The sequence below is a fragment of the Sporocytophaga myxococcoides DSM 11118 genome (assembly GCF_000426725.1).
GTDB classification, from domain to species: Bacteria; Bacteroidota; Bacteroidia; order Cytophagales; family Cytophagaceae; genus Sporocytophaga; species Sporocytophaga myxococcoides.
In genome coordinates this window covers 115,343-173,013 of sequence record NZ_AUFX01000005.1, presented here as the reverse complement: position 1 = coordinate 173,013, position 57,671 = coordinate 115,343, and the positions used below count along the sequence as shown (strand labels likewise).

At 35.8% G+C, this 57,671-nt stretch carries 49 protein-coding genes (2 of these 49 running past the window's edge); 19 read left to right on the top strand and 30 right to left on the bottom strand.

The window, feature by feature from the left end; all coding sequences use genetic code 11:
- From lysS to K350_RS0106685, 8 genes are all read right to left on the bottom strand, one after another.
- A protein-coding gene (gene lysS / locus K350_RS0106720; protein ID WP_028979246.1) for a lysine--tRNA ligase crosses the window boundary here: on the bottom strand, positions 1–217 show its beginning. The gene continues 1,514 nt to the left of window position 1, outside the view; only the first 217 of its 1,731 coding nucleotides appear in the window; the start codon lies at positions 215–217; the stop codon falls past the left edge of the window.
- 278 nt (positions 218–495) lie between these two features.
- Positions 496–1,833 carry a DUF5723 family protein gene (locus tag K350_RS0106715; protein WP_028979245.1) on the bottom strand — a complete coding sequence of 446 codons (1,338 nt, stop codon included), beginning with the start codon at positions 1,831–1,833 and terminating at the stop codon, positions 496–498.
- Positions 1,834–2,155: 322 nt separating this feature from the next.
- Positions 2,156–3,349, bottom strand: a complete 1,194-nt coding sequence (locus K350_RS0106710) for a glycosyltransferase family 2 protein (protein WP_037574444.1) — start codon at positions 3,347–3,349, stop codon at positions 2,156–2,158.
- Between the two features lie 16 nt (positions 3,350–3,365).
- Positions 3,366–4,022: an acyltransferase gene (locus K350_RS0106705; RefSeq protein ID WP_028979243.1), complete on the bottom strand. Its 657-nt coding sequence runs from the start codon at positions 4,020–4,022 to the stop codon at positions 3,366–3,368.
- A 25-nt stretch (positions 4,023–4,047) separates the two neighbouring features.
- Positions 4,048–5,652, bottom strand: a complete 1,605-nt coding sequence (locus K350_RS0106700) for a right-handed parallel beta-helix repeat-containing protein (RefSeq protein WP_028979242.1) — start codon at positions 5,650–5,652, stop codon at positions 4,048–4,050.
- 92 nt (positions 5,653–5,744) lie between these two features.
- Positions 5,745–7,055, bottom strand: a complete 1,311-nt coding sequence (locus K350_RS0106695; protein ID WP_028979241.1) for a right-handed parallel beta-helix repeat-containing protein — start codon at positions 7,053–7,055, stop codon at positions 5,745–5,747.
- A 110-nt stretch (positions 7,056–7,165) separates the two neighbouring features.
- Positions 7,166–9,370 carry a right-handed parallel beta-helix repeat-containing protein gene (locus K350_RS30890; RefSeq protein WP_081670921.1) on the bottom strand — a complete coding sequence of 735 codons (2,205 nt, stop codon included), beginning with the start codon at positions 9,368–9,370 and terminating at the stop codon, positions 7,166–7,168.
- A 406-nt stretch (positions 9,371–9,776) separates the two neighbouring features.
- Positions 9,777–11,576, bottom strand: coding sequence for a right-handed parallel beta-helix repeat-containing protein (locus K350_RS0106685; protein ID WP_081670920.1), 1,800 nt, complete (start codon positions 11,574–11,576; stop codon positions 9,777–9,779).
- 244 nt (positions 11,577–11,820) lie between these two features.
- Between K350_RS0106685 and K350_RS27760 the strand changes: the two genes are divergently transcribed.
- From K350_RS27760 to K350_RS0106650, 6 genes are all read left to right on the top strand, one after another.
- A complete protein-coding gene (locus K350_RS27760; protein ID WP_051312931.1) occupies positions 11,821–12,708 on the top strand; it encodes a glycosyltransferase family 2 protein in 888 nt (295 codons plus the stop codon).
- Between the two features lie 102 nt (positions 12,709–12,810).
- Complete coding sequence (locus K350_RS30885; RefSeq protein ID WP_051312930.1) at positions 12,811–14,436, top strand: Kelch repeat-containing protein; 1,626 nt, start codon at positions 12,811–12,813, stop codon at positions 14,434–14,436.
- A gap of 130 nt (positions 14,437–14,566) precedes the next feature.
- Positions 14,567–17,380, top strand: a complete 2,814-nt coding sequence (locus K350_RS27750; RefSeq protein ID WP_051312929.1) for a T9SS type A sorting domain-containing protein — start codon at positions 14,567–14,569, stop codon at positions 17,378–17,380.
- Between the two features lie 185 nt (positions 17,381–17,565).
- A complete protein-coding gene (locus K350_RS27745; protein WP_051312928.1) occupies positions 17,566–20,370 on the top strand; it encodes a T9SS type A sorting domain-containing protein in 2,805 nt (934 codons plus the stop codon).
- A gap of 253 nt (positions 20,371–20,623) precedes the next feature.
- Positions 20,624–22,231: a T9SS type A sorting domain-containing protein gene (locus K350_RS0106660; RefSeq protein ID WP_081670919.1), complete on the top strand. Its 1,608-nt coding sequence runs from the start codon at positions 20,624–20,626 to the stop codon at positions 22,229–22,231.
- A gap of 168 nt (positions 22,232–22,399) precedes the next feature.
- Positions 22,400–23,134 (top strand): YoaK family protein, encoded by a 735-nt coding sequence (locus K350_RS0106650; protein WP_028979237.1) that lies wholly within the window; start codon positions 22,400–22,402, stop codon positions 23,132–23,134.
- Between the two features lie 60 nt (positions 23,135–23,194).
- On the opposite strand, the gene K350_RS0106645 is transcribed toward K350_RS0106650, so the two are convergent.
- The 9 genes from K350_RS0106645 to K350_RS0106605 form a co-directional block, all read right to left on the bottom strand.
- Positions 23,195–24,394, bottom strand: a complete 1,200-nt coding sequence (locus K350_RS0106645; protein ID WP_028979236.1) for a glycosyltransferase family 2 protein — start codon at positions 24,392–24,394, stop codon at positions 23,195–23,197.
- A complete protein-coding gene (locus K350_RS0106640) occupies positions 24,391–25,326 on the bottom strand; it encodes a glycosyltransferase family 2 protein (RefSeq protein ID WP_028979235.1) in 936 nt (311 codons plus the stop codon). The genes K350_RS0106645 and K350_RS0106640 overlap by 4 nt, the downstream gene beginning before the upstream one ends.
- 209 nt (positions 25,327–25,535) lie before the next feature.
- A complete protein-coding gene (locus K350_RS27740) occupies positions 25,536–26,981 on the bottom strand; it encodes an O-antigen ligase family protein (protein WP_051312927.1) in 1,446 nt (481 codons plus the stop codon).
- Positions 26,981–28,318: a lipopolysaccharide biosynthesis protein gene (locus tag K350_RS0106630; RefSeq protein ID WP_028979234.1), complete on the bottom strand. Its 1,338-nt coding sequence runs from the start codon at positions 28,316–28,318 to the stop codon at positions 26,981–26,983. The genes K350_RS27740 and K350_RS0106630 overlap by 1 nt, the downstream gene beginning before the upstream one ends.
- Positions 28,315–29,523: a glycosyltransferase gene (locus K350_RS0106625; protein ID WP_028979233.1), complete on the bottom strand. Its 1,209-nt coding sequence runs from the start codon at positions 29,521–29,523 to the stop codon at positions 28,315–28,317. Before K350_RS0106625 ends, K350_RS0106630 begins: the two co-directional genes overlap by 4 nt.
- Entirely contained in the window at positions 29,510–31,687 is a 2,178-nt protein-coding gene (locus K350_RS0106620; protein WP_156026959.1) for a GumC family protein, read from the bottom strand. The genes K350_RS0106625 and K350_RS0106620 overlap by 14 nt, the downstream gene beginning before the upstream one ends.
- A 38-nt stretch (positions 31,688–31,725) precedes the next feature.
- Entirely contained in the window at positions 31,726–32,478 is a 753-nt protein-coding gene (locus K350_RS0106615) for a TolC family protein (protein WP_037574438.1), read from the bottom strand.
- Between the two features lies 1 nt (position 32,479).
- Complete coding sequence (locus tag K350_RS0106610) at positions 32,480–33,703, bottom strand: sugar transferase (protein WP_028979230.1); 1,224 nt, start codon at positions 33,701–33,703, stop codon at positions 32,480–32,482.
- A gap of 9 nt (positions 33,704–33,712) precedes the next feature.
- Entirely contained in the window at positions 33,713–34,141 is a 429-nt protein-coding gene (locus K350_RS0106605) for a response regulator (protein WP_245598549.1), read from the bottom strand.
- 284 nt (positions 34,142–34,425) lie between these two features.
- Here K350_RS0106605 and K350_RS0106600 point away from each other — a divergent pair, with 284 nt between their 5' ends.
- Complete coding sequence (locus K350_RS0106600; protein WP_028979228.1) at positions 34,426–35,715, top strand: anthranilate phosphoribosyltransferase; 1,290 nt, start codon at positions 34,426–34,428, stop codon at positions 35,713–35,715.
- A gap of 43 nt (positions 35,716–35,758) precedes the next feature.
- Here the strand turns inward: K350_RS0106600 and K350_RS0106595 are convergent, their stop codons facing one another.
- Entirely contained in the window at positions 35,759–37,258 is a 1,500-nt protein-coding gene (locus K350_RS0106595) for a T9SS type A sorting domain-containing protein (RefSeq protein ID WP_028979227.1), read from the bottom strand.
- A 377-nt stretch (positions 37,259–37,635) separates the two neighbouring features.
- Here K350_RS0106595 and K350_RS31925 point away from each other — a divergent pair, with 377 nt between their 5' ends.
- Together K350_RS31925 and K350_RS0106585 are read left to right on the top strand one after the other, a co-directional pair.
- The gene (locus tag K350_RS31925) at positions 37,636–37,782 is read left to right on the top strand and encodes a 30S ribosomal protein THX (RefSeq protein WP_081670918.1); all 147 of its coding nucleotides are present in this window, start codon (positions 37,636–37,638) and stop codon (positions 37,780–37,782) included.
- A 224-nt stretch (positions 37,783–38,006) separates the two neighbouring features.
- The gene (locus K350_RS0106585) at positions 38,007–39,557 is read left to right on the top strand and encodes an OmpA family protein (protein ID WP_028979226.1); all 1,551 of its coding nucleotides are present in this window, start codon (positions 38,007–38,009) and stop codon (positions 39,555–39,557) included.
- 74 nt (positions 39,558–39,631) lie between these two features.
- On the opposite strand, the gene K350_RS0106580 is transcribed toward K350_RS0106585, so the two are convergent.
- Both K350_RS0106580 and K350_RS0106575 read right to left on the bottom strand, forming a co-directional pair.
- A complete protein-coding gene (locus K350_RS0106580) occupies positions 39,632–40,030 on the bottom strand; it encodes a hypothetical protein (protein ID WP_028979225.1) in 399 nt (132 codons plus the stop codon).
- Between the two features lie 122 nt (positions 40,031–40,152).
- Positions 40,153–40,689: a hypothetical protein gene (locus tag K350_RS0106575; RefSeq protein ID WP_028979224.1), complete on the bottom strand. Its 537-nt coding sequence runs from the start codon at positions 40,687–40,689 to the stop codon at positions 40,153–40,155.
- Positions 40,690–40,964: 275 nt separating this feature from the next.
- On the opposite strand from K350_RS0106575, the gene K350_RS0106570 reads away from it, so the two are divergent.
- On the top strand, positions 40,965–42,146 hold the full coding sequence (locus K350_RS0106570) for a baeRF3 domain-containing protein (protein WP_028979223.1): 1,182 nt from the start codon (positions 40,965–40,967) through the stop codon (positions 42,144–42,146).
- A gap of 44 nt (positions 42,147–42,190) precedes the next feature.
- Here K350_RS0106570 and K350_RS32285 read toward each other — a convergent pair whose 3' ends face one another.
- Positions 42,191–42,448, bottom strand: coding sequence for a hypothetical protein (locus K350_RS32285; RefSeq protein ID WP_156026958.1), 258 nt, complete (start codon positions 42,446–42,448; stop codon positions 42,191–42,193).
- Between the two features lie 246 nt (positions 42,449–42,694).
- Here K350_RS32285 and K350_RS0106560 point away from each other — a divergent pair, with 246 nt between their 5' ends.
- Positions 42,695–43,168: a DUF4112 domain-containing protein gene (locus tag K350_RS0106560; protein WP_037574433.1), complete on the top strand. Its 474-nt coding sequence runs from the start codon at positions 42,695–42,697 to the stop codon at positions 43,166–43,168.
- A gap of 50 nt (positions 43,169–43,218) precedes the next feature.
- A complete protein-coding gene (locus K350_RS27735; protein ID WP_051312925.1) occupies positions 43,219–43,851 on the top strand; it encodes a hypothetical protein in 633 nt (210 codons plus the stop codon).
- A gap of 15 nt (positions 43,852–43,866) precedes the next feature.
- Here the strand turns inward: K350_RS27735 and K350_RS27730 are convergent, their stop codons facing one another.
- From K350_RS27730 to K350_RS0106540, 3 genes are all read right to left on the bottom strand, one after another.
- Positions 43,867–44,586, bottom strand: coding sequence for a DsbA family protein (locus tag K350_RS27730; RefSeq protein WP_051312924.1), 720 nt, complete (start codon positions 44,584–44,586; stop codon positions 43,867–43,869).
- Positions 44,587–44,644: 58 nt separating this feature from the next.
- Positions 44,645–44,869 (bottom strand): hypothetical protein, encoded by a 225-nt coding sequence (locus K350_RS0106545; RefSeq protein ID WP_028979220.1) that lies wholly within the window; start codon positions 44,867–44,869, stop codon positions 44,645–44,647.
- Between the two features lie 106 nt (positions 44,870–44,975).
- Complete coding sequence (locus K350_RS0106540; RefSeq protein ID WP_028979219.1) at positions 44,976–45,185, bottom strand: hypothetical protein; 210 nt, start codon at positions 45,183–45,185, stop codon at positions 44,976–44,978.
- An 83-nt stretch (positions 45,186–45,268) separates the two neighbouring features.
- Here K350_RS0106540 and K350_RS0106535 point away from each other — a divergent pair, with 83 nt between their 5' ends.
- Together K350_RS0106535 and K350_RS0106530 are read left to right on the top strand one after the other, a co-directional pair.
- A complete protein-coding gene (locus K350_RS0106535) occupies positions 45,269–45,694 on the top strand; it encodes a hypothetical protein (protein ID WP_028979218.1) in 426 nt (141 codons plus the stop codon).
- Between the two features lie 198 nt (positions 45,695–45,892).
- Positions 45,893–46,390 (top strand): thioredoxin domain-containing protein, encoded by a 498-nt coding sequence (locus tag K350_RS0106530; RefSeq protein ID WP_028979217.1) that lies wholly within the window; start codon positions 45,893–45,895, stop codon positions 46,388–46,390.
- Positions 46,391–46,402: 12 nt separating this feature from the next.
- Here K350_RS0106530 and K350_RS0106525 read toward each other — a convergent pair whose 3' ends face one another.
- Positions 46,403–46,627 (bottom strand): YgaP family membrane protein, encoded by a 225-nt coding sequence (locus tag K350_RS0106525; protein ID WP_028979216.1) that lies wholly within the window; start codon positions 46,625–46,627, stop codon positions 46,403–46,405.
- Between the two features lie 383 nt (positions 46,628–47,010).
- Here K350_RS0106525 and egtB point away from each other — a divergent pair, with 383 nt between their 5' ends.
- The 5 genes from egtB to K350_RS0106500 all read left to right on the top strand — a co-directional run bounded on the left by egtB (position 47,011) and on the right by K350_RS0106500 (position 51,876).
- The gene (egtB, locus tag K350_RS0106520; RefSeq protein ID WP_245598547.1) at positions 47,011–48,303 is read left to right on the top strand and encodes an ergothioneine biosynthesis protein EgtB; all 1,293 of its coding nucleotides are present in this window, start codon (positions 47,011–47,013) and stop codon (positions 48,301–48,303) included.
- A 6-nt stretch (positions 48,304–48,309) separates the two neighbouring features.
- Complete coding sequence (locus K350_RS0106515; RefSeq protein ID WP_051312922.1) at positions 48,310–49,287, top strand: L-histidine N(alpha)-methyltransferase; 978 nt, start codon at positions 48,310–48,312, stop codon at positions 49,285–49,287.
- Positions 49,288–49,434: 147 nt separating this feature from the next.
- Positions 49,435–50,262, top strand: a complete 828-nt coding sequence (locus K350_RS0106510; protein WP_028979213.1) for a serine O-acetyltransferase — start codon at positions 49,435–49,437, stop codon at positions 50,260–50,262.
- 44 nt (positions 50,263–50,306) lie between these two features.
- Positions 50,307–51,191: a cysteine synthase CysM gene (cysM, locus tag K350_RS0106505; RefSeq protein ID WP_028979212.1), complete on the top strand. Its 885-nt coding sequence runs from the start codon at positions 50,307–50,309 to the stop codon at positions 51,189–51,191.
- Positions 51,192–51,252: 61 nt separating this feature from the next.
- Complete coding sequence (locus K350_RS0106500) at positions 51,253–51,876, top strand: hypothetical protein (RefSeq protein ID WP_156026957.1); 624 nt, start codon at positions 51,253–51,255, stop codon at positions 51,874–51,876.
- A 53-nt stretch (positions 51,877–51,929) separates the two neighbouring features.
- Here the strand turns inward: K350_RS0106500 and K350_RS0106495 are convergent, their stop codons facing one another.
- From K350_RS0106495 to lon, 5 genes are all read right to left on the bottom strand, one after another.
- On the bottom strand, positions 51,930–52,655 hold the full coding sequence (locus tag K350_RS0106495) for an SDR family NAD(P)-dependent oxidoreductase (RefSeq protein ID WP_028979210.1): 726 nt from the start codon (positions 52,653–52,655) through the stop codon (positions 51,930–51,932).
- Positions 52,652–54,304, bottom strand: a complete 1,653-nt coding sequence (locus K350_RS30880) for a PAS domain-containing sensor histidine kinase (protein WP_051312921.1) — start codon at positions 54,302–54,304, stop codon at positions 52,652–52,654. Before K350_RS30880 ends, K350_RS0106495 begins: the two co-directional genes overlap by 4 nt.
- 136 nt (positions 54,305–54,440) lie before the next feature.
- The gene (gene hslU / locus K350_RS0106485) at positions 54,441–55,841 is read right to left on the bottom strand and encodes an ATP-dependent protease ATPase subunit HslU (protein WP_028979209.1); all 1,401 of its coding nucleotides are present in this window, start codon (positions 55,839–55,841) and stop codon (positions 54,441–54,443) included.
- Positions 55,841–56,887 (bottom strand): type IX secretion system protein PorQ, encoded by a 1,047-nt coding sequence (gene porQ, locus K350_RS0106480; protein WP_028979208.1) that lies wholly within the window; start codon positions 56,885–56,887, stop codon positions 55,841–55,843. Before porQ ends, hslU begins: the two co-directional genes overlap by 1 nt.
- Positions 56,888–56,927: 40 nt before the next feature.
- Positions 56,928–57,671, bottom strand: the 3' portion of a protein-coding gene (lon, locus tag K350_RS27720; RefSeq protein WP_051312920.1) for an endopeptidase La. Its footprint extends 1,767 nt past the window's final position; 744 of the gene's 2,511 nt are visible here — the last part of the coding sequence; the start codon falls outside the window, past its right edge — the gene reads right to left on this strand; it ends in the stop codon at positions 56,928–56,930.

The following is a 57,671-nucleotide window of genomic DNA, read 5'->3' as shown; positions in this document are numbered from 1 at the left end:
GCTCTACAAAAGACGCGTTTCCCATGATCCTTCTGCTCATGATCCTTCCTGCAATGGAAACATTCTTATAATCCGTCTTTCGCTGTTCGTAATGCTGATGGATGTCTTTTGCCGATACGTTTACATGAAAAGTTTCTGATGGATAAGGGTTTATACCCATTTTCATCAAAGTTTCCCTTTCTTCTCTTCTAATTAGTTCCTGTTCACTTAATTGCATAATATTTTTCCAATGAGAGGACAAATCTATAAAGATTCCGTCAATTTCCTGACAGGTTTTAGATTGAAATCTTACAGAATAATATTAAAAAGGTGTTTTTTATGTATTAGTTCGCGTATGGAAGATTATTTTTACATGAAATGAATACTTCCATCTGGCTTTGATTTAGCTTAATTTGCTATTACCCATACAAAAAATCACTCCAAAAATCTGAACAACAAACACTTAACATTCTCCTATTAATAATAAGACCTTTCCTCTTATAAAATTTAATATACTCAAAAGGAAAACAGAGAACTGATCGAAAAATCTGAACCTTTTCCACTTTGAAATACGAATGGAAATAAGTTGGAGGTCGCTGCTCCTATAGTAAAATATTTATACTTCAGAGAAGTCATACATCCTAATCCAAGCCTGGCATTTCCTCCTGCAAAGAATCCAGGACCTATTTCGAAAAAGTCTTTCCAGTTATATGTATATCCGACAGATATTTGATTGGAAAACTCATTTACTTTGAATTCTTCCAATGTACCTGAAAAAGAAAAATATGCCCTGTGTTTGCTATAATGCACAAGTGCTCGGTTAAATAATATTTTATCATCAATGTCGCTTTGCCAGGAAAACAGGACATTCAACCTTTTATTCAAAGATTGGAGATAACTTTTTTGAGTTCTATTTACTGTTAAATCATTAAATACGGTGTCGTCTTTAATCCCCTTGAATCCCTCATCAGGATTGAATCCCCCAAAATGAACGGATGAACTGTGTTGAAGATTCTCAACAGATTTATTAAATCTGATACTGCCAAAATCCACAACAGAGACCGAAGCAGAATAATTTTTCAAGTTAAAAGAAACTCCCGCATCCATTGCCATACCAGTGCCGGCAATATTCCATGGATTTAAAGAACTGTTTAAAATATTGGAAGTATGTAGATCAAAATCAGAATTGACATCAATATTCTTTCCACTTTTATCCATATAAAAATCTACTGAAGCATTTTTGGTATATACAGATGCTATACCCCAGAGGAGCTTTACCCTTCCTCCCGCAGAAACTGAAAATTTTTTTCTTTTGAAAATTTTCCCTGCTGTCCCTATAAATAATTCTCTATAATAAATTCCATTGAGTTTAATATTATTTAGCTTCAAGTTCTGACCGGCATAGCTTTGATCTCCTTTTAGGACAAGCTTCATGAGGTCACCAGGAAACACAATATCAGCCTTAGCCCTATCTGCAATTCCAGCATTAAAAGCCCAGTTCCCACGCAATCTATCAGGAATATAATATCCTAAAAAAGCAAAAGCTATTGCATTCAAATGTATTCTGTTTGAATACCTGAAATTCTCTGGATGATCGAGAATTTGAGTCTGCATATTTTTATTGCCAGTAAGAGCTGAAACCAATTTGTTGTGCTTAATGAAATTATTGCCTATTCCTGCATATCCATTTAATGGAAAATAAATTTCAAATTGGTCACCGTTTTCATTTATAAATGCAGGCTGATAATAAGAAGTTAAACCTGCAAATTTATAAGATGCAATAGCAGGAACGATCGTCTGTGCAAGAGATGCCAAAGGAAGAGCAAGAAGCAAACAGCAGACTTTAAATCTCATATCCTATATGCGAGAAGAATAAATCATTATGATGAAAAATTAAAATCAGAAACTACCTGGTTAAAAACCTGTAATGATGCTAGGTGTTTATAAAAATGATATTAAACATCTCATCCCTTGCATAATGGGAAAGATCGTCAACTTAGATGAATTCTTAATGCAGAGGAAACCAACCGAAAACTTCTGAGGTGATACAACTTTCGTGCATAGCTCCCCTCGATCTCTTTCTTGCTCTTATTAATAATTGAAGTCTATTCAAAAAAAAAAAGCAGCCTTTACTGCGATTAAAGGCTGCCATTGGAGTTTTAATATTTATATAAAATCAGGAAATCACAGCACCTCTCTTAGATCTTTCCCATGCAGCTGATTGCTTCCCTTTCACAAATCTTATAAATCCAGCAAATACCGCATAATTCATGATAAAGAAATAATACGGTATAAACAAAAGTTTTACTCTTAACTCCCGATTCGCCAGGTACCAGCCTATCATTGCAGCAATATAAAAGAATACTTGTGCAGTAAATATAATCTGATACACGTAATGCTCGAAGAACAATAAACCATTTGCCGGCAGCATCAGTAGCAATAATAAAGGTGTAATGCTCCATCTCAATACTCTATGAGAAATGAATAGAAATGCAAGCCAGAAATTTTTAAAAGGATTCATTGCTGACAAAAGTCTGCTCATAGACTGCCACCCACCTGCACAGATCCTTACTTTTCTCTTTAGTTCTTCCCTTACTGATGCTGATGCTGTTTCCAAAGCATAGGCTTTTGGTTCATATACAACTCTATAGCCCTTTTCAGCTATTCTCATGGATAGCATAAAATCATCCAGAATCGTATCTGTTTCCAGTTCAGTAAATAACTCCTTTCTGAAAGAAAACAATTCTCCAGCCGCTCCTACTATAGTTAACATTTCCGAATCCATTCGTTTAAGAAAAGATTCATATTTCCAGTAAACGCCTTCTCCTGCGCTGGAGGCGGTCTCCGTTTCTTTTGACATTATTCTTTTTTCTCCACTCACTGCACCTGTAAGTGGATCAGCGTAATGTTTAACTATTTCTTTAACCGTCTGAGCAGGTAGAATAGTGTTTGCATCAGAAAATATTACTATTGGAGAGGTAACATGCTTCATAGCCCTATTCTCGGCAGCAGACTTGCCACCTCTCTGATCTTCATGCAGAAGAAGAACATTTTCATATTGCTTTACTATTTCCGGAGTTCCATCATTAGATCCGTCAGTTATAAAGATTATTTTCAGTTTATCTTTAGGATAATCAAGCTCAAGAGAATTTTTAATTTTGGATTCTATTACTTCAGCCTCGTTATAACAAGGAACTACAAAACTCACCTCTGGCTGATAATTAGTATCAGTGGTGTTTGTTCTACCTTTAAATAACCGCTTAATCTTCACTAAGAAAAACATAACAATGCCATAACCAACATAGGTATAGAATACTGCAATCAGGCCAATCCAGAAAATTATTTTTGAATAAAGAGTAATCCCATCCATATATCGAACTATTTAATTAATTAACTCCGTTTTGCTTCGCGAGTTCTTTAACCCTTTCCCATTTTCCTGTACCAAAGTCATATTGCTTAATAATTTTAGCAGGATTGCCTGCAACGATAGAATATGGAGGTACGTCTTTGGTAACCACACTGCCACCAGCTACAACTGAGTGTTTGCCAATTTTAATGCCGGCTGTAATGACAGAATTTGCACCTATCCATACTTCATCTTCTATTATAATATCTGCAACGGAACACTTCTGAAGACAAATCGGCATAGATATATCTTCGTATCCATGATTTAAACCAGAGACGACAATATTCTGAGCAAGGATAACATAATTCCCAATACTTACTGGCCCAATTATAACATTTGACATACCTACCCTTACATGATCACCGATCACTACAGGCCCCATTCCATTATTGACAGTAGAAAAGTCTTCTATCGTTGAATTCTTTCCAAGAACAAAAGGGTTGAAAGGAACTACATCCATCCTTGTAACAGGACGAATAACACTTCCGGATCCCTTTTTATGCAACAAAGGATTAATCAGCCATTTCACCCATACCCTCGGCCTTGCCTGATTTTTAGGGATAAGTAATCTGTGAATAATCTTTTTTAGTACCGGATCTGATTTTATTCTTTTTATAAAAGAGTCAATTGTTTTCATATTAATTATCAATCAAATTATATACTTACTTCTGCACTACAACTTTCTTTGCTTTAAATTTTTTACCTCGCTGCAAACGACAGAAATAAACGCCTGAACTAAGATCAGTATCACTTACCGAATAGTTATAAAACATTGAATACATCTTTCTGGCAGGTATAATTTCTTTGACCAGGACTCCCCTTGCATCATAAAGCCCAAGGCTAACTTCGCTGTCTTCCTTGAGAAAGAAGACAATTTTAGCCTCTCCTGCAAAGGGAGAAGGGTAAATTGAGAAATCATCGAGCTCTTTGGCAAAAGGCGATTCTATTGCTCCTATATCTATGCCGTTCCCCCTCGGTCTCTTAGTCCCTTCGTAATCATCAGGTACAGGCAATCCAGGAACTTCTATTCCCAGATCTACCATAGGCGATTTATCAGACAGTTTAAAACCATCAAGATAAAGTTCATCTGTATTCTCTGATTTAATATTTGCAATCTCTCTCCATGAATCAGGATTAGCAACATTGAAATAACTATCCCCTCTTGAAGTCACGAGAATGTTATTGATAAATTCATTTCCTACACTATTGAAGTTATTATTCAAGACGACACCTGAGGAAGCTTCTGAAAGAATTGTATTATTAATTATATGATATCCTTTACCTTGAGTCACCATACTATCTTCCAGCAGCATTGCCATCTCTCCGTTCTTAGCTATTCCAGTAAAGATATTATTATATACAAAATTATCTCCGGCACCATTAAGCCATAAACCTGGCCCACTGCCATCAGATATCATATTATTATATAACTCACCTGTGGTACCTGTACTGAGATGTACTCCTGCAGATTGAAATTTCTCGTTGATAGTGCCGTAATTTTCAATCTTATTAGAATAAATTTTAACATCGCTTGTTGCACATCCGACTTGTATACCTTCTCTGCCAGTGTTTTCGATGATATTATCATAAACCCTTACTCCTGCCAGATCATGAGGCAAAACCCTTATAGATGCTCCGTTACAATCCTTTACGACTCCGCGGTAATGAGGAAAACCGAGATAAACACCTTCACCTTTAGTATTATGAATATAATTATCGTGAATAAAGGTATTTGTCTGAATAAAATTACCTCTATTAGGAATACCACTACAATCAGGATCTGTCTTTGCAAGTATTCCGGCAAAGCCAGTATTTGCAATTTCGACATGATCGATCTCCATATCGGTTGATAGCATTCCTATAGAAATTCCAGGTATCTGTTCTCCTGTTTGCAATACTGCAAAACCATATGTTGATTTAGAATCACCTGTACCAGTAAGTCTGAAATGGGAGCAGCTGTTTACTCTGATTCCATAATACCAATCATTATTCTTGACTGTTACCTTTCCGCCACAGTTAATAATTGTAACCGGATTTTCTGCAGTCCCATGTATATTGGCAAAACCTAAATATTTTTTTACAGACGATTTGATGCAAACTATAGATCCGGGCGTAATCTTTAAAGCATTACCATCTACATATTGAATATTTTCTTCAATGGTAAAGTCGCAGTCACATCCTGATGCTCCATAACAAAAGCCAGAACAGATAAATGAAAAAAATACTGCATTCAATAAATATAATAAAGTGCGGTTGAGCTTTTCCATATTTAAAAAATCTCAACTTCACTTTATTTGTTTTTAAAATCTCCGTAAGCCTTTATACACAGAGGATATGAATAATCCTGGAATAAAAAAAATCAGAATTCAATACAACCTGGATCAGGGGATCCGGATTTCCTTCTGGCTTTTCCATTTATGTCTTTGTCAACAGAAAAAACATCCTGATGTTTTCCCTTTTGAACAACATCAGAAACAAAATTATTTTCACGCAAAGGTTTAATCAATGATTTTTTATTTGAAGTAAAGTTTCCTTCAGTCTTGGCTACAGCCTTATCACCAAAGGATATGAAATAATCTTTCTTATCACCATATTCTCCAGTTCTTATTATCAAATTATTTAGGATGTAATTATCGGTTAATTCATTTGACATCTTAATCCCTTGCATTTTAGGATTTAAAATAGAATTATTGATTAAAATAATTTTTGAGGAATCTCTTACTTCTCTATTGTCGCAGAAAATGCCGAATTCACTGCAGTCAGAAATAAGATTATTGTAAATAATATTATCTCCTAGCCCAAGAACTATAATACCATTGCCTTTTCCATTTATTATACGGTTGTTATATACAAGGCCAGTTGTGCCAAGTCCTACTTGAATACCATTTCTCTGAGATCCAATATTAGCAAGACCAAAACTATCAATACTGTTATTATAAATTTCCGATTTGCTTACTGCACATCCAAGTTGTATACCATCCCATTTAGTATTCTCTATTTTATTGTCATAAATTTTTATATTCTTTAACTCATGAGGAAATAGAAGGGTATCAGGGCATTTTTTATTTCCATTCCAACCAGTATAAAAAGAGTTTCCCACATAAAGTCCTTCACCATTCACATGATGAATATAATTATGATGAATAGATACATTTTTCTGTATGAAGGTACCTCTGGTATAACTGCCATCACATTCCGGGTCAGTTTTTGCCATGATACCAGCGAAACCACTATGCTTTATCTCCAAATGGTCTATTTCAAAATCTGAACTTCCTTTACCCACCATCACTCCCATTGCTCCTTTTTTGGTGGAATCAATTAAAAAACCATATTTAATCTTATCATCCCCAGTACCTGTAAGTTGTATATAATGACAGTTGTCCAATTTTATTCCATAACCTAACTCCATATTAGCAACTTCAACCCTTCCTCCACAATTAATGACCTTTACAAAATTGAGAGAATCTCCTTGTATATTAATAAGTTGAAGATTCTTTCTTTTACCTGCCATAATACAAATAATATCACCTGGCTTTACATGAGTTTTAAATCCGTTAATCTGTTCTGTTTCCGGTGCCAGGGTAAAATCACAGTGACATGAAGGTTGTTCAAAATTGAATTGCCCGAAAAGGAATAGAAAGGTTAGGAGAAGAATCAATCTGATTATCATTATAAAGTATTTAGATAAAAAAAGAAATAAGAAAACATTTGTTTAAAAATATTAATAAAAAAAATACCCGGCAAGGCCGGGTATTTAAGTTTAACTTTTTTTAAGCTTGATTATTTCACAAGATTGAAATTCACTGACAATACAGCTCCTGCAATACCTTTAGTCCCAGCTAGGGTATAAGGAGTTGCTGATACAGTGTGGTTTCCAAGGGCAAGGTAATAAGCAGCATAATCTCCGTTAGAATCTCCTCCTATAGCATAAGGAGCTTCGCTTTCGATTCTGCCTGATTTACCATCCATTTTGAAAGCAACACTTTTCACATCGCTTCCTGTATTAGCCTTAATATTGATCTTGCTTGTATTAAGAGCTGAAAGGCTGATAGTTGCTCCATTGGTAATAGTTGCAATTTCTTTATTGGTTTCAGAATTGATCAATGTGAAACTAACAATAGAATTACCAGTTGAAGGAGTTGGAGTTGTTGGAGGAGTTGTTACTACCTCTCCGTTAGTTACAGTGAAAGATACCTCAATAGTTCCACCAACAGTTCCCTGAGCGCTTGCGCTAGAATAATCAGTCGCAGACAATTTATGGCTTCCTGCTGCAAATGTACCTGGTTTATAGTCAGTACCTGCATCCCCGAATAAAGTTAAAGGAACAGCGCTTTCTGTAGCAGCAACAGCACCATCTAATTTAAACTGAACACTTCCTGCAAATCCTGAAGCAACATTCGCTCTTACATTGATGTTTTTAGTACCGATTTTAGAATAATCAATAACTGAACCATTCGCTAAAGTCATGATATCTTTATCAGTATCGGCATTAACAAGAGTGATGCTTGTTACTTTTGAAACACCAGGAGTTGGAGTAGTTGGAGGATTTGTTGTACCGCCACCTGTTCCTGGATCAGTTGGAGTTGTACCACCGCCTGTTCCAGTACCTGGATTTGGAACTGAAGTTCCAGAAGATGTACCTTCATAAGCTCCGATATCATATGTACCACCAGTAGGTCTTGCTGTGTTAGATAAGTCATAAGTTACACCGAATGAAGAAACATCAGCACCTTTATCAATTGAAGGAGAACCTGCAGCAAGACGATAGTCACCACCAGTAGCATTCACAAACTTAACATCAGCAATATTCATTGTCGTATAGTTATTTTTGTCAGTTACTTTAGCACTGTTTCTGGTATTGATATACTTACCTGTTTTAGGATTTACGATGATGTTATTGATAACATTATTCATCGATATCTTTCCGGCAGCAATCATGAAACCATCTGATCCACTATTGACAATTGTGTTGTTGATGAAGCTGAATGCTTGCCCAGGAGTGTATCTAGTATCGCAATATACACCATATGCACCTGCATTAAGTACTACGTTGTTGTACACAACATTATCACCGTATCCAAGACAGATAATACCGTTACCTGGACCATTTTTGATAATGTTATTGTAACATTTTCCTCCAGTACCTTCACCTAACTGTAGACCGTTATTCTGATTAGCAGCAAATGGATCTTTACCAAAGTTCTCAATAGTATTATCGAAAATCTCACATCCTTTTGTTGCACAACCAACCTGAATACCTTCACAGCCAGAGTTAACAACCTTGTTTTTGTACAGACGAAGCCCTTCTACAGTGTGAGGTGTAATAGTTCCACATGATAGAGATCTTCCTGAAGCATAGAATGAGTTACCAACATAGAAACCTTCACCAGTAACATCGTGAACATAGTTGTCATGAATAGAACAATCTCTCATGACAAAGTTTCCATTCCAAGTTGCAGGATCACAAGTAGGGTCTGTTTTCCCCATTAAACCTGCAAAGCCAATGTTGCTGATTTCTACATTAGAGATCTCCCAGTTGGTAGACAGGCTTTCAAAAGTAACACCTATGTGTGAACCTTTTACATGGATACCATACTGATCATCAGATCCGTTTCCGGCTACTTTTACATATTTACAATTTGAAAATTTCAAACCATAACCATTGCTGCTGGATGCACTGATAGTCACTTTACCGTTTGAGTTTACAAAGGTAATTGGTTTGCCAGCCTGGCCTTGAAAATTCTTCAACCAAAGCGGGCCTCTGGTACCAGCTTCGATACATACAACGCTTCCCGCAGGAAGATTAAGCGTACTTCCGTCAACTACTGATTGACTTGTTTTAATTGTATAGACGCATGAATAACCTTGAACAGCTGCTAAACTACTTTCAGCTGCATTATTTTTGGTGACATCATGTTCTTTTTTACAGGAGGTAATAGAAATACCCATGACACATAAGGCCATCAAAATACTCGATCTTTTCATTTTTAATGTGTTTTGTTAAGAGTACAAAAGATTTGTTTGAATTTTACCGGAATCAAAGGCCAATCGATTGTTTAATAAGGTGCTTTTCCAGCACGGGGCGAATTACTTATTGTTTCTGCGCAGAAATTAACTGCCTTGAACGCGATAAAAAGTAGAGGTTTTACTTATAGGTACTTGAGATTTAATGGAAAATAGTATTGACAAATTATACTTTACATCTTTGGTTTGTATAATTAAGAAACGGAGTAACTAATATCATATTGCTGTTCTGAGCTCCATTTCATACATTTTAAAAACTTTATTATTTTATGAAAATTATATTTTGGAATATCTTTTTAATGAAATATCCGGAAGCCTCTTAAAAATAGAGGCTTCCGAACACCTCTTACTGATTATGATTTACTTATCAGCTTACTACATTAATTGATACTGTATACAAAGCTCCTGCTGTTCCTGAAGCTCCTTCTTTAGTATATGGAACCAGAGTAATAGTATGTGTTCCATATGCTGGTGTCCATGGGTTGTAGTTTCCTATTCCTGCATCGCCATACATGGTAAATGGCGCGCCACTTTCAGTTCTTACATTTACTCCATCAAACTTAAAAATCACGCTTTTCGTTCCTGTTGATGTATTTGCACGAACGTTTATTTTATTCGTACCAAGCGCACTATAGCTTATCTTTGCACCATTAGATATAGTCATGATGTCTTTTCCTGTATTTGCATTTACAAGAGTTAAGCTTGTAACCTGAGCAGTTCCTGTTGTTGGAGCTGCTGGAGCTGTCGGACTTGTTGGAGCCGTCGGACTTGTTGGAGTTGTTGGAGTGTTATTTGAAAGTGAAGAACCACTTCCTTCAAATGCTCCGATATCATATGCTACTCCATTTGGTCTTCTTCCACCTCCAAAGTCAGAAGCAATACCATATGATGATGTATTCAAACCTTTATCAAGCGCCGGTGAGCCAGAAGCTATTCTGTAATCGTTTCCTGTAGGATTCAAGAATTTAACTTCACCAACAGTAGCCGCATTAAGGTTATTGGAAGATGTGAGTTTTACACTACCACTTCTTGTTGTGACAAACTTACCATTTTTGGGTGCCGCAATAATGTTATTTACTACATAATTCATCGGAATAGATTCTGAATAAACCATTATACCGTCTTTACCACTATTAACAATAGTATTGTTAGCTAACTTAAAAAACTGTCCCGGTGTAAATCTTGAATCAGTGAAGATACCGAAAGCTCCTGCGTTTATAATTAAGTTGTTGTATACAACATTATCACCATAACCAAGACAGATGATACCATTACCCGGACCGTTTTTGATTGTGTTATTATAACACAGACCACCTGTTCCTTCACCTATCTGAAGGCCATTGTTCTGGTTTGCAGCAAATGGATCTTTACCAAAGTTTTCTATTGAGTTGTTATAGATTTCACAGCCTTTGATAGCACATCCGACCTGAATACCTTCACAACCACTGTTATACACTTTGTTGTTATAGATTTTAACTCCTTCAATACTGTGGGGAGCAATATTTCCACAAGAAAGATTTCTTCCTCCCTGATAGAATGAGTTTCCAACATAGAAACCTTCTCCTGTTACATCGTGAACATAGTTATCATGAGCAGATACATCTCTCATTGTAAAATTTCCTCTCCATGTAGCCGGATCACAGGAAGGATCTGTTTTTCCCATCAGACCTGCAAATCCTATTTTGCTAATTTCTACATTAGAGATTTCCCAATTTGTAGACAATGCTTCAAAGCTAACACCAATATGAGATCCAGTTACATGAATTCCGTATTGATCAGAAGAACCATTACCGGCAACTTTTACATATTTACAATTGGCAAGTTTCAAACCGTATCCATTACTTGATGAACACTGTATTGTAACTTTCCCATTCCCATTAACAAAGGTAATTGGTTTACCAGGTTGTCCTGAGAAGTTTTTAAGAACAAGCGGTCCTCTTGTACCTGCTTCTATACAAACTACACTTCCTGCTGGAATATTAAGGGTACTTCCATCTACAATAGGTTGATTGGCCTTTATGGTATAGGTACATGCATATCCTTCGACTCCTGCGCTGTCACTTACAGCCATAGAAGGTTTAACATTTTCAATGTCATGTTCCTTTTTACAAGAGGCAAAAGAAATACCTATGGCACATAATGCCATCAAAATACTGGATCGTCTCATTTGAAATTTATTTAGTTAAATATTAGAGATTTATTTATGAAGCCGGTTTGGTATGATTTTATATGATTACACCGGGACTTCCATAAAAGTAGAGGTTGTTCCTATAAGCTGATTTTTAATTTATTAATACCTGTTGAGCTTCTTATTATTTGTTCTTGTCTAAACACTATCACTTCTGATTCAGTTCTATTTTTAACAGGAGATTTAGTCTTCCTTTTATTTTATTAAAACATATAAAATAACTATGTCAAGATTTACAATGCCGTCTTGGGTATACAGGCATAATAATATTCAATTCAAAGAGAATGATCTATATTCCCTTCAGGTAGTAGATAAAATCAAAGAAAAGTTAAAAAGGTTCCATCAAGACGATCCGGAAGTAACTATTGTAATTCCGGCATATAATGAAGAAAAGAATATCCTGAGAACTCTGTCATCCCTTTCAGAATTAAAAACCAGTTATCGGACTGAATTGATAGTTGCAAATAACAATTCAAAAGACAGAACACAGGAAATATTGGATAAATGTGGTGTGCGTTCAGTCTTTGTCAAAGACCAAGGGATCAGCTATGCCAGACAAGGCGGACTTGAAGCAGCAAAAGCTCCTCTTATTGCTAATGCAGATGCAGACTCTATATATCCCGTTGAGTGGCTTGATACTATTATTGCACCATTACACAATCCCACTGTATCCTGTAGCTATGGGACGTATTCATTTATACCCGGGGATGAGAATAATAGATTGACTTTAGGACTATACGAAACCGCAGCTAATGCCTTCTTTGCACTAAAAAGAAAGCAAAGAGAATGTGTAAACGTTATGGGTTTTAATTTTGCCTATCGCAAAGCTGATGCTCTTGAAGTAGGAGGTTTTTATCATCAGCTTAACCGAAAGGTCACCAAAAGAAGTGAAGATGGCTGGATGGCTATGTGTCTTACAAGAAAAGGTGATCTTCATTTGGTTGAATCCCCCCTTGCAAGGGTTTGGACCAGCGACAGAAGATTAATGGATGATGGATCCTTAGGAAAAGCTCTTTATAACAGAGCAAAAAAAGAAATATCCAGAATTGGAATTTATTTCACTGCCAAAGGAGAGATAAATATAGAAGAAGAGAAAGCAAAGAAATTTTAATTCAACTAACAATTTAGATAGGCCCTTAATTACTCAGGGCTTTTTACATTTTTTCAGAAAAAAACAAAGCGAACATATTTATACAAAATATAATTCATTGGTATGAAAATAAATTTACAATTGCTTTTTAGCATTTCCCTTTACATACTTTTATTCTTCAACAAATCATTCTGCCAGGATACAGGCCACTGGGAAATAGAATCGGGTGACCCAGATCTAATACACCGACATGAATGTGGGTATGTCGAATGTGATGGTAAATTTTATCTTATAGGTGGGAGAAGATTAGGATTAGATAAATATGTAAATATTTATGACCCTTCAACAAAAGATTGGATTAAAGGAACAACTTTGCCTCCTTCCCCAGACGCCCCGACAAAAGCGTTGGAAATACACCATTTTCAAGCTGTTGCATACAAGCACAAAATTTTTATAGTAAACGCATTTACAGGAAATTACCCTTCTGAAACTCCGGTAGACAGGATATATATTTATGATCCAGCTACTGACACTTGGTCTGAAGGGCCTATCATCCCAGTGGAAAGACGAAGAGGATCTGCAGGAGTAGTTGTTTATGGTGATAAATTTTACATTGCAGGAGGTATAATAAATGGTCACAACAGCGGCTTTGTATCATGGTTTGACGAATACAACCCCCAGACGAACGAATGGAAAATAATGCCAGATGCACCTAATGCCAGAGATCATTTCCAAGCTGTTACTCATAGTGGAAAAATTTACCTTACAGGAGGGAGAACTTCTTCTCTCGCTACGGGACAGACGAACAACCTTACAGTTGCAGCAATAGATGTATTTGACTTTGCAAGTCAGACATGGGAAAGCTGGCCCAATAATATCCCAACCCCAAGAGCAGGATGCTCATCGGTGATATTGGGAAATGAACTACTTGTTATCGGAGGAGAAGGTCCTGGGACATCTAACAACCTTGCTTTCAATAAGACAGAAGCTCTGAACCTCACAACCAAAACATGGAAAACACTTGCTCCCCTTGATAGCGGAAGACATGCAACTCAGGCAATTGTATACAATAACAAAATTTATATTGCAGCAGGAAGTAAAACCAGCGGAGGAAATGGAGCTACAGAACTTGCAAATCAGGAAATATATCATGACCCTTCTGTCGAAGAACAAATAGTGCTTACAGTTCCCGATTCAATAAACTTCGGGAAAGTTGACAATCTTGTTCCGAGCAAAACATTAAGGGTTAACCTTTCAAATACAACATCGAGGAATATTCAGATCAATGGAATTTCTATAAGGGAGAATTGTCCGGATTTTTGTTTTTCAACCAACCTCACATTCCCACATATCATCACTCCTCAAAGCAACCTTCCCTTGGACCTTTGCTTTTCTCCAATAGAAGCTGGATTTAAATCATCATTCATTGATATAGATCATTCCGGTATTAATAACCCCGCATCAATAGGCGTATATGGTGAAGAACTAGGAGATGTAGCTTCAATAAAAAATAAACTTACAGGTATAACAATTTATCCAAATCCGGTAAAAGATTATCTCCATCTGATTGATGAACATAATAGGGAAACTTTATATTGGGAAATATTAAACAGCACCGGGAACAAAGTAATAACAGGATACAATAGCCAAATCATAAACTTTAATGAATTTTCCAAGGGCTTTTACATAGTAAATATAATTTCTGAAAAAACTTCTGAAAAATTTTCGATAAAGATTATCAGGGACTAAATATTAAATCATCACACCTTAAGTCTAAGGGAGAAAGAATATACATTTTATTCTTTCTCCCTTGTCTGTTTAAATGCATAAACACTGAGCTAACACTTCAGTTAAGTACTGAAATTATTAGTTATTCGACATGAAAAATACATGCTCATTTCCGAAAAAAATCTTCACTGCTACTTTGCTCCTATTTCTAAATCAGTTTTTTGCATTTGGTCAGAGTTTTACATCAAGTACCCTTCAGAATGCAGGAGTTATTACACCTACATCTCTTCAATTCGGACCAGATGGTAAACTTTATGTCTCGCAACAGGATGGTTCTATAAAGGTATTGACAATTAACAGAACGTCAGCGAACAATTATTCAGTAACGGGATCTGAAACTATAACCCTTGTAAAAGAAATACCAAATCACAATGATGATGGCACAATGCTGGCGCAGCCTTCACCTAAAAGACTTGTTACCGGCCTTACTGTTGCCGGAACTTCTGATAATCCTATACTATATGTTGTATCCAGTGATCCCAGGATTGGTGGAGCAAGCAATGGTGACATCAATCTTTGCACTAATTCCGGAGTATTATCCAAATTGACCAAAACCGGAAATACATGGACTAAAGTAGACCTTGTCAGAGGGCTTTCCAGATCAGAGGAAACACATTCCACCAATGGAATATATCTCTATGAAGGGAATGGTAAAAAAATAATGTTAGTTGCAGTGGGTGGCCAGACAAATGCGGGCGCTCCCTCAAATGTATTTGCATATATATGCGAGTATGCACTTTCAGCTGCTATCCTTTCTGTAGATTTAAACGTTGTTGAAAACCTTCCGGATAAGCAGGACCCCACAGGAAAACACCCTTATAAATATGATATACCTACCCTTGATGACCCGACAAGGCCTAATAACACAGATGGTTCCGATCAAAATGACCCATGGGGAGGTAACGATGGATTAAATCAGGCAAAGATAGTTCTCAATGGTCCTGTTCAGGTTTTTGCTTCAGGTTTCCGAAACCCTTATGATATATTGGTATTGAAACATCCTTCCAAAGCTGGAAAAATTTTCTCCATCGACAATGGACCCAACAAAAACTGGGGAGGCAATCCTACTCTTGAAAATGGAAATGCAACTAACAAATATACATCCTCAGAGCCCGGATCACAGGATGTCGGCAACTATGATGGCTTGGAATTTATTGGAGATATGAACACTTATGTTACTGGCTCTTTTTATGGAGGTCATCCAAATCCAATAAGGGCAAACCCTTCAGGTGCAGGTTTATATACCAATTCACCTAGTGGTGCAGGCTGGCGTAATGACAACAGCAATGCCTCATTACCATTACCTTCAGACTGGCCTCCGGTTCCAGTTGCAGATCCAAGGCAAAGCGAATATAGAAAAGCCGGAACTGATGCAGATAAAGCACTGCTCTATTTTGACAATTCTACTGATGGTATCTGTGAATACAGATATTCAGGCAATGCACTATATGGTGATATTCTTGCTGCCGGATTTGACGGAAATTTGTATAGGATAAAACTTAATGCAACAGGAGACGCTGTGCTTAACAATAAAGATGCTACCAGATTAAATTTAGACAAACCTCTTGGAAGTGCGCTTGAAGGAAAAGCTCTGGATGTTACTTCACAAGGAGATGGAGAAATTTATGAAGGAACAATATGGGTTGCTGTTTATTCTGCAAACGTAATAAAAGTATTCGAACCGGCAACAGTTGTATGCAGTAATACCGTACCCACAGCAGATGATGATAACGATGGATTTTCCAATGCAGAAGAAAATGACAACCAAACAGATCCATGTAATGCTGCTGATGCCCCATCAGACAATGATAGCGACAAAATAAGTGACAAGTGGGATAATGACGATGATAATGATGGCATCCTTGACAATCAGGATTTCTTCGCATTGGATAATCAAAATGGATTACAAAATAATATTCCCAAAATATTTAATCTTACCAATGCAGATCCTGGTACAGGCTTTTTTGGAGTGGGACTAACAGGATTAATGTCAAATGGAACAACCGATTACAGTGCTCTCTATAATAGTAATAATATTATTGCTGGAGGAGCAATCGGAGCGCTCACAGTAGAAGAAATTCCAGAAGGTGATGCTTATCAAGGAAATAACAACCAACAGTATGCATTTCAGGTTGGTATAAACACTACCCAAAACACGGGAATATTCACTGTAAAAACAGGGATCCTTCCCAATTACTTTAGCTCCGGAACTCCTGAAGATTTTCAATCACAGGGGATGTTCATAGGTACAGGTGATCAGGATAATTATGTTAAACTTTCATTAAACGCAAATGGAGGTGCCGGAGGAATTGAACTGTTGACAGAAAAAGATGGTGTTGCTACCAGTATTGAAGATGCATTGCCGGGAGCCATTCCTCAAACCAATATCGTCTTTTACCTCACCATTGACCCAGCATCAAACACAATTTATCCTAAATATAAAATAGATAATGCAATGTATAGCTTTGATCCAATTCAGATAACGGGCAAGTTAGCTACTGCGATACAGAACGAAGAAACTGCTTTAGCTGTAGGGCTCATTGCGACATCAAGGGGCTCCAGTAAAAGATTCAGTGCAACCTGGGATTACATTGAAGTCAATCCCGGAGACATCACTTCAATAAACTTCTGGCACAATGGTGCCAAATCAAAAAATATAAACTTATACCCAAACCCATCCAGTGACTTTGTTCATCTCAATATCAATGAAGAATCTTCGCAGAACTACACATTAAAAATTTTCAATAACTTATGTCAGCAAGTTGATGAAAGAATTATAAACTTTACTCCAGGCAGCGATGATTATGGAATTAAAATGGGAGATTATCCAAGCGGGATCTACTATTTTCAATTAATTTCAGAAAGTCAGGAACATTCTGCAACAATAAAATTTATCAAGAAGTAGATATATCTGATTTACATAAAGATGGGTTCTTCATTAATAGAAAACTCATCTTTATTTTTTTATCAAACTTATTAATAATCCAGTTTTCTACACGATAGACTGATAACTATCCATCAAAATTGACATTTATCAATAAACACTGGTCTGTTTATTCAGTTATTTTTTATGTCAATAATACCTACACCATGAAAAATTTGTACAGCTTTTTAAGAACAGCATCATCAATTCTGATATGCTCCCTGATTAATCTGGTCAGTGTATTTGGCCAGAATTTTACAAATAGTCAGTTAAAAAATATAAACTTAAATAATCCTACTTCTCTGCAATTTGGTCCGGATGGTAAATTATATATAGCACAGCAGGATGGGCAGATAAAAATTGCAACAATCCAGCGTAACGGCCCTAATGACTATACAGCTACAAGTACTGAAACTATTACATTAGTCAGAGACATTCCCAACCATAATGACGATGGCACATACGCCCCGGGAAAAAAAAGGCAAGTAACCGGAATATTAGTTGAAGGAGATGCCACTAATCCAATTATATATATAACATCCAGCGATTCCCGTATTGGAGCTGGTAGCTTTGGAGATGTTAACCTTTGCACCAACTCAGGTGTAATTTCAAAATTATACAAAGAAAGTGGACAGTGGAAAAAGATAGATCTTGTAAGAGGCCTTCCAAGATCTGAAGAAAACCATGCAACAAACGGACTAGTAAAATACGGGAATAAACTTTTAGTTTGTCAGGGAGGAGGAACAAACTCTGGAGCTCCATCAGCTTTGTGGACATACATTACAGAATATGCCCTTAGCGCTGCCATACTTGAAGTGGATCTGGCAACAATTGAAGCGTTGCCCACTTTGACTGACTCCACTGGTAAGAATCCCTACAAATATGACATACCAACTTTGGATGACCCCACAAGATCTAATAAGCCAGACGGTACAGATATCTTTGATCCTTGGGGAGGAAATGACGGACTTAACCAGACAAAGATAATTCCTGGCGGGCCGGTTCAGATTTATGCAGGAGGTTTTAGAAATCCTTATGACATAGTAGTTACCAAACACCCTTCAAGAAGTGGCAGAGTCTATAGTATAGATAACGGACCTAACAGAAACTGGGGTGGGTATCCAGTAAAAGAAAACGGAACAGTTACCAATAAGTATCCTGCAGGTGAGCCAGGTTCTTTGACAGTCGGTAACTTCGATGGCTTAGAATATATTGGTAATATTAATACATATCAACCAGGTGAATATTATGCAGGACATCCAACACCTATAAGAGCTAACCCTTCAGGAGCTGGTTTATTCACAAATGATTCAGTTCATGGTAGCAAATGGAGAAATGATAATTCTGATCCAAACTTTCCTCTTCCTATTGACTGGCCTCCTGTTCCAGAAAGCATGAAAGATATCAGGGAAGCTGATTATTATGACGCAGGCACTACTGCAGATAAATCATTAATATACTTTGAACAATCTACCAATGGCATGTGTGAATACCTTTACTCGGGAAACAGCATGTATGGCGATATATTAGCTGTTGGATATGAAGGAGATATTTTCAGAATAAAAACATCAGATGATCCTAAGGTAATTCTCAATAGCAAAAAACCCAACAGAGTTAATCTGGATAAAGGATGGTCAATCGGAGATGCAAAACCACTTGACATTACAGCGCAAGCAGATGGTGAAATATTTGAAGGCAGTATCTGGATTGCAAGCTGGGGCAAAAGCAGGATAGATATCTTTGAGCCAGGCGCTGCAATAGAATGTAACAGCGGCCCTAACTCCCCTAATGATGATGATCAGGATGGCTACTCAAATGATGAGGAAACCAAAACTGGAACAGATCCTTGCAATGGGGCAGATAAACCAACTGATTTTGACGCAGACTTAAAGGGTGACTTACTTGATGACGATGATGACAATGATGGAATCAAAGATATTGTAGATCTTTATGTACGAGATAAGGATAATGGTTCCTCTACTACCATTCCAACACATTATGCATTGTTCAACTATGATCCGGGTACAGGTTTCTTTGGCCTTGGCTTTACTGGATTGATGACCAACTACAAAACTGATTATCTTAATTTGTATGACCCTTACAATATGATTGCAGGAGGTGCTGCCGGAGCACTCACTCTTGAAGGAGTTACACCTGGTGATGCATTTGAAGATATCAATACACAGATGAATGGATTTCAGTTCGGTGTAAACGCAGATAAAAATTCAGGAACATATGTAGTTTCAGCAGCCATACTTCCAAGCTACTTTAATGCAGAAACTCCTATAGATGAACAGTCTCAGGGAATATTTATCGGAAATGGCGATCAAGATAACTATATCAAACTTGTTATTAACTCTAACGGGGGTAAAGGAGGTATTGCATTAGTTACAGAAGTAAATGGTAAAGCAACAACAGTTCAAAATGATCTCCCAACAGCAACTATCCCATCAGAAGCTATTGTTTTCCAGTTTCATATAGATCCTGCTACCGCAACCGTCTATCCTAGATATCAGATCGGTAAGACTGCTTATAGCTTTGATCCAGTCATAGCTTCAGGAAAAACCAAAGGAGCAATACAAAGATCAGACACATCTTTGGCAGTAGGTATCATCTCAACATCCAGAAACGCTAATTCAACTTTCAACGCTACATGGGATTATATTGAAGTTGAGCCTTCAATTATCTCTTCAATCAAATGGAATAATTCCTCTTCTGCTTCTGATATACTTGCATATCCAAACCCTACTAAAGATATTATCAATATCAGTTTGAAAGATAAAACCAATCAAAACTGTAGTATTAAGATCTTCAACAGTATGAGTCAGTCGATAAAGGAAACAACAGTGGGCTCTGCAAATAGCGGATTGGATTTTCCAGTAAATGTATCAGATCTGGAGCCTGGTGTATATTTCATGCAACTACTTAATGGAGATGCGAAATCAGCAACGCTTAAATTTATTAAACAATAATTAGAGTTAATCATTAAAAAGGGCAGGTAATACATCTGCCTTTTTAATTTCAATAAGGTTCTTTTTTCAAATTTTTTTTTTATTCCTCACCAATAAATTCAAAACTTTTTGATTTCCATTCATCGTCTTATTCTTAACAGATCTTATCTAAATAATAAGTCACCGAAATCACATGCAACTATTCCATTAAAAAGTTTTACAAACTTCTTCTACCCTTAGCAGTTAAACGCATTAAATTCAATTCTCTAATCATATGTTATTCAGCGAAAGAAAAATAACAATTTGTATTTTACTGTTTCTGCTTTTCCCCTCAATGTTTTATTTTCTGGTAAAAGCATCATCAAGAGATACCACAAAAAAATATTTATCAAAAGTAGTGCTTAATAAGAAATCAAATAATAAAAGGCTTACGCGGAATAGTAATCTATTAAGAAGAATAAGCTCCACCGAAAAGGTAACTGGAGCTAAAATAACAATCATATTCAACTCCAAACCTTTATCTTATAGTCTTACAAAATGTCCTCTAATGTATAATAAAGCTTTCGCCTTTAGTTTCACACTGGATGACGGAAAAGCCTGTGCTTATGATTATGCCTATCCATTGGTGAATGGAGGTAAAAATTATAAACTCGATAGAGATTTCCCCGGACTATTCTTTTCTGACGGTTGTGGCAATAGCATTCCTTTTAAACTTGGCATAGCCATGTGTAGTACCAACGGGAGAGGAGACGACAATCACGTAAAAAAGAACAATGAAGACATGACATGGGATGAGCTGAAGATAATGTATCAAAGTGACTGGGATGTCCTCAATCATAGTTTTTCACATCAAACAGGCCCGGACACCGACTATGAATACCAGATATCACAAAACATAAAATATGTATATGATAAGACAAATATTACGATGACACATTTTGTAATACCAGGAGGAGACACCGGATATGCTGAGCCTGCGATAAAGCTGGGTATGAAATCAATTTATAACCAGAAATTTTATAAAGGCATTAATGGTATAAAAACCGATACTCTTAAAAATCTTAAGCATTATGAAATGTTCAGACAATTTTTGGATGAAGTTAATCTGAATAGATACATTAGTAAATTAGACGAGATAGATGCTCAAAGTTCACCTGATAATCATATCTGGTATTCAGCTTTTACTCATCAGGTGGGCGAAGTTCTTCAAGGAGGTAGTATTGCTTATCCAACTTTTGAAAACTACATGAACAGTCTTGAACAAAGATTCGGTATAAAGGGAAAGGACAATATGTATATGGCTCCACTTCAGGAAGTTTATGAATATATACAGACCCGTAACTGTGCTAGACCAATTACAGAACAATATGGAGACACGTTAATACTTTATCTTGATCTTTCAGAAATGCCTGACCAAAGAAGATACCAGCTTTCCCTTAACTTAAACACTGATGAAAATATTGCTAAAATAATCACTGAAGATAACGTTAGTTTCATTAGCTATAACAATGAGGATACCACCAAACTTATCAATATAAAATGGAGCTCTAAACCTCAAACAGAATACGAAACCGGACAACCTCCAATTCCACTAAGCAATATTCCCAGTATATTTTCAGACAATAAGTTAAATGCATATCCCAATCCAGTTTCTGACAAGCTTTTATTAACCATACCTGAAATAGCTTCCAATAATCCAGAAATAGCAATTGTCGATATGAATGGTAATTGTACTCCTGTCAATTCATATACTTTTACTGATAATAATACAATTGAAATAAATCTCGTGCCATTTAACCTTTCTGAATCTATGTATTACATAAGGATCAAGTCAGACGACGATAAGTTGAGAATTAGTAAGATATACTGGAAAAAGAAATAATATAACAGATTAGGAGAAAGAGTGCTAAAGGAAAATGTAGAGGAGAAAAATATAAAGTTATTATTCTTCCTGACGTGTGATGGCTATACATTTCCCTTTCTTTGTATTTTTAATAAATTGCAGGATACGATCAATTTTGAAAATCATAACCTCGAAAATTAGCTTGCAATGTTTATTCACCATGGAAGAGAAAGAACCTTCAAACATAATCTTCAGATTGCATCCCTACTTTCCTTTGTGGCAGGAATAGTAAACGTTGCGGGCTTTTTATCAGTAGCGAAACTGACTACAAATATTACAGGTCATTTTGCTTTTTTTATTGACGAAGCATTTAAGTTGAACACAATTCAGACAATCTTATACTTTGTATTTATTGTTGCTTTTTTTTCAGGTTCATTTGCTTCCGGCTTGCTGATAGAAATATTTTCGAGGAAAAGTGCAAAATTTGTCTTTATAGTTCCAATTATCCTTGAGAGTATTATTCTCACATCTGCAGGTCTACTGAGCAAGAACTTTATAGATAACAATGCAAATCTTATTGCAACATTATTACTTTTTACTATGGGCCTGCAAAATTCCCTGGTTACCAAAATAAGCAATGCTACTGTGCGAACAACACATTTGACAGGACTCTTTACTGATTTAGGTATTGAACTTTCTCAACTTTTTTTTTATTCAGAGATAGATCAAAAACAAAAGTTATATAGATCAATAAAACTTCGATTTACCATCATATCATTTTTCTTTCTCGGAGGATTATTTGCCGGAATCCTTTATGACTTCATTCAAATAAAAGTGTTACTATTGGGAAGTATTGTATTGATAGCAGGAATTATATATACTTTCAAAAAACAACATATTACTGAATCACCAAAACTTATGAAACAAGATATTAAGAACTAAGAAATGATAATCCTCCATTAAAAGAAGGATTATCATAAACATTAAACCCAATCTTAATATCTATACTTTCGAACTTCCTGAGTGAGGCGTATGGATAAATTTTTTATTAGCTCCCTTTAATTTAAATAGTACCAAAAGCATAACTATAAAAGCCTTAGGCAGCTGTGCTATTGCCTTTAAATTCTTTTTAGTAAAGAATTCAGCTGGTACTGCAATAGTCAAGCCCAACATCTGCACAAGGAACAAGCTTATCCAATAGAACGCTCCAGGAAATGCTATAATCCCCGTTGCAAATTCGAATATTGCGGATACTACTGCTGTCACACCTGTCACTCCTAAAAGCAAGACCCTTGGTGCCAAAAATTGCTGGAAAGCTTTGTCAAAGAAGTCCATATTTCCTTTTGTTATAAGATGCCAAAGCCCCTGAAAGAAATATTTTCTGAAATAGTGCAACTGAGCAGATATCCACCTCCTGCGCTGATTCTGAAACACTTCAGCATTTTCAACCTTTTCATCCAATATATAGGCATCTTCTACATATTCAATTTTAACTTTATCCCTGAGAAGCTTATGCTCCAGTTCTTTATCAAAGCCTCCAATAGCATTATTGGTAGCCATAACGTTCTTAAAATACTTATAATGAAAAGCCATCCCTGAGCCAATAAGCCCGGAAGAAAGTCCTAAAACTCTGTGACCTCTTCTGTAAATATGATTGTTAATCTCTTCACTCACGGCATCCAGTATGGCAAAATTAGTATTCATATTTTTTGCGACCCTGTGCCCTTGTACAGCACCTATGCCCTTAACAGAAATAACGGAATTTAATTTTCTTATAAAATCTGCTTTCATAATGTTATCAGCATCTAACACGAGTGCATAGTCATATGCGTTTTCATCGAGCTGACTTAAAGCTACATTAAGAGACTTGGCCTTAGTACTTTTATCAAAGGAAACTTCAATCACTTTAACAGGCATTGATTTCAACAAATTCAATGTGCTGTTTTGTAATGAATCTGCTATCACTATGACATCATACAGATGCTGAGGATAATCTTGTTTCAAAGCTTCCTTGGCTGAGTTAAGAATTACCTCATCTTCTTTATATGATGGTATAAACACTGCAAATCTTCCCGAAGGTTCCCGTAATTTATACCTTCGCAGTCCACCAAGTCTTCCGGCTAAAGAGAACAGAAATCCATAAAATACACAGACCGATAAATAAACAAACAGAATTAATAGTATAATTTTAATAGCAATCATGCGGCTTCAAGTTTAATCCTTTTATTCTCCAATAATGCTTTATTCTTAAAATTCCATAAATAACCTTTCATAAAAGCCTTTGCAAAATCTACCTTCTTTGAGAACAGATAAGTCAATAAATTTTTTGGCAACGCCACAAAAGTAAAATAGATCATGCTTAGATAGAGCTTTAATCCTTTTACATTTCTGCGCATAAACAACAACCTGTTTCTGGTAAGGTAATAAATTTTCATAGGATTAAGTTTACCCACTGTCACAGACTCTTTATGAAACACATTTGAATTACCCACAAACCAGATCGTATATCCGGCATCTTTTATTCTTTCACAAAAATCAAGCTCTTCATAATAAAGAAAATACATTTCAGGCATTAAACCCACTTCCTGAATTACCTTTCTTGGAATCATCATTGCAGCCCCATGTCCATAAGGAGTACAGCAGCAATGGTTATATTGCCCGTTATCTTTTTCATGCTGACCGATATATTTATTTCTCCCTGAAATAGGATTAATGGCAGTACTTCCTGCGAATTGAATTCTTCTATCACTATGATAGTATATCAGCTTTGCAGTTGCTGCGCCCGCGTCAGGGTCTGACTCCAACTTGGAGACAAGAGGTTCCATAAAATCCGGAGCCACTTCTGTATCATTATTCAGCATAAGAAAGTATTTACCTTTAGCAGCTTTAAAACCCACATTATTGCCACCAGCAAAACCGTTGTTATTCTTATTTCTGATCAGCCTTATCTCTGGAAATCTTTCCTTTATAACTCCAGGATCTTCTTTTGAATGATTATCCACTACAATGATTTCAACATTGGGATAGGTAATTTTCCTTAAAGATTCAAGAAGTGCACATGTCACATCAGCTCCATTATAATTTATTGTTACTATTGAGACCAACGGGTAAATATCCTCTCTCACATTTCTCATATCAAAATGAAATTTAATAATACCAACCCACAACCTTGATGTGTATCATAGAATTAGTAAGGAATAAAGAATCAGATTATCTGTAAAAAATTTATTATCCTATCCGCAGTTCCACCTATTCTCTTATTACATCGTTAGTTAATGAGTTCTTTTAAGAGAAACTTACTAAAAATACAGATTGTTAAAAAGAGCCTGTAACCCAATACCGATCAATACATTACAGGCTTCACAGTATCAGAAGTCTTGTCAGTATCCAAAGATGGAGCAAGAAAAATAACACCAACGGAGATGCTCCAAAACACGATTGTAGGAAACTGAGCTAAAACTTGATTACCATAACTCGCTACAAGAATCCCAAATACACCAGCGTACAAAGCCATCATCTTCTGTTTCAGGTAAGGATTTCGAAGGTTATAAACAAGATAGAAACCTCTTGCGAGAATAAACAATAAAGTAAGTATATGAATCGTCAATCCAACGATTCCTGTTTCTGCCCAAATCCTGACATAGTGACTATCCGGAGGTGTTTCAGCTAAAAATGTTCCAGGACTGAAACGGCTGCCCCAGTAGCCAATTGTACCTATTCCGCCACCTATTGGCCTCGATGCAAGATAAGCTTTTAACTTTCTCTGGTTTTCGAGCCTTACTTTGAAAGAAGGGTCACTTTGGGGATTTACTGCACTTCTCATCCTTTGTATCTGATAATTAGACTGGCCGATGAAAGTAAACCGTAAGAAACAAAATATTGCAGCCATCACAATAAACCCAAGTGTGAATATCCTAAAGTTCTTAGTGAGCAAGAGATAAAACAAAACTCCAACAAACACAAACATAGCACCTCTGGTTCCTGATATAGCCATTCCCCAGAAACACAGTACAGCTACTATAAAATAAAATACCGACTTAAAAGTGGAGTCAGATTTCAGTGACAATATAACTGCTACAAGAGTAGAAAAAGACATAAAGGCACCAAACTGCCCTGCATCTGAGCAAAATGAAAAATACCTTATTTTCCCAAACAAAATATGCGTGTCTGCAGCTGTTTCCAACCAAGCCTTCTCTACATGATCAAGACCTATATACATTTGCTTCATTCCATATAGAGCAGCAACCAAAGCCCCAATCATCCATAAATTAATAAACACATCAATGAATTTCTCTGTTTTCAGTACCAGGAATGTTAGTATAATAAGAAAAATAATATAAAAGGATATCGCTCTTACTGCATAGAACCATGCTTCAAAGCTTACAGCTTCAGGATTTAGTATTTCGAGCATAGTAAACCCTGTCCACACTAACAATACCCAAATTAAGCTATTATTCAGTTTTTTGATATTTTCATAAGAAACACTGAACAGTGCAGAGAATATACTAATGACTAACACAATATCGAGAGATGTCCCTAAAGGAGCTGACACATACCTGGTAACACCATTGACAATCAAGCCTACTACCATGGCCATAATCATACCTGATAAAGGATATGAGAATATAATGGCAAAAACCACAAGTATCAATGGAAGAGAAGCCGCTGCAGCGGTAATAATAATGCCTCCTTTGGCAAACAGCAAACCTAAAAAATATGCAAATAGCAACAGTAAAGGCCATTGGCCATATTTTTTCACATTTTCGATTAAGATATCACGATCAGACATCAGTCAATACTGAGGTTTAGTTTACTCTTCAACTTTTTAGCAGAACTTTTGATTTCTTTAAATCCTTCTGAAAATAACCTTGAAGGAATAATCTTAATATCTTTTCTCAAGAAGAATACCCCCATAACGACTCCTACAGAAAAGGTAAGTATTGAGACAATGGCAATAGGCCATAACATGCCAAAGGACTTAATTACGATGAACACACCCAGGGAATTGATGCACACCATAACAATAACCTTGAACATATTTTGTTGAGGACGGCTGAGGACATCCAAAGCCATACCTGAATATCTGTCGAGTGGCATTAAAGCAGCATGAAGCGCAAATATTCTGAGAATATTTGCAGATTCAGCATATCCTTCACCTCCTAATAAAACCACCAAATACTCAGCAAACACTATACAGAACACAACAACAGGAAGTAACATAATACTGAACATACCTGCTGTACTCTCAAGTTTTTTACTAAGCCCCTGAAGATTTTTATTATTTACCAATCTCGAAAAAGAAGGCAGAGCAGTTGCAGCAAAGCTCCTTAAAGGGATTTCAACCAATTCAAATAATTTAAGAGGAATATTAAAAATAGCAACTGCCTCACCTCCCAAGAAAGCTCCGATTAAGAATGTGTCAGAACTTCTCAATAAATTAGCACCAACCATAGTGCCCATACTAAACTTTCCGAAATTAAATAAATCTTTAACCCTCTTCCACTCTGCCAATCTAATGCTTTTGATATTAGTCCATCCAGCTATCAGACAAAATAAACTTCCGGATAAATTTGAGATCAGATAAGACTGTACAATAAACTCTTTTCCTCTATGCAAGAATAATTCTGCACATAGCAGCACTATAAACACACCTTGACTAATCAAACGTATATATATAATTTTACTAAACTTCATATCCACCTGCAGTATCCAAGAAGAAAAATTATAAGGAAGTGTAACAATTATTAATATCCAGAAATAGTTAAAAAAATAAATTGCTCCATCAGAATTAATGTAATAAAGCATTACTCCCCTAAGCATGAAGCTTAAAAGCACAAAAGAAATGGTAATCAGAATCGCAAACAACCATGAACTTCCGATTACTTTCTCCTTCTCCTTTTCACTCACACCTGAACAAAATTTAACAAGGGGAGTCTGCAAGAAGCCCACTCTTAGTAATTCAATAAAGACATAAACAGTAACGAACAAGATCCAATTACCGAAATCTTCCTTTGAGAATATTCTTGCGAGTAAGGCAAAACTTACAAAACCTAAACCTGCCGCAATGACATTACCAGTTAAAGAGAGAATATTATTATTGGACAAAATCTTCTTTAAAAACTTCATATAACTCTTTCCTTTTTCAACTCCAGCATCCTCTCTATTATTGAAGAGAACTGCTCAACTCTATTTTCCCACGAATTATGTTTTGAAAATTCTATTCTGGATTTCATTCTCACTAAAGAGTCATTGTACAAAGCATCTCTGAGACTATTGAGAAAAGTTTCTTTTGAATTCGCTATCCAGACATGCTTATCAAACTCAGGTATCTTTGCAAAATCAGTCATAACAACAGGCTTGCCAGCGGCCATGTATTCGTTAATCTTAAGCGGATATACTCCGCTTGTAACCTCATTCTTGAGATATGGTATGATACCTACGTCCATATCTTTAAGAAGAGATGGAATTTCATAAGGCTTCCGACTTCCCATAAATTTGGCATTCGGATATTTCTTCAATGCCATTCTTGCCATTTCATTGGTAACCCTTCCAATAAAATTGAATTGCACTTCAGGAAGCATTTTTATTGAATAAGATAGAAGTTCATAATCAAACCTTTCATCTATACTTCCTGTATAGCCAACAATTCTGGGGGCATGAGGAGATTTCAATTTAACATCAGCAACAGCATTGAAATGTTCAAAATCCACGCCATTTTTAACAACAAAGCAGTTCTGATGAAGAGGACTCTTGGATTTATACAAAGCATCAGATGTTGTAATAACTGCATCTGTTTTTTTAATGTATTCCTTTTCTATCTCAGGACCATGAAAATGGTACCATTGATCTCCTTTAATTTCATCGTAGCAATAATAAATATTCAAGAGTTCATTAAAATCACCTACCAAAGGAAGTCCAAAGAAGGGATTGTATCCATTCACTACAATTGGATTTTCCATGTTTAATGTCTTTAAAGCTCTTTGAATTGCTCCCCTTACCAGATTACCGTTAAGCTTCAGCATTACCCTGTAAGGATTTTCATTTTTTATCCAGTTAATAGGTAATACTGGCGGAGGTGTAAGCACATGAATTTCGCTTCCATAAACAGTATTAACTGTTCTCAAGCGGTTTTCAAGTCCTATCATTCTTGTAATAGGAACTTTCTGCTTTCCGGATAAAGCCGCAATAATATCTTTTACCGTATACTCATAATCAACAAACAGAACTCTGTTTTGCTTACTTAAAATACTCATCATTTTCACAACAGTATTTACAAAGTCCTTATCCCACGTAGTAAGCGCCATGCACAGGATATTTTTATTCCGGATCATAAGATACTTTATTTTTCTTGGTCACATTTTTATCCTGATTATCTTTGCTGACAAGTTTAGCAGAGAACCATTTTGGCACCCTTCCATAAATCTGTATCAGTCTGTCTGTAGTAACTTTGTTAAGAACCAATAATGGTTTTGATTTTAATACCTTTGTCAGAAGACCTGAAAGATAGTTATCAGAATCTTTCCAAGGTCTATCTGCTCTAAGAACCAATAGGCACAGATCAGCTTCTTTAACCAGCTGCAGAGGAAGCTGATATTCCTGAAGAGAAGGTATTTCAAGAAAAACAAAATCTGCTTTATCTATCGTCTTAAGTATTTCATTGATTTTACTGGCAGGAACCATCCTTTCAATAATTTCATAATGTCTGATTTTCACCTTTGAAATATCTACAACCTCTCGTTTATCAATAGTTTCAGGACGATAGCCTTTTTCTGAACCTGGTGTAAATATTTCTGAAACATATCCAAGGTCGGAAATACGTTTGGCCATTTTATAAATCATCCATGTCTTCCCTTCTGAGATCTGTGTACCAGCAACAAGAATAATTTTGGTTTTCTTTGTAGGAGCGGTTTTTTCTGTTTCCAGCACTATTCTGTTTACTGCTTGCTCTATTAGAGAATCTTCGAAATATTCTGTAATTCTGTTCCTCTGAGTCACTTTAGGTAATACACCTGCCACTTCAAATCCAGTCAAGCGCTGTGCTCTTGCAGAATTTTTAACTGAAGAGTCCAATAATTCCTTCGCCAGATAAAAACTTAGTAGCAGCAAAAACGAAGCTATCATTGCAAGCGGAATCAATACAAAATCTTTTGAAGCGATAGGCTTCACCGGATAAAAAGGCTGATCCAGAAGCTTGATATTACTTGACATCTTCACATTCTGATATCTCTGCTGGTTCATATTAAGAGCTTCCAGCTTATCCATATATTCTTTCTCTGCTACCTGCACTTCTCTTTTTAAAGTAAGCAACAAAGAACCCAGCGGAGTAAAATCATTATAAGCAGAATTAAAGGAATTCAAACGCTCTTGCATAATCTTAAGCCTTGCCGAACTCTCCTCGACAGTTAAAACATTGCTTAGCCATTGCTGAAGTATATTATCGCTTGGAATACCTTCATGACTATTATTGATAGAGTAAAGATTATTAACAAGATCTTTAAGTTCTTTTTTTATAGCATCTGCTTTGTCGGTTAATTCTTTAACTTTTTCTTTCGTTTCCCCAAAATTCTGAGCATTAGCAATCTTATAATTAATATCGGACAGCTCTTGTCTTTTAGCCAATACCCTGTCATTACTCTCCATAATATTCTTTCTCCCCTTCAGTCTTTCTTCAAGACTTACAAGGCTTGCCTGAGCTGAAGCAAGCGTCATTTTTTCCTTTTCAATCTCGTCTGCATATGTTTGTCTTGACTCTGACAATACTTTTGCCTGTTCGTCGAAATTGATGATTCTATTTTTTACCTGAAACTCTTTAAGCTTAAGTTCAGCATCCGTCAGTCTTCTCCTTGCTTTATCTGTCTGATCTGAATAATAAGTAACTACATGCTTGACTTCAGACTCTTTTATATCACTATATTTTCTTATAAAAACCTGAGCCAACAATAACAATGTTTGCTGACATATTGCCGCATCATTAGCACTGTAAGACACGTCCAGCATATCACTGTTTTCCTTTCTGATAGCATTTACTCTTCCACGGATTTTATCAACACCATAAATACCATTTTGAGATGCTACAAGCGCTGAAAATACATTGAATTTATTCTTACTTATATAAGTTTGCATCTTTTCATAAGTAGCCTCAGGAGTGGCTGCTTTTACCTGACGCAAAACAGAATCTGGCACTATAGATTTTATTTCACTATACTTCTGAGGAGAGATATATCTCAGATCAGGTTTATCTAAGGTAATATGAGATGCCACAAGCCTTAAAGAAACCTCCTGTATTGTTTCTCTTGACTTTAACGTATTTAAAAGGTTGTCGAATGCATTACTTACAGCATTGTGATCAAGCCTTGGATGTTCTTCTGTGGTTACATTGTATCCGCTTGCAACTCCTGTATAAATCAGACATGTAGAAGCATATTCCATTTCCCTCTTCCTTGTTTTCATGTATACGAGTGAAGCCACTGCAACAGGAAAAAGTATCAGAAGCATCAAGTGCTTTCTGAGTATCCTAAATATATCACCAAAGGTCATTTTTGTTTAATTAAAGAACCAATACTTACCCCTATTAAATATTCAAATTGTTTGTAAACTGTATTATAATCTTTTCTGGCAATCTCATAGTTAGATTCAGCCATATAAAGAGTATTACTTACTGAGGAATAATCTTCCAGAGAGATTGTTCCTTCCTTAAATTGCTTTTCAGCCATCTGATATACAAGCTGTGAATTCTGAAGGCCTTCGCTTCTTATCTTCAGAAGCTTCTGGGCAACAATCAGGTTATTATATTCAGCCGCTATTTGCCTTTTTAATTCTACTATTACCCTATCTCTATTACTTTGAGCCATTTCCAGCTCTGCTTTACTAAACTTTATTCTATTATGTCTGGCCGTTATATCAAACAATGGTACACTCACGTTTACTCCTACTCTGTATCCATTAAGGAAATTAGTCTGACGATTAAAGTCTCCATATGATACACCAAACTTTTGGTCACCAGTGGCATAGTTACCAAAGGCCTGGATGTCTTTTTGCCAATCCTTTCTGGCTAAGTGAATCTCCTGTTTACGAGCTTTTATACTAGCATCCTCCACTTTTATGTAGGGAGATCTCTCCACCGCAATCGAAACGATTTCATCCAGGGGAAGTAATTGTGTTTCAAGATCCTGAAGTACTACAATACTATCATTTTTTACTTGTCCGAACGTAGAACGGGAAATCACAGTGAATATCAAAAGAAGCATACCATAAGCGTAATGCTTATTATTCCAAAGGGTATTCATACTATACATTTTCTTTCTGTAATAATGCAGGAATTGTTTTCGCAATAATTTTAAGATCTCTCAAGAATGAATAATTCCTGGCATAGTCATTATCTAGTTGAATTCTTTCAGCCTCTGACATTTCCTTGGTTCCTCTTTTTGTTACCTGCCAAAGACCTGTAATGCCTGCAGGTGCTAGGAATCTTAGGGTAAACTGATCCACTGTAATCTTTTCAGCTTCATAAAGCGGAAGCGGACGATTACCAACAATAGACATATCCCCTTTCAATACGTTGAAAAGTTGAGGCAATTCATCTATACTAGTATTCCTTATAAACTTACCAATCTTGGTAATTCTTGGGTCATTACTTATTTTTATAAATGCAGCCGCATCCTTTTCTTTCTTTTCCAAAAGGAATCTCTTTTCACAGATTTCTTTTCCATCTAGGAAAAGCATGGACTGACAAACTTTATTTCCCCTGGCACACTCTTCACAAAGGTTTGTGTGCTGAGACTTTTCTTCCACAGCTCCTGTTGTTTCTTTTTTATTGTCACTTTCGGCACCTTTTTTATTTTTATTGTATTGATTCAAGTGTGCAAGGTCCTTTAGCTTTTTATCAGCATCGGCACTCATCGATCGAAACTTATAGAAGTCAAAAATCTTGTAGCCGGTACCAACCCTTTTCGCCGCATAAAAAACTGGACCTCTTGATTCAAGCCTTATTAATATAGCAAGCAAAAGAAAGAATGGACTTAGAAATATAAGTGCTAGTGTTGCAAATACTATATCAAATATCCTCTTAACTAAAGGAATCTTGTACTCAGGATGCCTTACAAAGCCTTCTTTATATGCTCGTTTGTAATGAATTTTATTTTCTATAAGGTAATTTAATCTTAATGCAAATGGATCTTTTGAAACATTCTGCTCGAAAATTTCAGACACACTATGTTTAAGCATTTCAGAACGGACTTGTCCTGTAATGCTGTCTACAAGAAAAACAAAAGGAACCGGCTCTACATCCGATTGTTTTAAATGCTGCAACAATAACAGCCCATTCGGGCTGTGTAATTGTCCAGCAGAAATTATTGCATCGATTTTATTACCCTTAGAATGCCATTCGAAAAACTTAAATCCGTTTTCAAAATGTATAACATCAAACCCATCTGCCATTCGATTTGAAAATGATTCTAGCCGATCTGCCTGATTGTCTATATAAGCCAGCTTCTTCTGTGTAATAAGCTCCATACTGATTTTTTACTTATAAATTCTTTTGAAAATATTTTCTACTCTTATTTCAAGTTCTTCAGGATTGAATGGTTTCATCATAAAATCATCAGCGCCACATTTAAGACACTGAATCCTCACGCTGCTTGATTCATAACTTGATAGAATTAGGAGTGGCACCTCTCTGAAAAATCCACTGGACCGGATATGTTTTATAAATTCAAATCCATCCATCTCGGGCATACGCAAATCACAAATAATTAAATCCGGTATATTCCCCTCATGCATCCACTCAAACGCTTCCTTACCGTTTGCCTTTTTTACTACATTATATTTTTTGCACAAAGTGCAATTAATTATATCTAAAGTTGACTCAACGTCATCAATTGCAAGAATAGTTTTCCCCTTCTCTGCCACAAGTTTTTCAACTTTTGGCAATGCCTTTTCCATTATTTCCATACTAAATAAATATTATCGCCTTCTGCCTCGTATCTAATTATAAATTCTCATTGGATTATACAGCAGCTTTGTGTGCTGCTTACATAATTTCAACTCAACAGCATATTATTTGTTCAGTCCAAACATTGGCTTTGGCTGCCCCTCTGGCATTTCATATCTCATACTATGTTTGCCCCCTCAGGATCAATTAATTAAAATTAAGTATTCAAAAAACTGAACATCCCATCAATTTTATCTTTCACTTTAAAAAACATTTCTATAGATTTAATGACAAATAAAATATTATGGTACAGGAGAGATTAGCGGAATTGCTGAAGAAAAAAGGCATAGGGCCTGAAGGCAGCAAAAGTCTTATAGCAGAAGAGCTCAATGAGCTTAAAAATTTATTTAAATCTCCCGATGTAAGCCTTACCACTGTCGCTACCATGGTTACGGCTCTGCTTACCCTTGAACCCAATAATCACGAAAGAGAATGGATAGAAAAGGTTAAAGCTGCTCCTTCAGAATTTCTTCCGAATGAAATAGTACCATTTTTCTCAGGTGATACAAGGGATGATTTTTATAAGCTGATCCTTAAAGTCATAAAACATGAAGACTTGTCTCAAGAAGAGGCTGAAAGTGGAATAGAACAATTATTTAACATTCAAACACCAGAATATCTTAAAGGTGCTTTCCTTGAATCACAAAGGTTAAAACGAGAGACCTTCATTGAAAACAAAGCTTTCTTTTCAGGCCTATGGAATAAAGCAGAGAGAGTAAAAACTGATCTTCCTGTAATTGTTGATATTGCCGATAGTTATGATGGCTTTAACAGGACTTCTAATTTTTCATTATTTACTGCAGCATTGCTGGCATCATTAGACATTCCCTGCATTGTTCACTCCATCGATAAAGTTGCACCTAAAGAGGGCTATACTTCTCATCAACTTTTGAAACTGGCAGGTAAAAATCCACTCATATCTGTTTTCCAGGCTCAACAAGCATTAGAAAACAAATCTATAGGATTTTGTTATCTGGACCAGCAGATATTTTTCAATGACCTTTTTCTGCTTAAGAGAATGAGAAAGGAAATGGTTAAACGTCCTTTCCTTGCAACTTTTGAAAAGCTTTTACAACCAATTCAAAGTACTCAGGGAAATTATCTAGTTTCCGGATACACACATCCTCACTATAAGGAAGAGGTTGTTAAGCAACTTAAAGAGCAAGGTGAATGTAAAATGGCCCTTATCTTTAAAGGACTTGAGGGATCAACACAGTTAACGCTAAGCAGAGGTTCTACTGCGATATTTTATGATGGCAATGAAATTAATGAGTCATTGGTTTCTCCCGAGGACTTTGGGCTTCCACTTTTGGAAAGTAAACAAGATAAAAGCATCAAACCAGAAGATGTATTATCGGAAGGAATAGCGGCGCTGAAGGGAAACAAAAATTATGCAAGGGAAGCCATCATTTATCAGGCTGCAGTTATTATCACCAAGTTTAACCTGGTACAACATAAAGATCTGATTGCTGTATTGAAGGAAAAGCTTGATTCGGGAGAAGCTTTGAATCGATGGAATCTGCTGAATATATAAAATGTAAAGTTAGCCTTCAATACAATGAAGGCTAACTTTAAAATCAATTCTTCACAAGTCTTGAAGTATAAACAACTCCTCCTTCATTCAATATCATCACTGAATAAATCCCTGCTCTCAAACTATTTATTTCAATTGTTTCTTCAGTTGTCGAGAAATTACCGGAGAGAACTTCTCTTCCTTCATTGTTAAAAATTTTATAGTAAGTATTCTGAATACCTTCGCTTGAAATTTTGATTTTGTCTGTAGCTGGGTTTGGAGAGAGGCTTACAGAAACACTTAACTTATTTGGATAAAGGCCTAATACAAAATCTATAGGCTCTCCCTCTTTTGTCGTTCCCTTTTTATAATAAACCAATTGACGACGTTCTACCTGCACTATTCCAAGAACTCTATCATAGTAAGGTCCTCCTAAACCTTGCCAGTATTCATCATTGGAGCTTACTACAGGTGACAGCGTAATTATTTCACTATAGCAGGAATCATCTGTTGATCCCATAGATGAATGATATCCTTCATTTGTAGATTTTACCATAACTGAAGGATCTCCGGAATTTAAAAACTGAAAATTATAAGACGCCCATCCTTTTTCAATTTGCTTTAAGGGAAGTTGATTGATACCATAAAGATCTGAGGTTAATGAGATCTTAAGTGAAATCGTATCTATATTTACAGTAAAAGTTTCTTCTCCACCCCAGAGGTTTTTTCTGGTTTTATTTTCTAAAACTTCTATCTGGTAATCTACAGAATTATTGCTGAAAGTTTTCATCAGGATTGTCTGACGAATCTTATTTTCCACTATTGCCTCATAAATGGCAAATTCCTTGATATGTAATTCATCCCCCACTTCAAAATCATAAATTTCCTTTTCTGTTAGATTCTGAACTCCAATATTAAATTTATCAACTCCAGCAAGTATCAAAGCATTGGTATCCTCAGGAAAATGGAGAAGATCGTATGTTTTTACAAATCCATATTTTTTACTTATTTTCCATTCCTTACCATTGAAAGGATGAGCTAATGCGCTGTTATTCTCATTTCTCTTCAGGGAAATAGAGAAAGTCAAAACAGAATCTGTAACCTCATCTTTATATATTGAAAAAGTTTCCAGTTTTTTACCTGTTACTTTAGCCTCAAAATAATTCTGTTCTGTTCGGTAAAAAATCCATGAGTCATTTACGTTCGCATATTTTTTGAAGATAAGAGAGTCATCGCCTGAGTTAATAAAGATCTCTTGATAATCTTTAGTCATAATGATATTTTTGCCAGTCCATGCATACCCTTTGTTTGTTACCTTACATTCATAATCATCAGAACCTGTATAGCTAAGAATGCGAAAGTTATTATAAAGAGTATCTGAGTTAACTACCCTTAGATTTTGAATCTGAACAGGTATAAAACTACCTGGGTTCCCTATTATTTCATCGTCCATAAAGGTATCACTGCACTTGAAAAAAGTTGTGCGATCAGAATGAATAGTCTTAAACTGCGCAAATGATTTTACAGACAAGAACACAAGAATTAGTTGTAAAATTTTTTTCATAAAGTTTTTATTAAAAATGTATTTTAAAAATATTCAAAACTTATCACAACTAAAAAACTTAGGATAATTCCTGAGGCCTTCTATAGCCTTGCAGATTAGTTTTCACAATCTCGAAGTGTAAATAACTTTTCCTTTATTCAGAATCATTTAAAAAATAGATTTAAAAAGTAACATTCGTTCCCATTAATTAAAAATAAATAAAACAGACTCCTTTCTTAGAAATCTACAAACACGATTTTCACCTAAAATTCAATCCATTAAAACAAGAATTTAAACTTTTAAATCGAATACCAAAAAAACTTTACTATTTCTTAAACAATTTTGCCACTATTTAACTTAAGGTTCTCAGTTTTCATAAATTATCTAAACTTATAACTATGGGAAAAGGAGATAAAAAATCAAAAAGAGGAAAGCTCTTTAAGGGGAGCTTTGGAAACTCAAGAAAAAGTAAAATTGAAAAAGCTGATGCTAAACCTTCTGCACCTGCAGCTCCTGTCGCAGTTCCAAAGAAAAAATCAGCCTGATTATTTTCACCACAATTTTAGAAGCACACCATCTTTGTGTGCTTTTATTTAAATCTTTTGTACTTTCCTCCAATTTATCTATCCTCCTATTCTTCAGGACACATCAGGCTTGTTAAAATTTACGTAAATTGATTCAAAGATTATCTATCTTTTTATTTTCCACGTTAAAGCTTGGACCTGACATCGGTTTTTACTTTATTTCCAAAAACAAGTATTAAAATTCTATGAAAAGACTTTCATTCTTACTTTTTTTCATTATTTGTTTCAACACAACAAAAAAGGCTTATTCTCAAGGCACAAGCCTCAGTCAGCCGATCAATTCACCACTGGGAGAAGAATTAAACCCCAGCGTTAGCGCTGATGGCAAGACATTACTATTCCTATCCAACTATGGTGAGGAAAAACCATACCCGGTTATAAGCTATCTTAAATCAGGGGTCTGGACAAGGCCTGATGAAGTAACAGCTCTGAATACCCCTTCTACTAAGCTTAACAACAATCTTGGATATAATTTAAGCCCTATGGGGAATGAAATATTCTTTTCTAGCAACAGGTATGGTGGTATAGGAAGCAATGATATCTGGATGATTGAAAAAACACCAACCGGATGGTCTACTCCCAAGAACCCCGGAAAACCTTTAAATTCAACACTAGGAGAAGCTGATCCAAGTCTATCTCCCGATGGCAAACAACTATACTTTGTAAAATGGACAGACAAAAAATCATCTACAGGGCTGCCCTGCGGTAAGATAACTGTTTCTCAACGTACAAGCAAAGAAGGCTTCAGAGAACCTGTTGACCTTCCCGCTCCAGTTAACTCCGGCTGTGAATGCTCTCCAAGAATTCTTTCAGATGGAAAAACATTAATCTTTTCTTCCGAAAGAGCAGGAGGAAAAGGAGGATTTGACTTTTACAAGACTCAGCGTAAAGATGACGGAAGCTGGACAACACCAATACCACTCACCTATATCAATTCTAAAACTGATGAGGTTTATGCAGCGATTCCTGCCAATGCTGAAATGATCTATTATACTGCGGTCAATGGCAAATCAAAAGATATTTATAGAAGTAAGCTTTCTCCGGAGTTCCAACCCGACAGAGTATTTCTGCTTGCAGGAAAAATAAAAGAAGAAACTGGAAAAACTGTTGCCGGCAAAATTATAGTAACAGAACTTCCTTCCAAAAAACTTATTTCAGTTATTAATCTGAAACAAGATGAGCCCTACCTGATCATACTGCCCAAAGGAAAAACATTTGATGTCACAGCTTATGGCAGCATCAAAGGCTGGTTCTACAATGGCAACCATATTCCACTTGATACGCTTACAAAATCTGTATACAAGGAAAAGGATTTCAAATTACCGGCAGTAAAACTTAACACTGCTATTGATCTTTCCAATATCCAGTTTGAAGGAAGTTCTTTATCTCCATCCTCTTCTATGGATCTTGATAAACTGGTAAAATGGCTTCAGGAAAATCCAACTGCTGCAATTGAAATAGGGACTTCTATTCCTGAAGTAAAGTCAGACACAGTACAATCTCCTGAACTTACAGAAGTCAAGGAGGAAACTGTAACTCTAGACACAACACAATTTATCCGCAAAATTTATCATAATGATATTACACAAAAGCAGGCAGATGCTATAGCATCTTATCTCACCCAAAAAGGCACTGCAAGTACAAGGATAAAACCAGTAGGTTATGGAGACAAGAAAAAAGGAAACAAATCTAATGAGGGTGGCAATATGGTAGAAATTACGATATTGAAAGAATAAAAATCAAGAATAATTAATACCAATAAAAAACTCATTGATATCTTTTTTATCAATGAGTTTTTTATTAAAATTATCTACATCAGCTCACCTTTGTCAGCACTAAAGGTTTTTTTATAGTTTTGTTCTATATAAGCTCCACCGGATAAATCACATTCATTTTTTTGAGAAGCTTCCCTTTCACTCCCGCTGGAAGATTCATAAACTAAAACTCCATCACACTCTTCAATGACAGCAGAAGCATCATAAGGTTTTGAAAGATTTTTTTTATAATTATGAATTGCGCTGTATTGCTTATCTTCAGTGGTTCCATAATATTTTTGCTGTACTGCCACTTCTTTTTTTGTTAATGGTGCAAATTGCTGTTTGTAATTTTGACCACTCTGTGCCATTATATTTGCTGAGAAGAATATCATTGCTCCCAACAACCAACACTTCATTCCATTCATAATTTCTTTTCTTTTTAAAGGAAACAAAACTATGCATGAATATTGTTTTGCAGCACAGAGCTTAAAGACTTAAGATAGGAATATTTTGAGGAGTTTAAGGAATTTAAGGAGTTCTAACACCATACTTACGTTCAATCTTTATTTTGGGCTTAGTTATCTTTTAATGAAAAAACGAATGAAGTACGTTTATCCGGCACGATACCAAATTCGATAATATTCTTTTTATTAAATGATCTTTCTTCCAAAATAGACTCTCCCAGCATTTCGAAATAAAATTTCTCCTCAAATACGTGAGGCAGGAAACCAGCCATTCCTAAGAGGACCATCCTGTTTACTTCATTTCGTCCAACTACCAGCTTTTTTTCATCAAGCAAACTAAAAACTTCTATGATTGTGCGAGGATTTAAAGTAAGACACACCTCGGTATAATCAAGAAAAATTGTATGATCAAAATTCTTCATATAAGCTTTAAGAAAAGCATTATGTACCTTTTCAGGAAATGTATCACCGAACTGCACGTAGCTGCCCGTGCACAAACACTGAGCTGCAAGACGTCCTTCTTCTGTTTTGGAAAAAACAAATATTTCAGATACAACCGGCTTTAACAACCTGATAATAGACTCAAGCTGTTCAAAAGAGAGTTTTAGGTCATTCCAAAAAACCATTACTAATTCTTTTCTTTTCATAGAGCTTGAAATTTGAGAGTCCTGAACTAAATTTTATTAGTATTTATAGTGCGAGAGAATGCTACAAGCAAGTACATTCGCTCTCGCTCTGTTTCTCGCTTTTTTTAAACTTGGGCGGTAATTGTTTGATTTTAACATGATAAAAATGAAATTGTTTCTCAGCTTACCAAGGGATTTTATCCACAAAAATTCAACAATTACTGAACTATTTTTGCCTTATCAATAAGCAAACTAATTGGAAGGCACATGTTGTTTTTATGATGTAACATAGGGGAATGATGATAGATATGGATATGGATAGATTAACGAGGGAAGATTTCGAAAGACTTGCAGGTATTAAAAGCCAAAACTGTATTTCTATATTTATACCAACCCACAATAAAGGGATGGAAGTAAATGAAGGCCTTGACTGGTTGCAGTTTAAGAACCAACTGACAGAGGTTAGAGATAAACTTCTGAAAAAGAATTATCAGGAAAAGTATGTTACAGAACTATTGGCTCCGGCTTTTAACCTTTTGAATGATACCGGGTTCTGGCATCTTCAAGACAAAGGCCTGGCAGTGTTTATGAATGATGAAAACATAAGTTACTTCCGCTTGCCAGTTTCATTTGAAGCTGAAAACTATGTGGGTAATGCATTTGTACTTGATCCTTTATTTATCTTTTTCAGAGAAGAAGGGAAATTTTATACATTGGCTTTAAGTCAGAAAAAAGTAAAATTATTCAGGAATAGCAGGTATCACTTTGAGGAAATTGCCCTTCCTTCTTCAGTTCCACAAAACATAGATGAAATATTATCCCAGTATGAATTTACCAAAAGAACCATGCAAGGCAAAAATATGGGAAGCAAAAACATGGGGGGCGGCACTATTCTCCATTCTCATACAGATAGTTTCTACAATGATCAGTATACTCTGGAATTCTTCAGACAGATCAATACTGGGGTCAACGAAGCTTTAAGGGACGAAGAAAAATTACCTTTAGTGCTTTATGCTGTTGATAATATGCATTCAGTTTATCAGAAGGCAAATTCATATCCTAACCTTTTCAAAGAAGGTGTAAATGGAAACCCTGATCACCTTCTTGATCAAGAGATTTTTGAAAAATCTATTAATGTAATGAGAGGAGAAATGCTCAAACCTCTTAAAAAGAAAATTGATACTTATCACGCTTTTGCAGGCACTGGCAAAACATCTTACTCAATAGATGAAATTGTAAGAGAAGCCCAGGCCGGAAGAATTGATACACTCTTTATCGAAAAAAATAACCATTTATGGGGAACCTTTAATGAACAGTCAAAGGAAACCAAGATGGGTAAAGCTACCGACAAAGATAGTACCTCTTTGACTACTAAAGCTGCTGCATTCACTATTGAAAACGGTGGATTTGTTTACGAGGTAACTGCAGAGGAAATGCCGGAAGCTGGTAAGCCAATGGTTGCTGTATTCAGATTTTGATTCTTTCCAAATGATAGCTGGTCTTTTCTATATAAAAGGACCAGCTATTTTTTTAATGCATATGCAAAGTATGTACCAGCCATCAACAAAGAATATTCTACAGACGAAAAATTTTCTTGCACGAATGAAAGATAAAAATCATTAGTCGTATAGAAATTTGAAGTTAGTATAACTGTGCAATAGGTATACATGGCAATTAAATATCCTGAAAGAGCCAATACACAGGATAATAAAGCGATTAAGATAATCGAGCCACTTCCCTTGAAATAATAAACCATTACAAATGAAATAACTCCAAGCATAATTGTGCATGGTTTAAGTGTATAAAAAATCAACATTTCCCAGCAAAAAACAAAGGTGAGGAATAACGCTACCCAGGAAAAAATGAACTTAATATGGGTATTTTTTTTTATGCTTCCTGAATGAGTATTTGACAAAGAAAGAGAAAGAGACATAGCGCGGATTGTTTAATGAGTTATTAAGCCAAAACTAGCGCCCTAAAATAACTGAGTTATTACTTGCCTGTTAAAAAATTATTAATTAAACAAATGATTCAAAACCAAAACTTAACGGAAGCTCCCAATCTCGCTTTGGTAGAAAAGATATCCAATTTTCTTGATAGTAAGTTCAGAATACCCGGAACTAAATTAAAATTTGGCTGGGATCCTTTGATCGGTCTTATACCAGGGATAGGTGATTTCGCAGGCTTTATCATATCTGCAATACTTATGTTGTACTTGACAAGATATGGAGCCAGCAGAAAAGTAGTTATTGTCATGAGCCTTAATATACTTCTGGATGCCATGATTGGCACAGTTCCATTTATAGGTTCTTTATTTGATTTCGGATTTAAAGCAAACAAAAGAAATATAGAATTACTGAAAGAGCATTATTACGAAGGTAAACACCAAGGTAATGGAAATGGTATTATACTGACAATTATGCTTGCTTTAATAGGCCTCTTTGCGTTGCTTTTATTTTCGATATTTAAATTTGTAAGTTTCATTATTCATATTTTCTAAATACCTAAAAATTTCCGAACGATTTCATCCTAGATATTTGTTTAAGAAACATGATAAATAAAATCCGCCTCTCCCTTTTAACACTGTCCTTTTGCGCTGCAACAACCTTTTGTAGTTTTGCTAAAACACCCGGAAATACTGACGAAAATACCAGTATAGAATCCATTTTTAAATCAGGTATAAAATCAGATAAAGACACCAGAGTTGTCATTAAAGCTATCCTTGGTGTAATAGGATTAAAAGCCAACTTTGAAATAAAACCTGCCAATGTACCTAATGCCACAGCTATTATACAGAAAGACAAAAGGTATATATTATACAATCCTAGCTTTATTTCATCAATAAACAATTCGGTGCATACCAATTGGGCTGCTATCAGCATACTTGCTCATGAGATAGGACACCATCTTAACGGACATACACTGATAAAGGGAGGAAGTAATCACAGAGTGGAACTGGAGTGTGATGAATTCTCAGGATTTATATTAAGGAAAATGGGGGCATCTCTGAAAGAATCGCAAGCTGCTGTAAACGGTTTATGCAGAGATCAGGAATTCCCTACTCACCCGGGAAAAAAGTCGAGACTGAATGCTATTGAAAAAGGCTGGAATAAAGCCGACTGGCAGCAGAAGGGGCTGAATGAAATTATAAAGGAAACAACATCTTCTGAAGATTCATTGTAAGGGAGCAACACTCCCTTATTTTTTTCCCAATGCTTTTTCGATTACTCTGATCACCTCTCCTCTTTTAGAATATCCGTTAGTGATCATGATATACTGCCCATTTACATTTAACAATACGGCAGGAAAACCACTGACACCTAAAGATTCAGCCTGTTTAAATTCTCCGGCAACTGACTGCTTCATTTGTTCTGTGTTAAAGCTTTCCTTAAATGATTCCCTATCTATGTTAAACTCTGGAAGCAATTCCAAGTAGGTGTTTATATCTGAAGTATTTCTATTTTTAACATAAAACGAATTTTGAACTCTTTTAAAGAATTCAAATTCCGAACCTGGTTTTAATTTACGTACTGTTGCAACCGCTCTGGCCGCTGGCTCAGTGTTGAAAACAAACTTGCTTGAGTCTGCCAGCATATTATAACTAAATGGCTGTCCGGTTGCCTTTGTCACCTCTTTCCAATGCTGCCTCAGAAATTTTTTCATTTCAGCATCCATTGGTTCCTTTGTATTTGGCCTTAATCCTCCGTTTAAAAGCTTAAAATCTACTTCATCTTTAAAATGTTCTTTTACAGCTGTAATCTCCGGAGAGAAGCCATAGCACCAGGAACACATGACATCACCTACATAAATCAGTTCAGGCTTTATAATGTTGTTTTCCTGCCTTAACTTAAAGGCCATAGAAAAAACAGCAATAACAACGATTACAATAGCTGTTGCAATAAGAGATTTAAAAGACATATTTTTTAATATATAAAATTAAAAATTAAAAGAGCTAGTAAAAGGTAACATCATAATTTTATATCCCCTCTTGCTGCAGCGAGTCTGCTCTATTTTCAGCATTGATGTTTTCAAAGTTTTCTCTATTAATTTCTTCATAGAGATCCACCCCCGGCTGAGGATTCACCGCTGTACCAGGCTCATTTATAGTTCCTGTCCCAAAGTGATCTGCACTCTCTGCAATAGTAAAATCTTTACAGGACATCAGTCCTGACAATGCCAAAATGATCACCAAATTTCTCATAACACATCCTCCCTTCCTTTATAAAACCCCGCAGGAGATTCGATTGTTTATCTCAAAGAAAGCCCCCTAAGATTAATTGAGAATACTTTTATAAAGTCACTATAATCTAATATTTTTCCAGTTCATAAAAATCATAATCGTTACCTTTCCCATATCTAATAAGATCTGAAATCATATAATTTTCAAGGGTTTGAAGGTCTTTTACCCGAAAGTCATTATCTGCAGTCTTCTCTAAAACCTGAAATAATGCCTTTTCACCATAGTTTTTCAAAATATACTTCTTCCCTACTCTTATATTTTCAAACGATAATGCCATAATTGTTCCCTATGTGATTACAGATACAAAACTATAATTTTTTTTATTCTGTTAAGGAAGTAATAGAACAGGAGGGCTATATTATGAGAGGTAAAGTGCTAAATCAGGGAAATTTTGAATTACTTAAAAGCGTAGAAGGTAGGCTTTTATTACTGATCAATTCGAGCATTAAAAAAGAAAAATTTTTCTGGAATGTGTCTGGAGATTATGAATATCTGATACAGACAGAAGGAGTTAAAGAAAAATCAGGCGATACTACTTTTGAAGTAATAAGAACGGGACATTTCTATTTGATAGACATTATTGATGATCCTGAATACCCAGACTTGCCGCACCTTTATCTTCAGGACGAGAGAAATAATTATGAAGATTTTATTTTGCCAGACGGCTTCCCTGATCTATTAGATACTGAACAGGAAATTATTACAACAGGCAATATCATTGATCAAGAGGAATTAGACACCTTCGTCTATAATTATGAAATAATAGAAAAGAACAAGTATCTTTAAAACATACTTCTTCTGAAACCCACAGCCGGACTGAAAGCCGGCTTTTTTATTAACAAGACATCAAAACCAGCTGTTACAATTGTATCAGAAGTGCAATATTCAATTGTTGGTATGAAAAGTTTGAGACAGATTTTACTATTATGTTTAATTAGCGTGTGTTTATCTTGTGTTAGTAATCAAGGGTCTTCAGAAAACAGAATGATTGGTACTGTAGATATTTATTATCTGGAAGATTCAAGATGGTTTCAGAAAGTTTACAATAGATATATTCCTCTTGAAAATGAAATTGCTTCACTTCAACAGTTACCCGCCGGAATAAAAGTAGTTTTTTTCGGAGGTATATGGCAGGACAAGACTCAGGAGGCTTTGGCAAAATTATATAAAACAGCAGATATGGCGGGGTTTACAGAAGACCAGATTCAAATTTATCTTGTAGATGGAAATTTAAAAAGCCCTGAAGAATTGGAAAAAAATTATCAGATTGCGCAGATTCCTACTTATATTATAGAACGAGACGGAAAAGAAATAAGTAGAATTGAAGGTCTTCCTCAAAAACCAATAGAGCAGGTTTTACTTACCACTCTGGAATTTGAGATTCCCATTGCTCGTGCAACTTCTGCACCTGCATCCCGGGATGCGAAACTTGTAAAAAATACTTCAAAAGTAACAAAAACTAAAAAAAGAAGTGGCGAATAACCACTTCTTTTTTCATATATCAATATCCCTGTTTCCAGGAGTTCGGACCATGCAGGTATTTCTATGAAACATAGCATTTACCGGACAGTATGAGAACATTGCTGTTAATATCAATACCACTCCTCCAATCCCCATGATCCATCCTGCCGTACCGGCAACAACGATCCCTGCAACAAATAAAATAATTCCAACAATCCATCGTGCTGTCTTTTCCCTACCACATACGTTCGCAGCCATAACTTTAAAATTCACAAATTATAATTTATTAAGATTTCTTATAATACAGATCTCAAGGTCTTTCCAAGGTTATCGATTTTATAAGGGAATTAAAAGATTCCATTCAACCTCAATCCTTATCAAACCAAAGATCATAATAACTTTATCTTTTTCTAATGAAAAACTTAGATTTAAATCTGGTAAATAAATTACCTGATTAAAAGAAAAAGATAAGCTCACAAGCCTGTTATATTCACCATCGTCATATCCGGAGTGAACATTCTTACATTAAAAGAACATTTCCATACAAATATTAATTTCTCTACTTCTTAAGTTTTTAATGCGCATTAACAAAGAGGATTATAAGCTGGTTTACTTATAATATGAAGGGGAAAAATTCCATTTTGGAAAAAAAGATTGTATCACCAACTAAGGAGATACTTAAAGTAAAATATCTGGAAACCAGAAGCTCAACGGTAGCAATTTGCAAACACCTGAAAACTGAAGATTACGTTGCACAACCAATCATGGATGTAAGCCCACCCAAATGGCACCTTGGACATACAACATGGTTCTTCGAATACTTTATATTGATGGTGTACTCAGATAAATACAAGGAATACAATCCATCTTTTGCCTTTTTTTTTAACAGTTATTATGAAAGCTTAGGGAACAGGGTATCCAGAGGTGACAGAGGTAATATGACAAGACCTTCAGTAGAAGAAATATATCAATATAGAATCTTTGTTGACGAGGCTATTATAACGCTCCTAGATTCTGTTCCTTTTCCTTCTGATGAATTATCAAAACTGATAACTCTTGGAATTAACCACGAACAACAACATCAGGAACTTATGATTACGGATATAAAATACATATTAGGTCATAACCCTTTATATCCGTCTTTATTTCCCAGAATAGAAACATCCGTTGCATCAGTTCTCCATGGTGAATCAGTTGAGAAATATCTGGAAGTAGAAGAAGGACTGTACGAAATAGGAACTTCAGATACAGATAATTTCTCTTACGATAATGAAAGAGCTAAACATAAAGTATATCTTCATCCCTTTCGTTTTCTAAACCGACTTGTAACCAATGGAGAATACATTGACTTCATTGAAGACAAGGGATATAAAAATTTTACATTCTGGCTTTCTTCAGGATGGGAATGGGTGAATCAGAATCATATAGAAGCTCCTCTATATTGGCATAGATTAGAGAATGAATGGCATTACTATACTCTCACAGAAGGTCTTACAAAAGTTGATAGAAACAAACCCGTTACACATATCAGCTTTTATGAAGCCGATGCTTATGCCAAATGGAAGAATAAAAGATTACTAACAGAGCAGGAATGGGAAAGTGCATGTCTGCTCTACACACCAAACCCTGGTAATAAAAATAACTTTATGGAAAGTCTGGCTTTTGAGCCAAAGGTAAGAGAAAGCGAAAACAACCTTCAGTTATTCGGAGACTGCTGGGAATGGACAAACAGTGCATATTTACCTTATCCCTACTATAAAAAAGAACCTGGAGCTATTGGGGAATACAATGGTAAATTTATGATAAACCAGATGGTGCTTAGAGGGGGTTCTTGCGCAACGCCATTATCGCATATACGACCAACCTACAGAAATTTTTTTCAAACAGAAAAAAGATGGCAGTATACAGGAATAAGATTGGCAGACTATATATAAAAAGTAATGGACATATCAGATATTGTGAAAACTATTAACCAGGAGAACTTTGCAGAAGACCTTATCAAAGGGTTAAGTAGCATCCCGAAATATCTTCCATCAAGATATTTGTATGATGATAAAGGAGATGTTTTATTCCAGAAGATAATGAATCTTGAGGAATATTATCTTACAAGAGCTGAATTTCAAATTCTGCAAAACAATAAGGAAGATCTTCTTGATTATTTTATCCACTACAACAAACCTTTTGACCTTATTGAACTGGGCGCAGGTGATGGACTTAAGACCAGAATACTCCTAAAATTTTTAACTGATAAAAAAGCTGCCTTTCAATACATGCCGGTAGATATTTCAGAAAATATTCTCAACTTATTATCATCCGAACTCAGCGAAGAATTTCCGGAACTAGTATTAAAACCTCAATGTAATGATTATTTCAGCGCCATGTCTGAACTTCGGAAATTTGAAGGAAAAAGAAAAGTAGTGCTGTTTATGGGAGGTAATATTGGTAATTTCAGCACGAAAGAAAGTATTAACTTTTATAAAGAGCTTAGCAGCTGTCTTAAGGCAGGAGATTTAGTTCTCACAGGTTTTGATCTGAAAAAAGATCCAAGATTGATTTTAAAAGCTTATGACGACTCAGAGGGCATTACTGCGAAGTTCAATCTCAATTTACTGGAAAGAATCAACAAGGAGTTTTCAGGTGATTTTAAAATTGAATACTTCAAACATTTCCCATACTACGATCCTGCTACAGGAGAATGTAAAAGCTTTTTGGTAAGCACAGTAAACCATAGTGTGAGACTTAAAGCTCTTGATCTTAATGTTAGTTTCAGAGCGTGGGAAAGTATTCAGACAGAAGTCTCAAAGAAATATTCCGAAAATGAAATAGAAACACTGGCGGATCTTACAGGTTTTGCCAAAATTCAGAACTTTTACGATGATAACAAATATTTCACAGACTCTCTGTGGGTGAAAAAATAAAAGTTAACACATTTTGCTTATTTTGCACCGCGAACCACACTGAAGGATAAAATTGTTTTAATTTCATATACTTTATAATTCTTTATATAAAGAATTAAGGGATAGACTCCTGAGTAGGTAAGCAATTTGAAAAATTTGTTAAGCAAAATGAAAAGTGAATTTATTAACAAGGTATTTCTTTCTTACAAACTGGCGAAACCTAATCCCCAGCCTGAAAGCATATATGAAATTTTAAATGAATATCTAAAGCTGATGTTTCCGGAATTATCTGAAAAACAATACGGAAATATTGAGGAGGTTGAAGCAAGATATAAAGAGCTGCATCAACAGCTTTTAGCTGCTTTTCAATCGATGCAAAGATTCCTCCCTAAAAAGGCTGAAGTTATTACTAACGGTTTTCTGGATTACTTACCTGGCATTTTTGATAAGTTAAAATCAGATGTTGAGGCAATTGTTATCGGCGACCCTGCTGCTACCAGTGCATATGAGGTAATAAGAGCTTATCCGGGTTTTTATGCCATTGCCATGTATAGAATGGCCAATGCACTTTCTAAGATGTCGATTCCTGTTTTAGCCAGAATTGTTACTGAGTTTGCTCATTCAAAGACAGGTATTGATATTCACCCGGGAGCTGAAATTGGTTCACACTTTTGCATAGACCATGGCACAGGTATCGTTATCGGTGAAACCTCCATAATCGGAAGCCATGTTAAAATATATCAGGGAGTAACGCTTGGAGCACTAAGTGTAAACAAAAGTATGGCAAGCAAAAAAAGACATCCTACAATAGAAGATCATGTTGTTATCTATGCAGGAGCAACAATCCTTGGCGCCGATACTATCATTGGGCACCACAGCATTGTTGGAGGAAATGTCTGGCTGACTAAAACTGTCCCTCCTTTTTCCACTGTATACCATAAAGCTCAGATTGAAATTGGTAAATTGGAAGACATCAAAGGACTCCCCGGATATTGATAAATCAAAATATTATAGATTAAAAGATTATAAAATTCTACTCAATGGCATCACTTCTTGACTTTGTTGGAAATACTCCACTGGTCGAAATAAAAAATATAAACCCGAACAAAGCTGTAAAAATTTTTGCCAAGCTGGAGGGACACAATCCTGGTGGAAGCGTAAAAGACAGAGCAGCTTATAGTATGATCAAAGGCGCCCTTTCCCGCGGTGAGTTAAAATCAGGGATGAAGCTTGTAGAAGCAACAAGTGGGAATACCGGAATAGCCCTCGCCATGATAGCACGTTTATTCGGACTGGAAATTGAAATAATCATGCCATCTAATGCAACGAGGGAAAGAGTACTAACAATGGAAGCTTTTGGAGCAAAGGTGATCCTTACTCCTTCAGAGAAGTCAATGGAAGGCGCTATTGACCTTGCTCATGAGAAGGTCGCTGGAGGAGGTTATTTTATGCTTAACCAGTTCGCGAACCCAGATAATTATATGGGGCACTACCATGGTACAGGTCCGGAAATCTGGAGGGATACAGAACATAAGATAACTCATTTTGTATCTTCAATGGGTACTACTGGCACCATAATGGGTACTTCTAAATTTTTAAAGGAAAAAAACGAATCCATACAAATTGTTGGTGTCCAGCCTATGGATGGCTCACAGATACCAGGAATCAGAAGATGGCCGAAGGAATATCTTCCTAAAATATTTGATCCGTCAAGGATAGATAGAATTATTGATGTATCACAGGAAGATGCCACTAATACAGCCAGAAGACTCAGTAAAGAAGAGGCTATCTTTGGAGGAATGAGCAGTGGAGGAGCTATGGCAGCATCAATAAAACTTGCTAAGGAACTAGATAAAGGTGTTATCGTTTGCATCATATGCGACCGAGGAGACAGGTATTTATCTACTGATTTATTTGGCCAGTAAAACTCTAAAAACCTTTTATATTGATATCAGTTTTCTATCTGAAATCAATATAAAAGGTCAAATGTCTTTTTCATCTTATATTCGTCAAAGGACAGCGTTGCTGGTAGGAGTTTTTTATCTTTTCTCTTGTGAAAGTTCAAAAAAAACAAGTACAGGATCAGAGTCAACAACAGGTTATAATGAAAAGGGCATTATAGAAGTTCCGGATGAATACGCAATTTCTAAAGAACGTGCTGGAAATTTAACTATAGACATGCCTATTGGAAGCATTTTCAATTATTATGATAAGTCCCAAATTAGCAAATCTTCCTTTACATCCGAAGGACAAAAATTTGAAGCTTATTTTATAAAAACCAGCAGAGACACCTCAAGGTATCTTAGAGTAGACCCAATATGCACGGACTCCTGCAAAATCTGGAGAATTAAGGTATACGACAAAAGATATAAAACAAGATCAGGAATAGGAATAGGCTCAAAAGTAGGAGATATAAAAAGTTACCATTTTATTGACTGGGCCGGAAATACTGAAGATGGTCCGGCCTTTGGTCTTGAACGCCTCGGAATTACCTTCCTAATTGATACTAACACTTTATCAGCGTCCGCAAGGGAAAATATAGATATTGAAACACTATCTGATTCTGCCAAAGTATCAGGTATACTGATTACTAAAGGCCTCAGTCGTTGATCTTACCTACATATATATTCTGTATAAAAAATGAGAGCCCTGACCAGGCTCCTTTAAACTTCATTTACAGACATTACAACTCCTTTGTAATTATTTTCATTTTCAAGTAGTCTCCATATCTTCTCTGCAACCTTTTCGGGAGATACCAGCATGTGCTCCTTTTTATAATTAATGAATTCCTCTACACGACTAAAATCTTCCGGTGAAACTTTTCTAATCTCAGTCTGCATAGGTGTGTCTAATATTCCGGGAGCAAGAGAGAAAAATCTGAAATTGCTATGTGAAAACTTAGCTTCGTTGGCAGCCACAGCGGTCTGCATATCAAGAGCTGCTTTTGAGCTGCAATAAACAGACCACCCGTCGACAGGTTTTTTACCTGCACCGGAGCTGATATTTAAAATCAATTTTGATGCATCATTATTTCTATATCTGCTCACAAATTCATTCATGAGTAAAGCAGGGGCTATAACATTACAGTTATATCCATCTATGATCTTACTATCATGTTGTTTTCCCAGATAAGTAATTTCACCAATACTGCCTGCATTATTAATCAGACAAATCTTTGAAGGATTTTTAAAATTTGGGAAAATACTATTGTAAAACTTATGAAGTGAATCAACCTCTGAAAGGTTTATGAAGAGGTGCTCGTAATTATCGTGGTGAATAGAGGCGGTGCGTGAGATTCCTATAACAAAATTGCCGGGATCAGACAAAATACGCTCTGCAATTGCTTTTCCTAATCCCTTGCTGGTTCCTGTTATTATATAATATTTCATAGTTCCTGATCGGCTTCCTTTTTCATAGAATAACCAGGAATCTCAATTATAGTTGTAGTACCCTCAGAAATTTTGGAATGCAGCTGTATTCGGCCTTTTAACTTTTCTATTACACTCTTGACAATATAAAGTCCCAAACCCGAACCATCAGACAACTCAGTTCCCCTGTAAAACATATCAAATATCCTTTCTTTGGAATCTTCGTGGATCCCGATACCATTATCAGTAAAAACAGCCCTAATCAATTGAGGACTACCACTGATATTTATGGAAAGAAATGAATTAGCGATATTTATACGCTGATATTTTATGGCGTTCGAAATGATATTTTTGAAAATAATTTTTAACCTGATCAGGTCTGAGCAGAATTGACCATCACATGAAATATCCCAGGTGATGTTTATCCTGTCTGCATTTTTCAGGAATCTCAATTCATCTATGGCTTCTTGTATGAGTATTGAAAAATCAATTGGGCGTTGCTCCATTTCAAGACGATCATTTCTTGATATGGATAAGAGGTTAATGATATAATTATCCAGTTTTTTGGCCGATTCCCCAACAAAAGACATGTATTGCTTAAGCTTTTGTGTGTCCTTTTCTTCCAGAGATATTTCCACTAATCCCCTAATGGAAGTAAGGGGAGCTCTCAAATCATGGGAAGCTCTGTACACAAAATGATCCAGCTCAAAATTAATCTTCTTCAGTTCTTCTTCAGCCTGTTTTTCCTTTGAAATATCTCTGGCAATTGTAGATATATATTCAAGATGCCCTTGCGAATCCAGGTGTGCAATAATTACCTGAGAGACCGGAATAGTTTTTCCTTCAGAAGTGATAAATCTTGATTCTCCTTGCCAGGTGCCATGCTTTAGCGCATATGGTATAGCTTCTGTAATCAAATATTTATAAACATCCGGAGGATGCATTTCCATTAAACTCCTTCTGATATTTCCAGCATTATTTTTCTCATCCAGCAATTTCACTCCGGCATAATTCATATATACATTTTGCCCTTGAACATTAACCATTGCCACAAGATCAGAAGTAGCTTCAAGAATTTTATTCGTCCTGTTATTCTGTTGTTCTATTAATAACTTATCCGTAATATTTCTTACCAGATAAATGTAGTTTTCACCTGAAGGGAAAACAGTAATTTCAAACTGATTAAGAACGCCTTTCATAAAAGCCTCATAAGAAAAAGTCAGAGACTTTCTTTTCTCCATCATCATTTGACCTATCAGTTTATCTCTTTCCGGAGTGGATGCTGATTTAAAAAGATCATCAAATCTTTTGCCTGCAATTTCTTCAAATGCATAACCTGAGATTTCCTGAGCAGCTTTATTCCAATAAATAAATCTGAAATCTTTATCGCATATGCAACAAATGTCGGAGATATTGTCAAGCAAAGTAACCATATTATCTGCATTGACTTTGTTGATTACATCCTTCCTACTTTGGGTGAACACCCTTAAAGACAGCAAATTAATAACTACAAGAGCTACTATAAGTGTGGTGAATACCAAATAGCTGTAAAGCGAGTCTTCGTAAGTATTGGTAAAAATAAAAAAAGCAAAAGCAAGGCTGATTCCTGTTAAAAGAAATAACCTTAAAATTACCGTATTCCTGTTAATATCGCCTTGAAAAATTGTCATAAAAATCTGCAACCCGTCTTATAAACTTGCACAAAAATCCTAATACTGTTCGAGTTACGAGTTTACTAACAATTTAGTCATAAAAAAAGGCATGATAATTCTTATCTGCCTTTTTTTTAAAAAAAATATTTTTTTGTTACAATATATACTGACTTAAATCCTGATTTTTAACTAGTCCGGACAATCTTTCAGATACAATTTCTTTAGTAATTAAAATTTTTGCATTTGGTCCAATTTTTTCTGGAACATCGAACATTATTTCATTCAGTAAGTGACTCATTACAGTGTGAAGCCTTCTTGCCCCTATATTTTCAACTTCAGTATTTACATGAAAGGCAATTTCAGCTATTTTCTCCAAAGCATCTTCCAAAAATGAAAGCTCAACTCCCTCTGCATTCAGCATAGCCTGATACTGTTTTGTCAAGGCATTTTTCGGGGCCTTCAGTATCTGAAAAAAGTCATCTTTAGTAAGGCTGTTCAGCTCTACTCTTATCGGAAACCTTCCTTGCAATTCCGGAATTAAATCTGATGGTTTGGAAATGTGAAATGCTCCAGCAGCTACAAAAAGAATATGATCAGTCTGTATCACCCCATATTTGGTATTTACAGAACTTCCTTCTACGATAGGCAAAAGGTCTCTCTGTACTCCTTCTCTGCTCACATCAGGACCACCGCCTCCATTTTTTCTGGAGCCAGAAGCTATTTTATCAATTTCATCAATAAAAATTATTCCTGTATTTTCAGCCTTTCTGATAGCCTCCTCCTTCACCTCATCCATATCTATCAGTTTTGCCGCCTCTTCTTCCAACAATAGTTGTCTGGCTTCACCAATAGCTACTTTCCTCTTCTTGGATTTTTTAGGCATCATGCCACTAATCATTTCCTGAATATTCATCATGGAAACTTCATCCATTCCCCCTCCGATTACTCCTACACCAGGATTGCTACTCGAAGAAACATTTATTTCAATTTTCCTTTCATCCAGCTCACCTGATTTAATTTTTTCTCTAAACTTTTCTCTGGTTCTTTCATTGAGTTCATGGTCATCATCGGATGAAGAAGGAGATGGAACTTCTCCTGTAAAAATTCCTGACGGACTATTCTTTTTTAATGGAGGAATAAGAGCGTCAAGGATAATATCTTCAACTATTTGTGCTGCCTTAGCTTTAACATCTTCTTTTTTGCGGGCTTTGACCATGTTTACAGACTGCTCCACAAGGTCCCTTACCATGCTCTCAACATCCCTTCCCACATATCCAACTTCTGTAAATTTTGAAGCCTCCACTTTAGTAAAGGGAGCGTCAGCTACTTTTGCCAATCTTCTGGCTATTTCCGTTTTACCTACTCCAGTGGCGCCAATCATCAGAATATTATTAGGAACGATCTCCTTTTGCATATCCTGTCCGGCATTCATGCGCCTCCATCTGTTTCTCAAGGCAATAGCAACATTTCTCTTCGCTTCGTGCTGACCTATAATATATTTATCAAGCTCCTCCACAATTTGCCTGGGAGTTAAATAACTGTTATTATCAATCATCAGATCCTCTTTTTAAATATCCTGTTAAAATCCGTAGTTAGAGTAAAATGGTTGGTACCTGTTCCGATATAATAAAATGATCTTGTATAGGCAAACTCAAAATATTTTATCCTGATCATACCACCTATTGAAAGTCCGGCTCCCCCAGATTTACTTTCTTCTTTTAATTCTTTTCTTCGTAAAAAGTTATAACCAGCTCTTAATTGGAAATTTTTAGACATCAAAAACTCCGCTCCAACAGCAAAGTGCGATAGCATTTTACTTCCAAATGAGACCTTCTCCTTTATAACATTTCCATTCAGATCTACCTTGCCTTTTTGATTTGGATCATCATAAACAATATCCCATTTATGCAGGTGATGAGCTGTCAATGACAATCTAACAGGCATGTGCTCCGGTTTGAAGCTTGTCCCCAACTGAACATCGGTAGGTAAATCGACGCTTTCTCCCGGCACGTATTTTTTCAAAGGCACACCTACATTTTTAATTACAAGACCTATTGCCCAATCTTTTTTAGGATGCTTGAATACACCTCCCAAATCGGTAAGTAGTGCAGCAGAATTGTATGTTCCAATTTGAGAAAAAGCCAGATTTAATGATACCCCTAATGTGAAGTGATTAATTGTATGAGATTTAGCTACAGTGAAGGCATATTCCTTTGATTTAAAGTCACCTGTGCTATTACCGGCAAGGTCTGCACCACTGAAGGTTCCATAATCAAAATACCGCATACCTACTCCCCATGTTCCTGTTTTTCCGGCATTAAATGCATAATTTACCATTGTAGCTCTTACATCAGCCAGGTATGGTAAATAGTTAATAGAAAGATAATTCCGTAGTGAATCTGAAAGTGTTGCAGGATTTTGAGTCATTAAATTAACATCAATTCCCGGTTGAGAGATATTGATACCTCCCAAACCGGCAATCCTGGTATTTACCGGGACATTAAGAAACTGATATGATGCTCTACCACCTAATTGCGCATTGGCAATAGTATAGGATAATCCAAAAACTAATAAAAAGAGCGATGTAAACCTTATTGTCATTTACTTTAAAAAATTATTTTGTCCATAAACGAACAATAATTTAGTTTATTTCAATTTTTGACATTTTACCAGCTCCCGGAACAGGGTGCTCAATTACTGAAAGATCTATTGGTTTCTTGACTTTTGTTTTAAGTAAAGCTATTTCAATAACCTGATCTACATTATCTACATAATTAATTACCAGATCTTTAATATACTCAGGCTTAATTTCCAATATATCCTTTCTGTTCTTTGTCGAAAGTACTATTTCTTTAATCCCGGCCCTTTTGGCGGCCAGAATTTTTTCTTTTATACCGCCAACTGGCAACACAATCCCTCTAAGTGTTATTTCACCTGTCATGGCAATATTTCTTTTTACCTTTCTCTGGGTAAATATAGATGCTAATGAGGTAAAGATAGTAATCCCGGCAGATGGCCCGTCTTTTGGAACGGCTCCGGCAGGAACGTGAATATGAAGATCGAAGTGATCAAAAATTTTATGGTTGATGCCGAATTTTTCAGCATTGGCTTTCAGGTATGACAAAGCAGCAGTTGCAGATTCTTTCATCACTTCTCCCAACTGCCCTGATAAAATCACTTTACCTCTTCCCTTATTCAAACTGGATTCAATAAATAGGATTTCTCCCCCGTGAGAAGTCCAGGCAAGGCCAGTTACAATACCAGCCAGTTCATTATCCTGATAAATTTCTCTTTCAAAATCTTCAGGTCCAAGCAATTTAACAACATCTTCCGGTTCCAGTAGCTTATTATACTTCTCTTCCATCGCAACAGACTTAGCTACGCC

Bases quoted from the DNA above. Each gene is read 5' to 3' on its own strand.
- K350_RS0106495 (WP_028979210.1), bottom strand. From the start codon at position 52,655: ATGAAATATTATATAATAACAGGAACCAGCAAGGGATTAGGAAAAGCA.
- K350_RS0106530 (WP_028979217.1), top strand. From the start codon at position 45,893: ATGATTGGTACTGTAGATATTTATTATCTGGAAGATTCAAGATGGTTT.
- K350_RS0106620 (WP_156026959.1), bottom strand. From the start codon at position 31,687: ATGCTTCTGATACTTTTTCCTGTTGCAGTGGCTTCACTCGTATACATG.
- K350_RS0106660 (WP_081670919.1), top strand. From the start codon at position 20,624: ATGTTATTCAGCGAAAGAAAAATAACAATTTGTATTTTACTGTTTCTG.
- K350_RS32285 (WP_156026958.1), bottom strand. From the start codon at position 42,448: ATGCTTGGAGTTATTTCATTTGTAATGGTTTATTATTTCAAGGGAAGT.
- K350_RS27745 (WP_051312928.1), top strand. From the start codon at position 17,566: ATGAAAAATTTGTACAGCTTTTTAAGAACAGCATCATCAATTCTGATA.
- K350_RS30880 (WP_051312921.1), bottom strand. From the start codon at position 54,304: ATGACAATTTTTCAAGGCGATATTAACAGGAATACGGTAATTTTAAGG.
- K350_RS0106570 (WP_028979223.1), top strand. From the start codon at position 40,965: ATGATGATAGATATGGATATGGATAGATTAACGAGGGAAGATTTCGAA.
- K350_RS0106615 (WP_037574438.1), bottom strand. From the start codon at position 32,478: ATGAATACCCTTTGGAATAATAAGCATTACGCTTATGGTATGCTTCTT.
- K350_RS0106640 (WP_028979235.1), bottom strand. From the start codon at position 25,326: ATGAGAAATGTGAGAGAGGATATTTACCCGTTGGTCTCAATAGTAACA.
- K350_RS0106540 (WP_028979219.1), bottom strand. From the start codon at position 45,185: ATGGCATTATCGTTTGAAAATATAAGAGTAGGGAAGAAGTATATTTTG.
- K350_RS0106715 (WP_028979245.1), bottom strand. From the start codon at position 1,833: ATGAGATTTAAAGTCTGCTGTTTGCTTCTTGCTCTTCCTTTGGCATCT.
- K350_RS0106595 (WP_028979227.1), bottom strand. From the start codon at position 37,258: ATGAAAAAAATTTTACAACTAATTCTTGTGTTCTTGTCTGTAAAATCA.
- K350_RS0106700 (WP_028979242.1), bottom strand. From the start codon at position 5,652: ATGGAAAAGCTCAACCGCACTTTATTATATTTATTGAATGCAGTATTT.
- K350_RS0106710 (WP_037574444.1), bottom strand. From the start codon at position 3,349: ATGGATGGGATTACTCTTTATTCAAAAATAATTTTCTGGATTGGCCTG.
- K350_RS0106515 (WP_051312922.1), top strand. From the start codon at position 48,310: ATGGACATATCAGATATTGTGAAAACTATTAACCAGGAGAACTTTGCA.
- K350_RS0106610 (WP_028979230.1), bottom strand. From the start codon at position 33,703: ATGGAGCTTATTACACAGAAGAAGCTGGCTTATATAGACAATCAGGCA.
- K350_RS0106500 (WP_156026957.1), top strand. From the start codon at position 51,253: ATGTCTTTTTCATCTTATATTCGTCAAAGGACAGCGTTGCTGGTAGGA.
- porQ (WP_028979208.1), bottom strand. From the start codon at position 56,887: ATGACAATAAGGTTTACATCGCTCTTTTTATTAGTTTTTGGATTATCC.
- K350_RS0106545 (WP_028979220.1), bottom strand. From the start codon at position 44,869: ATGAGAAATTTGGTGATCATTTTGGCATTGTCAGGACTGATGTCCTGT.
- K350_RS27735 (WP_051312925.1), top strand. From the start codon at position 43,219: ATGATAAATAAAATCCGCCTCTCCCTTTTAACACTGTCCTTTTGCGCT.
- K350_RS27750 (WP_051312929.1), top strand. From the start codon at position 14,567: ATGAAAAATACATGCTCATTTCCGAAAAAAATCTTCACTGCTACTTTG.
- K350_RS0106650 (WP_028979237.1), top strand. From the start codon at position 22,400: ATGTTTATTCACCATGGAAGAGAAAGAACCTTCAAACATAATCTTCAG.
- cysM (WP_028979212.1), top strand. From the start codon at position 50,307: ATGGCATCACTTCTTGACTTTGTTGGAAATACTCCACTGGTCGAAATA.
- K350_RS27760 (WP_051312931.1), top strand. From the start codon at position 11,821: ATGTCAAGATTTACAATGCCGTCTTGGGTATACAGGCATAATAATATT.
- K350_RS0106705 (WP_028979243.1), bottom strand. From the start codon at position 4,022: ATGAAAACAATTGACTCTTTTATAAAAAGAATAAAATCAGATCCGGTA.
- K350_RS0106575 (WP_028979224.1), bottom strand. From the start codon at position 40,689: ATGAAAAGAAAAGAATTAGTAATGGTTTTTTGGAATGACCTAAAACTC.
- hslU (WP_028979209.1), bottom strand. From the start codon at position 55,841: ATGATTGATAATAACAGTTATTTAACTCCCAGGCAAATTGTGGAGGAG.
- K350_RS0106695 (WP_028979241.1), bottom strand. From the start codon at position 7,055: ATGATAATCAGATTGATTCTTCTCCTAACCTTTCTATTCCTTTTCGGG.
- K350_RS30890 (WP_081670921.1), bottom strand. From the start codon at position 9,370: ATGAAAAGATCGAGTATTTTGATGGCCTTATGTGTCATGGGTATTTCT.
- K350_RS0106585 (WP_028979226.1), top strand. From the start codon at position 38,007: ATGAAAAGACTTTCATTCTTACTTTTTTTCATTATTTGTTTCAACACA.
- K350_RS0106645 (WP_028979236.1), bottom strand. From the start codon at position 24,394: ATGATTGCTATTAAAATTATACTATTAATTCTGTTTGTTTATTTATCG.
- K350_RS0106625 (WP_028979233.1), bottom strand. From the start codon at position 29,523: ATGATCCGGAATAAAAATATCCTGTGCATGGCGCTTACTACGTGGGAT.
- K350_RS0106605 (WP_245598549.1), bottom strand. From the start codon at position 34,141: ATGGAAATAATGGAAAAGGCATTGCCAAAAGTTGAAAAACTTGTGGCA.
- K350_RS0106535 (WP_028979218.1), top strand. From the start codon at position 45,269: ATGAGAGGTAAAGTGCTAAATCAGGGAAATTTTGAATTACTTAAAAGC.
- K350_RS31925 (WP_081670918.1), top strand. From the start codon at position 37,636: ATGGGAAAAGGAGATAAAAAATCAAAAAGAGGAAAGCTCTTTAAGGGG.
- K350_RS0106600 (WP_028979228.1), top strand. From the start codon at position 34,426: ATGGTACAGGAGAGATTAGCGGAATTGCTGAAGAAAAAAGGCATAGGG.
- K350_RS30885 (WP_051312930.1), top strand. From the start codon at position 12,811: ATGAAAATAAATTTACAATTGCTTTTTAGCATTTCCCTTTACATACTT.
- K350_RS0106510 (WP_028979213.1), top strand. From the start codon at position 49,435: ATGAAAAGTGAATTTATTAACAAGGTATTTCTTTCTTACAAACTGGCG.
- K350_RS0106560 (WP_037574433.1), top strand. From the start codon at position 42,695: ATGATTCAAAACCAAAACTTAACGGAAGCTCCCAATCTCGCTTTGGTA.
- K350_RS0106685 (WP_081670920.1), bottom strand. From the start codon at position 11,576: ATGAGACGATCCAGTATTTTGATGGCATTATGTGCCATAGGTATTTCT.
- K350_RS27730 (WP_051312924.1), bottom strand. From the start codon at position 44,586: ATGTCTTTTAAATCTCTTATTGCAACAGCTATTGTAATCGTTGTTATT.
- K350_RS0106525 (WP_028979216.1), bottom strand. From the start codon at position 46,627: ATGGCTGCGAACGTATGTGGTAGGGAAAAGACAGCACGATGGATTGTT.
- K350_RS27740 (WP_051312927.1), bottom strand. From the start codon at position 26,981: ATGTCTGATCGTGATATCTTAATCGAAAATGTGAAAAAATATGGCCAA.
- K350_RS0106630 (WP_028979234.1), bottom strand. From the start codon at position 28,318: ATGAAGTTTTTAAAGAAGATTTTGTCCAATAATAATATTCTCTCTTTA.